General features: G+C 65.4%; 48 protein-coding genes, 1 tRNA gene and 1 pseudogene (2 of these 50 cut by a window edge). 14 read left to right on the forward strand and 36 right to left on the reverse strand.

Annotation, left to right across the window (positions count from 1 at the left end):
* Together AmiPiv_RS21460 and AmiPiv_RS21465 are read right to left on the reverse strand one after the other, a co-directional pair.
* Window positions 1-761, reverse strand: the 5' portion of a protein-coding gene (locus AmiPiv_RS21460) for a CobW family GTP-binding protein (RefSeq protein WP_340040656.1). The gene continues 358 nt to the left of window position 1, outside the view; 761 of the gene's 1119 nt are visible here — the first part of the coding sequence; the start codon lies at window positions 759-761; the stop codon falls past the left edge of the window.
* Entirely contained in the window at window positions 758-1966 is a 1209-nt protein-coding gene (locus AmiPiv_RS21465) for a D-alanyl-D-alanine carboxypeptidase family protein (RefSeq protein WP_340040658.1), read from the reverse strand. The genes AmiPiv_RS21460 and AmiPiv_RS21465 overlap by 4 nt, the downstream gene beginning before the upstream one ends.
* A 212-nt stretch (window positions 1967-2178) precedes the next feature.
* On the opposite strand from AmiPiv_RS21465, the gene AmiPiv_RS21470 reads away from it, so the two are divergent.
* Window positions 2179-3342, forward strand: a complete 1164-nt coding sequence (locus tag AmiPiv_RS21470) for a M20 aminoacylase family protein (protein WP_340040660.1) — start codon at window positions 2179-2181, stop codon at window positions 3340-3342.
* A gap of 97 nt (window positions 3343-3439) precedes the next feature.
* Window positions 3440-3516 (forward strand) — tRNA-Arg (locus AmiPiv_RS21475).
* 147 nt (window positions 3517-3663) lie between these two features.
* Here AmiPiv_RS21475 and gfa read toward each other — a convergent pair.
* The 18 genes and pseudogenes from gfa to AmiPiv_RS21565 all read right to left on the reverse strand — a co-directional run bounded on the left by gfa (window position 3664) and on the right by AmiPiv_RS21565 (window position 24766).
* Window positions 3664-4227 carry an S-(hydroxymethyl)glutathione synthase gene (gene gfa / locus AmiPiv_RS21480; RefSeq protein ID WP_340040662.1) on the reverse strand — a complete coding sequence of 188 codons (564 nt, stop codon included), beginning with the start codon at window positions 4225-4227 and terminating at the stop codon, window positions 3664-3666.
* Window positions 4228-4309: 82 nt separating this feature from the next.
* Window positions 4310-4654: pseudogene (locus AmiPiv_RS21485) on the reverse strand (S-(hydroxymethyl)glutathione dehydrogenase); the annotation flags it as partial.
* A 177-nt stretch (window positions 4655-4831) separates the two neighbouring features.
* Window positions 4832-5371, reverse strand: a complete 540-nt coding sequence (locus AmiPiv_RS21490; protein ID WP_340040664.1) for an SRPBCC family protein — start codon at window positions 5369-5371, stop codon at window positions 4832-4834.
* Window positions 5368-7296: a hydantoinase B/oxoprolinase family protein gene (locus AmiPiv_RS21495; RefSeq protein ID WP_340040665.1), complete on the reverse strand. Its 1929-nt coding sequence runs from the start codon at window positions 7294-7296 to the stop codon at window positions 5368-5370. The genes AmiPiv_RS21490 and AmiPiv_RS21495 overlap by 4 nt, the downstream gene beginning before the upstream one ends.
* A 14-nt stretch (window positions 7297-7310) precedes the next feature.
* On the reverse strand, window positions 7311-9362 hold the full coding sequence (locus tag AmiPiv_RS21500; RefSeq protein WP_340040667.1) for a hydantoinase/oxoprolinase family protein: 2052 nt from the start codon (window positions 9360-9362) through the stop codon (window positions 7311-7313).
* 188 nt (window positions 9363-9550) lie between these two features.
* Window positions 9551-10492, reverse strand: coding sequence for an ABC transporter permease (locus AmiPiv_RS21505; RefSeq protein WP_340040669.1), 942 nt, complete (start codon window positions 10490-10492; stop codon window positions 9551-9553).
* The gene (locus AmiPiv_RS21510) at window positions 10492-11628 is read right to left on the reverse strand and encodes an ABC transporter permease (RefSeq protein ID WP_340040671.1); all 1137 of its coding nucleotides are present in this window, start codon (window positions 11626-11628) and stop codon (window positions 10492-10494) included. The genes AmiPiv_RS21505 and AmiPiv_RS21510 overlap by 1 nt, the downstream gene beginning before the upstream one ends.
* Window positions 11621-13120, reverse strand: a complete 1500-nt coding sequence (locus tag AmiPiv_RS21515) for an ABC transporter ATP-binding protein (protein ID WP_340040673.1) — start codon at window positions 13118-13120, stop codon at window positions 11621-11623. The genes AmiPiv_RS21510 and AmiPiv_RS21515 overlap by 8 nt, the downstream gene beginning before the upstream one ends.
* Window positions 13121-13184: 64 nt before the next feature.
* The gene (locus tag AmiPiv_RS21520; protein ID WP_340040675.1) at window positions 13185-14276 is read right to left on the reverse strand and encodes a BMP family ABC transporter substrate-binding protein; all 1092 of its coding nucleotides are present in this window, start codon (window positions 14274-14276) and stop codon (window positions 13185-13187) included.
* Between the two features lie 90 nt (window positions 14277-14366).
* Complete coding sequence (locus tag AmiPiv_RS21525; RefSeq protein WP_340040677.1) at window positions 14367-15455, reverse strand: BMP family ABC transporter substrate-binding protein; 1089 nt, start codon at window positions 15453-15455, stop codon at window positions 14367-14369.
* Between the two features lie 70 nt (window positions 15456-15525).
* Window positions 15526-16767 carry an NAD(P)/FAD-dependent oxidoreductase gene (locus AmiPiv_RS21530; protein ID WP_340040679.1) on the reverse strand — a complete coding sequence of 414 codons (1242 nt, stop codon included), beginning with the start codon at window positions 16765-16767 and terminating at the stop codon, window positions 15526-15528.
* Window positions 16768-16914: 147 nt separating this feature from the next.
* The gene (locus tag AmiPiv_RS21535; protein ID WP_340040681.1) at window positions 16915-18000 is read right to left on the reverse strand and encodes an aromatic ring-hydroxylating dioxygenase subunit alpha; all 1086 of its coding nucleotides are present in this window, start codon (window positions 17998-18000) and stop codon (window positions 16915-16917) included.
* 146 nt (window positions 18001-18146) lie between these two features.
* The gene (locus AmiPiv_RS21540) at window positions 18147-18362 is read right to left on the reverse strand and encodes a ferredoxin (RefSeq protein ID WP_340040683.1); all 216 of its coding nucleotides are present in this window, start codon (window positions 18360-18362) and stop codon (window positions 18147-18149) included.
* A 63-nt stretch (window positions 18363-18425) separates the two neighbouring features.
* Window positions 18426-20813, reverse strand: a complete 2388-nt coding sequence (gene cutA, locus AmiPiv_RS21545; protein ID WP_340040685.1) for an aerobic carbon-monoxide dehydrogenase large subunit — start codon at window positions 20811-20813, stop codon at window positions 18426-18428.
* A gap of 11 nt (window positions 20814-20824) precedes the next feature.
* Entirely contained in the window at window positions 20825-21355 is a 531-nt protein-coding gene (locus AmiPiv_RS21550; RefSeq protein WP_340040687.1) for a (2Fe-2S)-binding protein, read from the reverse strand.
* A gap of 11 nt (window positions 21356-21366) precedes the next feature.
* On the reverse strand, window positions 21367-22218 hold the full coding sequence (locus AmiPiv_RS21555; RefSeq protein WP_340040689.1) for an FAD binding domain-containing protein: 852 nt from the start codon (window positions 22216-22218) through the stop codon (window positions 21367-21369).
* Window positions 22219-22439: 221 nt separating this feature from the next.
* A complete protein-coding gene (locus AmiPiv_RS21560) occupies window positions 22440-23351 on the reverse strand; it encodes a DMT family transporter (RefSeq protein WP_340040691.1) in 912 nt (303 codons plus the stop codon).
* On the reverse strand, window positions 23348-24766 hold the full coding sequence (locus tag AmiPiv_RS21565; RefSeq protein ID WP_340040693.1) for an amidase: 1419 nt from the start codon (window positions 24764-24766) through the stop codon (window positions 23348-23350). Before AmiPiv_RS21565 ends, AmiPiv_RS21560 begins: the two co-directional genes overlap by 4 nt.
* Here AmiPiv_RS21565 and AmiPiv_RS21570 point away from each other — a divergent pair.
* On the forward strand, window positions 24745-25731 hold the full coding sequence (locus AmiPiv_RS21570) for an IclR family transcriptional regulator (protein WP_340040695.1): 987 nt from the start codon (window positions 24745-24747) through the stop codon (window positions 25729-25731). The two genes, AmiPiv_RS21565 and AmiPiv_RS21570, sit on opposite strands and share 22 nt — an antisense overlap.
* Before the next feature lie 35 nt (window positions 25732-25766).
* On the opposite strand, the gene AmiPiv_RS21575 is transcribed toward AmiPiv_RS21570, so the two are convergent.
* Window positions 25767-26534, reverse strand: a complete 768-nt coding sequence (locus AmiPiv_RS21575) for a creatininase family protein (RefSeq protein WP_340040697.1) — start codon at window positions 26532-26534, stop codon at window positions 25767-25769.
* 138 nt (window positions 26535-26672) lie between these two features.
* Between AmiPiv_RS21575 and AmiPiv_RS21580 the strand changes: the two genes are divergently transcribed.
* From AmiPiv_RS21580 to AmiPiv_RS21590, 3 genes are read left to right on the forward strand one after another with little or no spacing between them, the layout of a single operon-like run.
* Window positions 26673-28067, forward strand: coding sequence for a malonyl-CoA decarboxylase (locus AmiPiv_RS21580; RefSeq protein ID WP_340040699.1), 1395 nt, complete (start codon window positions 26673-26675; stop codon window positions 28065-28067).
* 17 nt (window positions 28068-28084) lie between these two features.
* Window positions 28085-29626: a malonate--CoA ligase gene (locus tag AmiPiv_RS21585; RefSeq protein ID WP_340040701.1), complete on the forward strand. Its 1542-nt coding sequence runs from the start codon at window positions 28085-28087 to the stop codon at window positions 29624-29626.
* A gap of 16 nt (window positions 29627-29642) precedes the next feature.
* Complete coding sequence (locus AmiPiv_RS21590; protein WP_340040703.1) at window positions 29643-30350, forward strand: helix-turn-helix domain-containing protein; 708 nt, start codon at window positions 29643-29645, stop codon at window positions 30348-30350.
* A gap of 37 nt (window positions 30351-30387) precedes the next feature.
* On the opposite strand, the gene AmiPiv_RS21595 is transcribed toward AmiPiv_RS21590, so the two are convergent.
* The 3 genes from AmiPiv_RS21595 to AmiPiv_RS21605 form a co-directional block, all read right to left on the reverse strand.
* Complete coding sequence (locus AmiPiv_RS21595) at window positions 30388-31608, reverse strand: Zn-dependent hydrolase (protein WP_340040705.1); 1221 nt, start codon at window positions 31606-31608, stop codon at window positions 30388-30390.
* A gap of 50 nt (window positions 31609-31658) precedes the next feature.
* Window positions 31659-32183 carry an L-2-amino-thiazoline-4-carboxylic acid hydrolase gene (locus AmiPiv_RS21600; RefSeq protein ID WP_340040707.1) on the reverse strand — a complete coding sequence of 175 codons (525 nt, stop codon included), beginning with the start codon at window positions 32181-32183 and terminating at the stop codon, window positions 31659-31661.
* A gap of 65 nt (window positions 32184-32248) precedes the next feature.
* A complete protein-coding gene (locus tag AmiPiv_RS21605) occupies window positions 32249-33022 on the reverse strand; it encodes a maleate cis-trans isomerase family protein (protein WP_340040708.1) in 774 nt (257 codons plus the stop codon).
* 150 nt (window positions 33023-33172) lie between these two features.
* Between AmiPiv_RS21605 and AmiPiv_RS21610 the strand changes: the two genes are divergently transcribed.
* Entirely contained in the window at window positions 33173-34033 is an 861-nt protein-coding gene (locus AmiPiv_RS21610) for a LysR family transcriptional regulator (protein WP_340040710.1), read from the forward strand.
* Here AmiPiv_RS21610 and AmiPiv_RS21615 read toward each other — a convergent pair whose 3' ends face one another.
* The 9 genes from AmiPiv_RS21615 to AmiPiv_RS21655 form a co-directional block, all read right to left on the reverse strand.
* Window positions 34034-34807 (reverse strand): ABC transporter ATP-binding protein, encoded by a 774-nt coding sequence (locus tag AmiPiv_RS21615; RefSeq protein WP_340040712.1) that lies wholly within the window; start codon window positions 34805-34807, stop codon window positions 34034-34036.
* A gap of 8 nt (window positions 34808-34815) precedes the next feature.
* Window positions 34816-35697, reverse strand: a complete 882-nt coding sequence (locus tag AmiPiv_RS21620; RefSeq protein WP_340040714.1) for an ABC transporter permease — start codon at window positions 35695-35697, stop codon at window positions 34816-34818.
* Window positions 35698-35708: 11 nt separating this feature from the next.
* On the reverse strand, window positions 35709-36698 hold the full coding sequence (locus tag AmiPiv_RS21625) for an ABC transporter substrate-binding protein (RefSeq protein ID WP_340040716.1): 990 nt from the start codon (window positions 36696-36698) through the stop codon (window positions 35709-35711).
* A 264-nt stretch (window positions 36699-36962) separates the two neighbouring features.
* Complete coding sequence (locus AmiPiv_RS21630) at window positions 36963-37877, reverse strand: carbohydrate kinase family protein (protein WP_340040718.1); 915 nt, start codon at window positions 37875-37877, stop codon at window positions 36963-36965.
* Window positions 37877-38917: an ABC transporter ATP-binding protein gene (locus AmiPiv_RS21635; protein ID WP_340040720.1), complete on the reverse strand. Its 1041-nt coding sequence runs from the start codon at window positions 38915-38917 to the stop codon at window positions 37877-37879. Before AmiPiv_RS21635 ends, AmiPiv_RS21630 begins: the two co-directional genes overlap by 1 nt.
* Entirely contained in the window at window positions 38917-40431 is a 1515-nt protein-coding gene (gene argH / locus AmiPiv_RS21640) for an argininosuccinate lyase (protein ID WP_340040722.1), read from the reverse strand. Before argH ends, AmiPiv_RS21635 begins: the two co-directional genes overlap by 1 nt.
* A gap of 3 nt (window positions 40432-40434) precedes the next feature.
* Window positions 40435-41286, reverse strand: a complete 852-nt coding sequence (locus AmiPiv_RS21645) for a carbohydrate ABC transporter permease (RefSeq protein ID WP_340040724.1) — start codon at window positions 41284-41286, stop codon at window positions 40435-40437.
* Window positions 41283-42227 (reverse strand): carbohydrate ABC transporter permease, encoded by a 945-nt coding sequence (locus tag AmiPiv_RS21650; RefSeq protein WP_445206988.1) that lies wholly within the window; start codon window positions 42225-42227, stop codon window positions 41283-41285. Before AmiPiv_RS21650 ends, AmiPiv_RS21645 begins: the two co-directional genes overlap by 4 nt.
* 12 nt (window positions 42228-42239) lie before the next feature.
* Window positions 42240-43493 (reverse strand): extracellular solute-binding protein, encoded by a 1254-nt coding sequence (locus AmiPiv_RS21655; RefSeq protein WP_340040726.1) that lies wholly within the window; start codon window positions 43491-43493, stop codon window positions 42240-42242.
* Between the two features lie 300 nt (window positions 43494-43793).
* Here AmiPiv_RS21655 and AmiPiv_RS21660 point away from each other — a divergent pair, with 300 nt between their 5' ends.
* From AmiPiv_RS21660 to AmiPiv_RS21670, 3 genes are read left to right on the forward strand one after another with little or no spacing between them, the layout of a single operon-like run.
* Entirely contained in the window at window positions 43794-45008 is a 1215-nt protein-coding gene (locus tag AmiPiv_RS21660; protein WP_340040728.1) for an ROK family protein, read from the forward strand.
* Between the two features lie 30 nt (window positions 45009-45038).
* A complete protein-coding gene (locus AmiPiv_RS21665; RefSeq protein WP_340040730.1) occupies window positions 45039-47438 on the forward strand; it encodes a PIG-L family deacetylase in 2400 nt (799 codons plus the stop codon).
* Entirely contained in the window at window positions 47422-48336 is a 915-nt protein-coding gene (locus AmiPiv_RS21670; protein WP_445206989.1) for a DMT family transporter, read from the forward strand. Before AmiPiv_RS21665 ends, AmiPiv_RS21670 begins: the two co-directional genes overlap by 17 nt.
* A gap of 92 nt (window positions 48337-48428) precedes the next feature.
* Here the strand turns inward: AmiPiv_RS21670 and AmiPiv_RS21675 are convergent, their stop codons facing one another.
* Window positions 48429-49178 (reverse strand): F0F1 ATP synthase subunit A, encoded by a 750-nt coding sequence (locus AmiPiv_RS21675; protein ID WP_340040732.1) that lies wholly within the window; start codon window positions 49176-49178, stop codon window positions 48429-48431.
* 685 nt (window positions 49179-49863) lie between these two features.
* On the opposite strand from AmiPiv_RS21675, the gene AmiPiv_RS21680 reads away from it, so the two are divergent.
* The 4 genes from AmiPiv_RS21680 to AmiPiv_RS21695 are packed head-to-tail and all read left to right on the forward strand — an operon-like array spanning window position 49864 to window position 54958.
* Window positions 49864-51009 carry an acyltransferase family protein gene (locus AmiPiv_RS21680; protein WP_340040734.1) on the forward strand — a complete coding sequence of 382 codons (1146 nt, stop codon included), beginning with the start codon at window positions 49864-49866 and terminating at the stop codon, window positions 51007-51009.
* 19 nt (window positions 51010-51028) lie between these two features.
* The gene (locus tag AmiPiv_RS21685; protein ID WP_340040736.1) at window positions 51029-52123 is read left to right on the forward strand and encodes a glycosyltransferase family 2 protein; all 1095 of its coding nucleotides are present in this window, start codon (window positions 51029-51031) and stop codon (window positions 52121-52123) included.
* A gap of 37 nt (window positions 52124-52160) precedes the next feature.
* On the forward strand, window positions 52161-53159 hold the full coding sequence (locus AmiPiv_RS21690) for a glycosyltransferase family 2 protein (protein WP_340040738.1): 999 nt from the start codon (window positions 52161-52163) through the stop codon (window positions 53157-53159).
* Window positions 53156-54958: an ABC transporter ATP-binding protein gene (locus tag AmiPiv_RS21695; protein WP_445206990.1), complete on the forward strand. Its 1803-nt coding sequence runs from the start codon at window positions 53156-53158 to the stop codon at window positions 54956-54958. Before AmiPiv_RS21690 ends, AmiPiv_RS21695 begins: the two co-directional genes overlap by 4 nt.
* A 23-nt stretch (window positions 54959-54981) precedes the next feature.
* Here AmiPiv_RS21695 and lpdA read toward each other — a convergent pair whose 3' ends face one another.
* Window positions 54982-56379 (reverse strand): dihydrolipoyl dehydrogenase, encoded by a 1398-nt coding sequence (gene lpdA, locus AmiPiv_RS21700; RefSeq protein ID WP_340040742.1) that lies wholly within the window; start codon window positions 56377-56379, stop codon window positions 54982-54984.
* Window positions 56380-56577: 198 nt separating this feature from the next.
* Window positions 56578-57277 carry the 3' portion of a dihydrolipoamide acetyltransferase family protein gene (locus AmiPiv_RS21705; protein WP_340040744.1) on the reverse strand. It continues 605 nt past the right edge of the window, so 700 of the gene's 1305 nt are visible here — the last part of the coding sequence; its start codon lies off the right edge, out of view — the gene reads right to left on this strand; its stop codon occupies window positions 56578-56580.

Raw genomic sequence — 57277 nt, forward strand, 5'->3', positions numbered from 1 at the left:
ACACGCGCGTCATGCTGATGCGCGTGGTCATGATCGTGACCATGGCCGTGGTGATGATGGCCGTCGTGGTGGTGGTGTGCGTGTTCGGCCGCCTCGCCCAGCCAGCGGCGGACGTCGGCGGTCTTGGTGGCGGGGTCGTAGAGGCCGCATTGCAGGAGCTGCGCCACCGCCCCCTCGCCCGCCCGGCGGATTTCGGCGCCGGGATTGATGCGGCGCAGCCGTTCCGCAAGCGCGTCGATCCATTCGGGATCGTCGACCAGGTCGGACTTGGTGAGCACCAGGCGGTCGGCCACGGCCACCTGCTTGACCGCCTCGACATGGGCGTCAAGCGTGGCGGCGCCGTTGACCGCGTCGATGACCGTGACGACGCCGTCCAGCCGGAAGGCATGCACCAGCGCCGGATGCCCCATGATCGACTGCAGCACCGGCACCGGGTCGGCGAGCCCGGTGGTCTCGATCACCACGCGCGCCAGCCGCTGGATGCGGCCGGTCTGCAGGCGGTCGACCAGGTCGGCCAGCGTGTCGACGAGCTCGCCGCGCACCGTGCAGCACAGGCAGCCGTCGGAAAGCTCGATCACGCCGTCGGAGGCCTTCTCGACCAGTAGATGATCGATGGCGACGTCGCCGAACTCGTTGATGATGACGGCCGTGTCGGTGAGCGCCGGATCCTTGAGCAGGCTGTTGAGCAGCGTGGTCTTGCCGGCGCCGAGGAAACCCGTCAGCACCGACACCGGGATCGGGAACGCGGCCTGCGGGTTCACGACCGGGCCTTGGTCGCCTGGGCCTGGACCGCGGGCGCCGCCCCGTCCGGGGCAGGCATGTCCGGCCGCCAGGTCGGCAGCGGCACGTCGGCATATTCGACCGGATCGCGGCCGGCGAGTGCCTTCGGCACGGGTCCGCTGGCGCCTCCGAGCGCGACGGCGACCCAGACGCGCTCGCGCGTCATCTCGGGGATGATCGAGACCTTTTCCGGCGCAGCCGCGGCCCCAGCCTTTTCCGGCGCGGCGCTCGCCTCGGCCTTCTCGGGCGCGGCACCCGCCTCTGTCGGCGCCGGACCGTCGGAGGCGACGGCCTTGGCCTTGGGCGAGCAGACCTGTTCGCGCATGCTGGTGGCGATCGCGCGACCATCGCCATAGGGCGCAAGCCCGGCGACGGTTACCGAACTGCCGGCGCGGCCGAAGCCGCCCTGCAGCAGTTCCGCGGCTTCCTCGGCGCGGTCGTCGGGGGAGCCCGCGCCGAGTACGATGGCGGCAAGCGTCCGGCCGTCGCGGGTGGCAGAGGCGATCAGGTTGAAGCCGGATTCGCAGACGAAGCCCGTCTTCATGCCGTCGGTTCCGGGGAAGCGGCCGACCAGGGGATTGAAGTTCTTCAGCCTCTTCTTGCCGGCGACGATGCCTTCGATGTTGAAGTACGAGGCGTATTGCGGGAACTCGAGCCTGATCGCCCGGACCAGGATCGCGAGATCGCGCGCCGTCGTGTACTGGTCGGGCTCATGCAGGCCGTTGGCATTGACCCAATGGCTGTCGACCATGCCCAGCCGCTGCGCCTCGGCGTTCATGCGGTCGGCGAAGGCCTCCTGCGAGCCGCCGACATTCTCGCCGATGGCGGCGGCAATATCGTTGGCGGACTTGACCATGATGATCTTGATGGCGTTGTCGAGGGTCAGCACCGAGCCCGGCTTGTAGCCCATCTTGCTGGGCGGCATCGACGCCGCCTTCTTGCTGATCTTGATCGGCGAATCGAGCGCCAGTTCGCCCGCCTGGACGGCGCGGAACGCGGTGTAGGCGGTCATCAGCTTGGTGAGCGAGGCGGGATGCCAGCGCTTGAAGGCGTCCTGATGCTCGATGACGGCGCCGGTGTTGACGTCGAAAAGCAGGGCCGGATTGGCGGCGGCGGGGGCTGCGCCGATCGCGGTTGCGGCCAGAAGGCCGATCACGATGCTCCTGACGAACTCAATCTTCATCATCTAATCCGAAATCGCCTCTTGCCGATCATAACCGGCCGTCCATAAGATTTCCGTAAACCGGGATGGGAACGCTCGAGCCGGTCAAAGCCTGGCATCGGCGTCGCCGCCGCTGCTAAATAGCCTATGTGACGCCAAGATGGCAGAGCTTGCGCGATCACAATTGCGAATCCGGGAACCTCGCGGTTCCCCCAGACAGGAAGCCGAGACACAACATGCCGATCCTGAACCGAGCCGCGGAAATGCAGGAAGAGATCGCCGGCTGGCGCCGCCACCTGCACGAGAAGCCGGAGCTGAACTTCGACGTCTTCGAGACCGCCGATTTCGTCACCGCCAAGCTCAAGGAGTTCGGCTGCGACGAGATCGTGACCGGCCTCGGCAAGACCGGCGTGGTCGGCCTCATCAGGGGCAGCCTCGGCGCCGGCGGCGTGGTCGGCCTGCGCGCCGACATGGACGCCCTGCCGATCGAGGAGATCACCGGCAAGCCCTATGCCTCCAAGGTGCCGGGCAAGATGCATGCCTGCGGCCATGACGGCCACACCGCCATGCTCCTGGGCGCCGCCAAATATCTCGCCGAGACGCGCAACTTCGCCGGCGCGGTGGCCGTCATCTTCCAGCCCGCGGAGGAAGGCGGCGGCGGCGGCAACGAGATGGTCAAGGACGGCATGATGGAGCGCTTCGGCATCCAGAAGGTGTTCGGCATGCACAACATGCCGAGCCTGCCGGTGGGCCAGTTCGCCATCCGTCCGGGCGCGATCATGGCGGCGACGGCCGAGTTCACCATCACCGTCAAGGGCAAGGGCGGGCATGCGGCGATCCCCCACCGCGCCATCGACCCGATCGTCGCCGGCAGCCAGCTGGTGGCGGCACTGCAAACCATCGCCGCGCGCTCGACCGACCCGGCCGAAGCCATCGTCGTCTCGGTGACCAAGTTCAACGCCGGAACCGCCTACAACATCATCCCCGGGCAGGCGGTGCTGGCCGGCACCGTGCGGACGCTCAAGAAGGACGTGGCGAAGATGGCCGAGGAGCGCATGGGCGCCATCTGCCGCGGCGTGGCGGAGGCCACGGGCACGGAAATCGAACTCGACTACGACGCCAACTATCCGGTCACCTTCAACCACCCCGAGGAAACGGTCTTCGCCGGCGACGTGGCCGCCAGGATCGCCGGCGACGCGCAGGTGCACCGGGCCATTCAGCCGCTGATGGGCGGCGAGGACTTCTCCTACATGCTGGAGGCACGCCCCGGCGCCTTCATCTTCATCGGCAACGGCGACAGCGCCAATCTCCACCACCCCGCCTACGACTTCAACGACGAGGTGATCCCGCACGGCGTGAGCTATTGGGTGCGGCTGGCGGAGACGGCGCTCGCGACCTGATCGCGGTGCAGAAAAGTGCGGACCGGCCCCGAACTTGGCCGGCCCCGCCAAAAACCATTGGCGAATCCGCTCGAAGCCGCTATGTGTGCAGCCGAGTGGTCCCGTAGCTCAGTAGGATAGAGCGGCAGATTCCTAATCTGTAGGTCACAGGTTCGATTCCTGTCGGGATCACCATACGGTTATCTTCACATGACAACCGATCAGCGGGCGGAACCGCGGCCTCGCGCAGCTACGGCCGCGCAGGGCATGTGAGCGGCAGCGCAAACGGCGTCGGCACCTCATTGGAACCGACGCTCCGCTTGCGGCTCGCAGGACCTGGAATCAGGCCAACACCCCGTTCTTCTTCGCCGTCCAGGTGGCGATGTAGTCCATCAGGGCCGGGGAGAGGCAGTCATACGGCGCAAGGCCAAGCTCGTTGAGTCTTTTGCGGATGCCGTCCATCGCCGACGGATCGACGCCGGCTTCGATGACCGAAGAGACGAAGGCCGCGAAGCCAGGCGCGGACCAGCCATTCTCCTGGAACCGCTCCGGGTGGATGAAGTCGAGGCCCTTGAACGGATGGGCGCGCTCGACCGGGCCGTACATGTGGACGCCGCATTCGGTGCAGGCATGGCGCTGGATCAGCGCGCCCGGATCGACCACCGCTAGCTTGTCGCCGTTTTCGAGAACCTCGACGTTTTCGTGCGCGGTGACCGCGACGATGGAAAAGGTTGCGCCATCAGGCTTCCAGCATTTCGTGCAGCCGCAGGCGTGATTGTGGGCGACGTCGCCCTTGATCTTCACCTTCACAGGCCGGTCGGCACAGGCGCAGACCAGGGTTCCGCCGGCAAAGCCGCCCGTTCCCGGCTTGACGCCACGATCGATGGCAGGGTGCAACGATTTCATGTTCTCCTCCATTGCCGGGGCATGCTTCGGCTGGCGGGCCCGGCTGACCGCAGCCAAGATCAGACGACAAAGGCCATCGGGGTCAGAACAGGACGACCGATCGGATGGACTTGCCCTCGTGCATCAGGTCGAAGGCGGTGTTGATCTCATCGAGCGGCATTGCGTGGGTGATGAGATCGTCGATGTTGAACTTGCCCTCCATGTACCAGTCGACGATCCCGGGCACGTCGGTACGCCCGCGCGCACCACCGAAGGCCGTGCCCTTCCAGACCCGGCCGGTCACCAGTTGGAACGGACGCGTCGTCCTTGCCGGTCTCTCGCGCGGATTGGCAAAATGGGTCATTCCGAACCTGCGCGCCATATCTGCTTTTGCGGGATTTATATCCACGCCGATGATCTTGTCGGCCTCGACCATGCGGGCACCCCGACGGCGGCACGTGATTTCAACTGGATTCTCCTTCGCGGCAAACCAGGCCCGGCAATCCACCACGATCAAAGGGGCACCGCCCCACCACATCAAAATTGGTGAAGCGCGACGATCAGTTCCCCGCTAGAGGCGGCCCGCCGGTCACATGACACTGGGGCCGCCCGTGATCGAAAACGGTCAGGAGCCGGATCGCTTGAAGTATGACTTCATGACCATGCCGGCGACTTTCAGGGCGCTGATCTCGTTCGACTGGGCTGACGCTTCCGATGCCTCTCCCGACAGGCGGGCTTCGACATTCTTGACGAACTGCCCGATCAACACGTTTGCGGTCTCAGTGACGATGCCGGTACGGCCGAACTGGGCGATGGGCCCGGCAAGCTGGATATCCGCGTCGATGCTGACGAGCGTGGCGGAACCGGCCTCCTTGAGCTGGTAGTCCATAACCAGCCTGGAGCGGCTGCCGCCCTTCTTGTCGATGCCGCGCCCTTCGGCCCGGCCGACGAAGCTGGCCGGGTCCGCCGTTACCTGCGCCTCTCCCTCGAAGGAAGCACCGAACGGGCCGAGCTTGATGCCGACCCGACCGGCATAGAGGCCGTCGCCCTTGTTCTCGGTAAGTTCGGCGCCGGGCATGCAAGCTGCGACGGCGGGAACATCCTGGAACAAATCCCAGACGGCAGGAAGGGGCCGTGCCACTTCGAAGGATTGACTGATCTTCATGCCTCACTCCCAGTGTCATGCGGACCAAGTTTCGCTACCGGCTTTGCGTACCAGCCGGCATCCGGGTCGGTCCATCCGTCCGGCCGGCTAATTTTCCCGGCGACCTTAAGGTCGTCGAAATATCGACCGCGGTCGAACATCGGCGGCGTGCCGCGCTCCTTCGCCAGCTTGCTGCGCCGGGCGGCCGTCGCCGCGGCATCGGCCGTCCAGTTGCGACCGGACTTTACGAGCTCGACCCCATAGTCGTCGCGTGCCGATTCCGGCGACACCAGCCCGCACTGGACATCTTCGACCACCTTTTCGAGCGGACGCTGCAAAGGGTCGCCCCAGCCGCCGCCGCCGGTCGTAACGATGGTGATCGAGGCACCAACCGGCACGGTGACGGTATCGCACATGCCCGGGTGAACGGTCTCGCCGCCGTCGACATCGCTGACCGACACCTGATAGTTGGCGCCAGCCTTGCCGCCGTTGACACCGTAGCAGCCGAGCAGCGATCGGTCAGCGTTGGAGATCAGGCGGCAATCGCCCAGCATCTTGATACGCTTGTCATAGCCGAAGCCGCCGCGATGGTAGCCAGGACCGCCCGATCCCTGCTTCAGGCCGAGGCGCTCGACCAGGATCGGATAGCGCGTCTCGGAAAACTCGGCCGGCAGGTTTTTCGAGTTGGGCACGATATGGACCACGTCCGAGCCGTCGGCCCAGGGTCGGCCCGGGCTGCCCCCGCCCAGCACCTCGCGGAAGAGGAAGAAATTGTCCTGCGTGTTGCCACCGGTGACACCCCAGATACGGATCGTCTCGTGGTCGGCCGGCATCATGCCGTCGGTCGCCTTGGACAGGCATGCCGCAAACGAGCCGAGGGTTCGCAGCATCAGGAAGAAGCGCATGCCCGTCGGCTTTCCGAAGGTCGGCGTGATCAGCGTGCCTTTTTCGGGGAAGACCACGTCGATGACGTCGAGCACGCCCTCGTTGGAATCGATCTCCGCCGCCCGCTCGGGCGAGGAAGCAAGCGAGCGCAGCGTCGGCGCCAGCCATTTCCGGAAGTAGCGGCCCTCCATTTCGTCGAGCGACCAGTTGATCGGCCCCTTCGCCTCGGGGTCCGTCCCGGTGAAGTCGAGGATGATCTTCTCGGGCGTCTTGATCATCTTGATGCGCAGGGCGTGCAGCCGGGCTTCTTCGACGCCGTCCGCCTCGATGTAGTCTTCGAAGTGATACTCGCCGTCCTTGATGCGCGGAAGGATCTCGCGGCGGAAGATTTCCGCAGTGTTCTTCAGGATCTGGTCGAAAGCGGCTTCCAGGGTGTCGACACCATACCGCTCCGCGAGCGTGACGATGCGCCGGGAACCGAGCTTCGCCGCGCCGATTTCGGCATCGAGATCGCCAGCCAGATGTTCCGACAGCCGCGAATTGCGCACGATGATCTTGAACGCCGCCTCGTTGAGCTTGCCCCGCTCATAGAGCTTGATCGGCGGGATCAGCACGCCTTCCATCCAGCTGTCGGTGGCGTGCACGGGAAGGCTGCCCGGCACGGCGCCGCCGATGTCGTCGTGGTGACCGAACACCTGGCTGAAGCCGATGAGCCGTTCGCCGTGGAAGATCGGCACGGTCGTGCAGAGGTCGGGTACGTGGCCGATGCCGCCGCAGGAATTGTACGGATCGTTCCAGAAGAAGACGTCGCCGGGATGGATGTTGTCGGCACCAAAATATTCGAACACCGGCTCCACGATCGCCGAGTAGGAGCGGCCCGTCAGCTTCCGGCCCTTGGCGTCGAACAACGCGACACGATAGTCGTGCTGGTCGCGGATCATCGGCGAGCGCGCGGTGCGCTCCACCGCCGCCTCGATCTCCAGTTCCGCAGCGCGGATGGTACCATGGATCACCTCGAGCTCGATCGGGCCGAGGGTCGTGCGCTTTGTCTTGTCAAGCATGTGGTGTCCTCCGCTTAGGCGTTCTTGTCCAGGATGAGGTTGCCGTACTTGTCGGCGCGGACGCTCCAGCTCGCCGGAACCACGACGGTCGAGCCGTATTCTTCGACGATCGCCGGGCCGGCTATCTGCTGTCCGACGGCAAGCTCGGTTCGATTGTAGAGAGGGCAGTCCACCCAGCCGGTGGCGCGCCAGTAGGCCATCCGGTGGCCGAACGGCCTAGCGGCATCGCGGGCGACCATGTCCGGCTTGAGATTTGGACGGTGCTGGACGCCGACCGCCTGGACGCGCAGATTGACCACCTCGACGTCCTGTTCACCCTCATAGTGGAAACCGAACGTCTGGTCGTGAACGCGGTGGAAATCCTTGAACAGGTGGGCAATCGCGGCTTCTCCGCCGAGATCGGAGGGAATGTCGACCTGCACCTCGTGGCCCTCGCCGAAATAGCGGACGTCGGCGACGCGGCGGATCTCGATCTTGTCCTTGGCGATGCCTTCGGCCGCGATGTCGGCGATGCCGCCACGCACCAGATCGTCCCAGGCGGTAAGGATTTCGGCGGCATCGGCCGTCGACTGCCGGCGCACCATGGTGCGGATGTAGTCGCGCCGCACGTCGGAGACATGCAGGCCGAAGGCGCAGAGATTACCCGGGTTTGGGGGCGACACGATGGTGCGCACGTCGAGGAAGTCGGCCACTTCGGCGGCAAACAGCCCCCCAGCACCTCCGAATGCGACCATGGCGTAGGCACCCGGATCGCGCCCGCGGGTCGTCGTCACCTGGCGGATGCCGAACACCTGATTGACGGCTGCGATCTCGAGGGCGCCTGCGGCGACCTCCTCCGCCGACATGCCGAACTCGGCGCCCAGTTTCCTATATGCCTCACGCGCGGCATCGGCATCTAGCTTGATCGCCCCGCCGATGAGCGCCGCCGGCAGTCGTCCAAGGGAAATGGCGGCATCGGTCACGGTCGGCTTGGTGCCGCCCTTGCCATAGCAGATCGGGCCCGGATCGGCCCCAGCGCTCTTCGGCCCGACCTTCAGCTGGCCATAGGGATCGATCCAGGCGATCGAGCCGCCGCCGGACCCGACGGTGACGATGTCGAGCATCGGCGTCTTGACCGGATAGCTCTCGACCATCGAGGCCGAGGTGTACATGGGGGTGTAGTTCTCGATGATCGCGACGTCGGTCGAGGTCCCGCCGACGTCGACGGTGAGGATGTCCTTGTAGCCGGCGAGATGCGCCATGTGGATCGAGCCAAGGATGCCAGCCGCCGGCCCCGAGAGCAGCATCGTCACCGGCTTCTCGCCGGCGGTGGAGTGCTTCACCACGCCACCGTTCGACTGCATGATCAGGAACGGAATATCGCCCGACTGAGCGCGAATGCGATCGGCGGCATTCTGCAGATAGGTTTTGCAGTAAGGCTTCACCAGCACGTCGATGAGCGTCGTCATCGCGCGCTCGTATTCGCGGTATTCGGGCAGCACCACCGACGACAGCGAGACGAAGACATCGGGGAAATGCTCCTTGATCAGCGCGCCGATGCGCTGCTCATGAGCGTCGTTGGCGTAGGCATGAAGCAGGCAAACGCCGATGCAGGTCACCCCGTCCTCGACCAGCTCGCGCACCGCCTGCAGCGTCTCGGCCTCATCGAGCGATTGGAGTTCCTCGCCCGCAAAGGTCATGCGACCGCCGACCTCACGAACCAGATGAAGCGGCACCAGGCGCGGCGGCTTGACCCAGAAGAAGGAGTTGCCATAGCCGTCTGGAACCGACTGCCGGGCGATCTCGATCATGTGGCGGAAGCCGCGCGTCACGACCAGCCCCAGCCCGTCGAACTTGTGTTCGAGGACGGCATTGGTCGCCACCGTCGACCCATGCAGCAGCATCTGCAGGTCTTCGTCCTTGCCCCCGGTTTCCTCTAGAACCCGACGGACGCCGTTCAAAAGACCGACGCTCGGATCAGCCGGCGTCGAGGGCGTTTTCACCGCAGTGATCTGCCCCGTCGCTTCGTCGATCGCAACCACGTCGGTAAAGGTACCGCCCGTATCGATGGCAATTCGCAGGCCCATTGGTTCTCCTCCGTATCCACATATTAGATATTGCATTCACATGTTGCAGAAAGCGAACTTCAAATCAAGCGGCTATCTCCAAAATATGGATATCATCGCCTCTATTCGGATAATTCGTATTGATGCCCGGCGGCAGTGTTCGGACGGCTGCGCCACGACCGCGCGCCGCCCGCCTGAAACTGCGTCGGTTACCGACGCTCTTCCCGCAGATATGGCTGTCCGAGCCCGCGCGGTTCGTCGAACCGCCTCTCGCTGCTCTTGTTCAGGTTGGCGTAGACCATGACCGCCAGCGTCGCTATGTAGGGCGTCATCAGCATGAAGTATTGCGGCACCTGCAGGCCGACTGCGGCAACGCGCGGGATCAGAGCCTCGATGCCGCCGAACAAGACGGCGCCGGCGAGAGCCCGCCAAGGCTGCCAGCGCGCAAAGATCACCAGCGCGACCGCAATCCACCCCCGGCCGCCGGACATGCCCTCGACCCACATCTTGGCGACACCGACCGAGAGGTAGGCTCCCGCCAGACCGACGATCGCCGCGCCCGCGACGATCGCGCCGTAGCGGTAGAGTGTAACGCTCGTGCCTGCGGCATCGGCGGCTTCGGGGGCATCGCCGACGGCGCGCAGCCGAAGCCCGACCATGGTGTGCGACATCAGGTACGCCACGGCAAAGAAGATCGGCAGCGTCAGGTACACCAGCATGTCCTGGCGAAACAGGATCGGACCGAGCACTGGAATATCGGCCAGAGGCCCGAACGGTATCCGCTCGAGACCGGCAATCGGTCGATTGGTCCATCCCTGCTGGGTACCGATCAATCCGGTCAGGCCCTGGGCCAGGAATACCATGACCAGGCCGGCCACCACCTGATTGACCCTGAGCGTCACGGCCATCAGCGCAAACACCAGTGACAGTGCAGCCGCCGCCAGCGCTCCCGCGGCGAAGGCAACCAATGCATGGTCGCCGATCACGACGGAGGCGCCGGCTCCCGCCAGAGCCCCCATGAGCAGATAGCCCTCGGCCCCCAGCGAAAGGACGCCGGATTTCTCCGTGACGATCAGGCCGAGTGCGGCGAGCGCGAAGGGCACGGCGAACGCCGGAACATTGGCTGCCCAGTTGACGAGGAAGTCGATCATCACGATCCCCTGTGAATGCGGCGGATGCGGTAGCGTATGAAGAACTCCGAAGCCGCGACGCAGATCACCACCACCGCCTGCACGAGTTGCACGACCGAGCCGGGAATCTGGTAGAAGACCTGCAGGCTCTGGCTGGCGATGAACAATGTCGCCACGCACAGTGCCACCAGCACGGCCCCGAGCGGATTGTTGCGCGCGAGGAACGCGATCAAAATCCCGGAGAAGCCATAGCCAACAAAGAAGCTCTGCGTCATCCGGTACTCGACTCCGGCGCTGATGACAAAGCCCGCAACGCCGGAGAGTGCGCCCGACAGCAGCGCTGCACCCACGGTGACTGCGACGACCGGCAAGCCCATCGCCGCGGCCATGCGCGGATTGGCCTGGACGACGCGGGTGAAATAGCCGTAGCGACTGACGTTCAGCAGCCACCAGATGACTGCCGTCAGGACAAGCGCCAATGGCAGCGCATAGGTCAGGCTCTCCCACCCAACCGTCGCGAGCCGCTCCGTTGCCTCGTACTGCTCCGAGTTCGGGAAGCTGCTCTTCGGATCCTTCCACGAGCCATAGAGGAGATGAAGCAGGAGGTTGAACGCCACGTAGTTGAGCAGCAGCGTCGAGATGATCTCGTTGACGCCATAGCGGAGGCGCAGCAGCGCCGGGATCAGCATCCAAATCATGCCGCCCAAAGCAGCGGCGAAGAACATGGTTGCCAGCCGCATCGGCGCCGGCCCGACATTGCCGATGGCCACCGCCGTCGCCGCAATCGAACCGAGGATCATCTGCCCCTCGATGCCGATGTTCCAGAAGCGCACCCTGAACGCCACGGCCGCGGCAAGCCCGACGATGAGCAGCGGTGCGGCTTGTGTCAGCACGTCCGCCAGGCTGCGCGGGGTGGAAAAGATCGAAAAGACGAATTCGTTGGCGAGGTCGGAGAAGCCGACGCCGGACGCCACGAGGATCAGCGCGGCAATGAACAGGCCCGCACCGACACCGCAAGCAAGGGCGACAGCCTGATACCAGGCCGGTGCATGCTGGCGAACCTCGAGATTGAACCGGCCAAACCCGTGTCGTTTGCGCCGCTGATCGGGATTGCCGACCGCAAGCGCGGGCGGGACGTTGTGTTCGATATCAGTCATGGTGCACCATCGCCATTCCCACCGCCTGCCGGTCGACTGGCGCGGCAAACTCCCGTGCGATCCTTCCGCGGCTCATCACCCCGATGCGGTCAGACAACAGCAGGATTTCATCGAGATCCTCGCTGATCAGCAGAACGGCGGCACCGCTGTCGCGCGCATCGCGCAGTCTTTGGTGCACTGCCGCCGTCGCACGCACGTCGAGACCGCGGCTTGGGCTGTGCACGACGACCACCCGCGGCAGCGTCGCAAATTCGCGCGCGATGACCAGCTTCTGGGCGTTTCCTCCCGACAGCAGCGCGGTCTTCTGGCGTGGACCTCGCACGCCGTTGACTTCGAATGTCGAGACCGCGGCGGCCGTCTCGGCTTGCGCGGCGCGGCTGTCGACACGCGCCCAGCCGCCGAACCGGTGCGAACGAATGCCGTGCACCGCGTAGTTGTCGGTGACCGACAGGTCGCCGGCGAGAGCGTATGTCTGGCGGTCGGCGGGTATCGAAACGATGCCCAGTTCGCGGCGACGGCGGGCGCCGTCTCCGCCGATCTCGCCAACCCCGTCGAATTCGATGCTGCCGGACACAGGGCGCAGCACGCCCATCAAGATTTCGGCCAATTCGGACTGTCCGTTGCCGCCGACGCCAGCGATGCCGTAGATCTCGCCCCGGCGCAGCTCCAAGCTGGCATCGGCGAGCGCGCGATGGCCATCGGCGCGAAGGCCGGCAACGCCGGTCAGCTTCAAGATCGGTGCGCCCGGGGCGGTAGCCGGCTTGCGGACCTCTGCCTGGACGTCACCGACAATCAGTGCCGTCAGCTCGTCGATCGAGCGCGACTTCGGATCGACGGAGGCGACGGTGCGGCCGCCGCGCATGACGGTCACCCGATCGGCGAAACGCTGCACCTCCGCCAGCTTGTGGGTTACCAGCACGACGGCGGCACCCTGGCCGGCCAGTTGCCGCATCACGCCGAGCAAGGCCTCGGCTTCCTTGTCGGTCAGCACCGCGCTCGGCTCGTCAAGGATGAGGATGCGCGCGCCCTCGACCAGCACCTTGAGAATCTCGACGCGCTGCTGTTCGGCAACCGACAGCGCACCGACGGGGCGCTTCAGGTCGACCTCGAAGCCGATTGCTTCGCTCTGGCGCCGGATCGATGCCTCGACATCGGCGATGCTCTTACCGTAACGCCCCTTGCCGCATGCAAGAAGCACGTTCTCAAGCGCATTGAATGCCTTAACCAGCTTGTAGTGCTGGTGCACCATGCCAATGCCCAGCCGCTTGGCTGCTATCGGCCCGTCGATCAGGACGTCGCGGCCCTCGATGCTGATGCGTCCCTCGTCGGGTTGGTAAAGGCCGGCAGCGACATTCATCAATGACGACTTGCCGGCCCCGTTCTCGCCGAGCAGAGCATGCACCTCGCCCGGCGCCACTGAGAAGGACGCGGCCGACAGCGCATGGAAGCCGTCGAACGACTTTGACACGCCTGAAAGTTCCATCGCCATCATGATTGCAATCCTGACTCAACGCTTCCGGGAGAAAGGCCGCGGCGCGGACCGCCGCGGCTACGTTTCACTGCTGGCTGACGACTCCGGGCACATACCAATCCATCGCCCACAGGTCCGCGTCATTCAGGACGGCCCCTGCCGGAATACGCTCCTTGCCGTCGCGGTCCTTGAGGGGGCCGGCGTAGACCTTCTTCGTGCCGTCGATGATCGCCTGGCGTTCCGCCTGGATCTTGGCGGCGGCATCTGCCGGTACGCCCGGACCGCAGCAGGATATGTCGGTGCCGCCGTCCTTGATGGAAGCGAAGAACCCGTATTCGTTGGGCTTCCAGGCGCCCTTCTCGATGTCGGCGACGATCGGCGAGAGCAGGCGATCCCAAACCCAGGATGACGTGCAAAGCATCGTCTTCGGCGTGAGCGACGACAGATCGAGATGATGGCCGGTTGCGTAGATGCCACGTTCCTGGGCAACCATCTGGGTTGCCGTCGTCGCTCCGTGCTGGCCGAGGACGTCCATGCCCTGCTCCGCCAGAGCAACGGCGGCGCTACGCTCCTTGACGACGTCGTTCCAGGATCCTGTGTAGATCACCGTCACGGTGGCCTTCGGGTTCATCTGCTGCGCGCCCATCGCGAAGGCGTTGATTGCCCAATTGACCAGGCCGAACGGATTGGGCGCCACGTAGCCAATCTTGCCTGTCTTGGAGGCTGCACCTGCTGCCATGCCGCACAGATACTGGCTCTCGTAAGTGCGGCCGTAGAAGCTCTCGAGGTTCGGACCGTTGGTCGTTCCAGCACCGTTCAAGAAGGCGACATCGGGATATTTTTCGGCCAGTTCCTTGAAGGCGTCGGAATATCCGAATGCCGTGCCGATGATGATGTTCACGCCCTTGCTGATAAGGAGCTCGACAGCCGGGCGAACGGCTGTCGCGTTTTCGGGGATGTTCTCGACCAATGCGATCTTGATCCCCAGATCGGACTCCATCTTCTTTCTGGCATTCTCGAACGCCTCGGACCACGCCTTGTCGTCCTTTGGCGAGTACATGATCATCGCCACCTTTGGCGGACCGGCGAGCTTGAAGGCGGCTTGCGCCGACGCAGAGGCCACGGTGACCAGTGCGCAAGCAGCCACTGCGAGTAAGCTTACAAAAAACCTGCTCATGAGACCCTCCATTTGTCTGGTTGAAAATCCTGACTGCTTGGAATTCTCCGAGACCGGAGGGCGCTCCCTCTTCGCTCGCCCTAGAGACGGTCACTGCTGGCTGATCACACCGTCGACGTACCAGTCCATGCTCCAGAGGTCCGCGTCGCCCAGCACGGCACCGGTCGCCACACGCTCCTTGCCGTCGCGGTCCTTGAGCGGACCGCCATAGACCTGCAGCTTGCCGTCGACGATCGCCTGGCGAGTGGCCTTGACCTTGTCGGCGACTTCCTTGGGCACGGCCTCGCCGCAACAGGCGACATCGGTGCCGCCCTCCTTGATCGACAGGAAGGCGCCATAGGGGCTCGGCTCCCAGGTACCGGCTTCGATCTTCTTGATTTCCGGAAGCAGGAAACGATCCCACACCCAGACCGAGGAACACTGCGTCGCCTTCGGTGCGAACTCCGAGAGGTCGCGATGGTGGCCGGTGCTGTAGATGCCTTTTTCCTGTGCCACCAGCTGCACCGCAGGCGTATCGACATGCTGGCCGATGACGTCGATGCCCTGCTCGGCGAGGGCTTCGGCAGCGGCGCGCTCCTTGACCGGATCGTTCCAGGCGCCGGTGAAGACGACGGTGACGGTTGCCTTTGGATTGACCTGACGGGCGCCCATCGCATAGGCGTTGACCGTCCAGTTCACGAGGCCGAAGGGATTGGCCGCAACGAAGCCCAGCTTGCCGCTCTTGGAGGCGCCGGCTGCCGCCATGCCGCACAGATACTGGCTCTCGTAGGTGCGGCCGTAGAAGCTTTCGAGGTTCGGGCCGTTGGTCGTGCCCGCCGGATTGAGGAAGGCGACGTCGGGATACTTCTCGGCGAGTTCCTTGAACGTGTCGGAATAGCCGAAGGCCGAGCCGATGATGACGTTGAAGCCACGCTGGATCAAAAGCTCCACTGCTGGACGGATCGCAGTGGCATTTTCCGGCACGTTCTCGATCACGGGGATGGAGACGCCCAGCTCCTTTTCCATGCGCTGGCGCGCCTCGTCCAACGCTTGCGACCAGCCGCCGTCGTTCTTCTTGGTGAAGACGACCAATGCGATTTTCGCGGGACCGGAGAGCTTGAAGGCAGCATCTGCCATCGAGGTTGCGGCAACCAACGCAATGGCACCCACGGCAAGCGATTTGCAATATCTTCCAACCATCGGATCCTCCATCAGACCGATTGAACAAAATTGACTTGTTTTCGGATGCGCCGCCCTGCGAGCGCGGGGTCTATGAGGTCGTGGCCTTCTCGAAGGCGGCCATGCCCTCGCCCCAGCTGGCGCGACGCTCGATCAATGTCTTGCTGAGCATCAGGCTCCTTGCCTCGTTCATGGCCAGTGCACCGACCAGGCGGTCGCCGCGGCGATACCAGGCCAGGAACCTGCGCTCGGCGACCGCGCCCTCGACAATGCGGATCTCGTCGGCTGCGGTGATGCCGGCAAACTGAATGCGCACGCCGTATTGGTCCGACCAGAAATAGTTGCTGCCGTGGAATGGCAGCTGTTCGCCGGCATTGGCGAGTAAGTTGCGGGCGACGTGACGGCCCTGCTCCACCGCATTGGTCCATTGCTCACCGCGCATGCGCTGGCCGAACAGTTCGTTCGGCCAAGACGCAACGTCGCCGGCGGCGTAGACGCCCGTGGCCGGGGTCGAGAGCGTGGCATCGCAAACCACGCCATTGTCGAGCGGCAGCCCGGACCCGGCCAGCCAGTCCACAGTCGGCACAACGCCGATGCCGACGACCAGCAGATCGCAGTCGATCGCCGTCCCGTCGGTGAGGCGGACGCGCTCCACGCGACCGCTGCCCTCGATGGAAGCGATCGACACACCCTTGAGGAGCCGGGTGCCATGGTCGGCATGCAGCCCGGCGCAGGCGATACCCATGTCGTCGCCCAGCGCACGTGCCAGTGGCGCCGGCGAAGCCTCGACGATCGTAACCTCCAAACCCAGCTCGCGGGCACTCGCAGCGACTTCGGATCCTATGAACCCGGCACCGACGACAACCACGCGGGGAGCGTTTGCCAAAGCATCGCGAATTGCCACTCCGTCAGCGAGGGTCCTGAGTTCGTGGACGCCGGCCAGATTGACGAGGCTGCCCAACCGGCGCGGCGCAGCCCCTGTGCAGATTATTAGGTGATCAAAATCAACGGACCCATTGTTGGTCTTCAGGCAATGTCCGTGAAGGTCGAGACCGTCGATCCGATGCTCGAGCAGCAAATCGATGCTGAGCTTCTTGTAATACTCGGCGTCGCGATAGATGGCCTTCTCCACCGATGTGGTTCCGACCAGCAGGCTCTTGGAAAGCTGCGGCCGGTCATAGGGCGCAACCGCTTCGGCGGTGAGCATCCTGATAGAGCCGTCGAAACCCTGGCGCCGCAATTCCTCCGCGGCCCGCAAGCCGGCCAAACCACCGCCGGCGATAGCGACACGCCGGCGGTGATGGGGAGGATGGCTGACGCTTGGCTTTATCATGGCATTACTTGACCTTGCGCCCGCCTCGGCACTGGAAGCCAAGAACTGGGCGGCTGCATCCTGTCGGTGACCCGAAGGTCCGTTCAGTCAGTTGGTAGGCGGCCGAAATACTCGGGGGAATATTCCGGCCGGCCTGCGCGACGAAGCCTAGCTGGCCAGTTTGTTGGCCAGTTCCAGGAGCCATCGGCGGTACTCGACCGAGTATTTGTCGACACCCTTGACATGCATCTCGACGGTCAGATCCTCCGGCAGCTCCTCGGGCCGCTGCGACTCCACGACCGGCTTGTCCTGGCCGTAGATGAAGGTGACGAACTCGCCGAGTTCCTTGTCCTTCTGCGCCGGATCGCCAAAATCGCGCGTCGCGACCGTGAAGTTGCGGATCTTCTTCGCGTTGATGGGCGTGGGATGGAAGATCAGGTTGTAGCGATTTCCGTCCTGGAACTGGATGTTATAGATGCAGGTCAGCGGCATGAACACACGCCAGTCGAGCTTGAGCCGGATGTAGGGGTCGGCAGGTTTCTCCTTTCCACCCCAGGCTGCGGTGTCCATTGGAACGCGGACCCACGCATCCCCTTGCTTGTTCTCGAGCTTGTTCTCGTTGCGCCACACCTCGTGAGGTGGGACTTCCGGCACCGTGCTGTCGCCTAGATAGCCGTCGTGCAGAATGGCGAAGTGCGAATAGTCCGTGTAGTTCTCGACGCGGCGCGGCGCGCTGCAGGTCCAATCGTCGGTTGGCACGGTGACGTAGTGGAAGGCCGGGTCATCCCAAAGATGAAACTCGGGCAGCGGGTAGTGCGGCTTGTCCTCGAGGCAGACCCAGACCATCCCGTATCTTTCGACGGACTGGTATTTGCGAACGCTGGCGCGCAGGTGCCCGGCCAGGTCCGGTCGCTGGGGGGCGAGCTTCAGGTCGCCGCTCGAGTCGAACTGCCAGCCATGGTAGGGGCATTCCAGCCTGCAGTTTCCGTCTTTCGTCTCCTTCACGCTGCCGAGCGACAGCCGCGTGCCGCGATGCGGACAAAGGTCGTCGAACACGGCAACCTCGCCGCGCATGCGGACGATGACGATGTCCTGGTCGCACAAGGTAAAGCCGATCGGCTTTTCGGTTACTTCATGCGAGTATGCGACCACATGCCAGAAATGGCGTAGCGATCGATAGACACGCGCTTCGCCCTCGACGTCCAGTTCGTTGGCACGTGTGCTGACGACGGGCTTGAGTTTGGTAACAGCCATTTACGTTCTCCTCTATTCGGTGGCTCTGCCGTTTAGATGACGCCTTGCAGGCGTTCTTGTTTGGCTGCCCGCAGGACGAGCAAATCCGTTGCAGCGTGAGCTGCCAATGCACTCCAGTAATGTTTGGTTGCCGCTAGGCGGTGCTCTTAGGCGATCGCCGTTTCCTCGTGCTCCAGGAGCTCAATCGCTTCGACAGGACAGCACATTGCCGCGTCCTGGGCTTCCTTTTGCTCGGTATTGCTGAGCTCGCAGCCTTTGATGATCACGAGGCGTCCGCCCTTATCCAGATCGAACAGGCTGGGCGCGATGGTAATGCACATGCCGGAGCAGATGCATTTATCCATGTCCACGTGCACTTTCATCTTGCTCTCCTTGTTGGTCAGTCAATCGATGGGCAGTGCAGGACCCGTGCCCACCGGCGGATGTCAGCCGCCGGCTACCGCCGCGTGGATCATGCTCGGGGTGATCGGGATGTGCTGGAACGGAGCGGCGCCGAACGGCCGCAGGGCGTCGTCGATGCCGGAGGCAATCACGGCCCCGACCGGAATGCACCCGGCCTCGCCGACACCCTTGACCCCGAGCGGATTGAGCGGCGACGGCGTTTCGAGATGCAATATCTCCACCTGCGGCACCTCGGTGGCATAGGGCACCAGAAAGTCGACGAAGTTGGCATTGATCATGTTACCGTCGGTGTCGAACTCGATGCGCTCGTACATCGCGCCGCCGATGCCCTGGGCGATGCCGCCCATCACCTGGCCCTCGACGATCATCGGATTGATCATGTTGCCGCAGTCGTGAATGCAGACGTAGCGCTTGACCTTGACCGAGCAGATTTCCGGATCGACTTCGAGGATTGCGCCATGCACGCCATAGGCCCAGGTGGCGCAAGGCGGGCTGTAGTAGTCCGTTGCCTCGAGCCCGGGAGCTTGCCCTTCTCCGAGAGCCGGGCCGTCGTGGCGACTGGCAGGGGCAAACTGGGTGGCGGCCTTGGCTGATTCATTGAAGGCGTAGCGCAGCGGATTGGTGGCCGTCGCCACCGCCGCCAGCGACACCTGGCGGTCCGTGCCTTTCACCCAGGCAGCACCGTCGCGCAACTCGATGTCGTCCGCGCTGGCCTCGAGCATGTTGGCGGCAGCCGTGAGCGTCTTGCTGCGGACGATCAGCGCAGACTTGTGGATGGCGTTGCCCGACACAACCGCAGCACGGCTGGCGAAGGTCGCGACGCCCCAATCGAAGGCCTTGGTGTCACCCTCGACCAGGATGACGTCCTCCACCTTCACGCCGAGCTGGTCCGACACGATCTGGGCGAAAACCGTGTCGTGGCCCTGCCCCTGCGAGGTGAGGCCGGTATTGACGTAGACCTTGCCGGTGATCGGATGGATCTTGATGTGTCCGCCTTCGTAGGGACCGAGACCGGTGCCCTCCACGTAGAAGGCCATGCCGAGCCCGAGATGCTTTCCCGCCTTGCGCGCCTTTTCTTGCTCGGCCGCGAAATTGGCAACGTCGAGCTTGTCATGAAGCATTTCCAGCGCCTTGTGATATTGGCCGCTGTCGAGGCTGACCGGCAGGCCGTCGGCGAACAGCAGCCCCTCGCGCAATTTGGGAAACTCATCCTCGCCGATCAGGTTGCGGCGCCGGATCTCGAAGCGGTCAAGCCCGAGATCGTCCGCAAGCTGGTCCATCGCGCGTTCGATGGCGAAGCAGGCGTGCGGGCGGCCGCAGCCGCGGTAGGGCGTGATCGGCACGGTCGGGGTATAGACCGCCTTGAACTCGACCCAGATGTTGGGGATGCGGTACGGGCCGGCGATCGAGGTCGACGCGACCTGCGCAACCGCGATGCCATAGGGAATGAACGCACCGGTGTCGTGCAGGAAGCTGTCGCGCAGGGCCACGACCTCGCCGGTCTTCTTGGCGTAGAGCTCGATGGTATGGATCTGCGTGCGTTCCTGGGTCGAGCCGACAAAGTTCTCGCGCCGATCCTCGATGTACTTCACCGGCCGCCCGAGATGCATGGCGGCAAACGGCACCAAGAGTTCGTCCGGGTAGAACAGCAGCACCTTCTGGCCGAACCCCCCGCCGACATTGGGCGCGATCACCCGCACCTTGTCCTCGTCGAGCTTCAGGATCGAAGCGAGCCCTCCGCGCACCGAGATCGGCGCCTGCGTGCCGTCCCAGACGGTCAGTTCGCCGGTCACCCGATCGAAAATTGCGGCCACGGCGCGGCATTCCATGGCCGCGGCGGTGGAGCGGTCGACCTGGACCCTCACCCTGGTGACATGCTCGGCCCCGGCGATCGCCTGGTCCGGCTTGCCGGATACCTGCACCAAATGGGCTGCGATGTTGTTTGCGTGCGTTTGGTGGACCAGTGGCGCTTCGTCCAGGATCGCCCTCTCGAGGTCGATCTCGACCTCGAGAGGATCGTAGTCGACATCGACGAGTGCTGCGGCATCCTCGGCTGTGTAGCGATCCACCGCGACAACCATGGCGACGGTCTGCCCGACATAATAGACGTCACCGCGCGCCAGCGGGCGCTGCGTACGCGCGTCCTTCATGGAAGGATGCGGGATGAGCAGCGGCATTTCCAGGTCGAGGTCGCCGATGTTGTCGCAGGTGTAGACTGCCGCGACGCCGGGATGCGCGAGGGCCATCGACACGTCGATCGAATTGATCCGGGCACGCGCAAAGGGGCTGCGCACGAAGCCGACATGCAGCGCGCCCGGCAGCGGGATGTCGTCGACGAAGGACCCCTCGCCGCGCAGCAGTTGCGGGTCGATGTTGCGCTGGACGCGGGAACCGAAAGCTCGGGTCGACATGGGTCCGCTCCCTATCGCGAGGCCAGCGCATCCGCCGCCTGGCGAACGGCAGCGACGATGTTCTGATAGCCGGTGCAACGGCAGAGATTGCCCGAAAGCATGTCGCGGATGCCCTCTTCGGAGAGGTCCATCGGCGTGTCGGATTCGAGATTGCTCAGGATGTTCATGATCATGCCCGGCGTGCAGTAACCGCACTGGAGCGCGTGGCAGTCCCGGAATGCCTCCTGCAATGGATGCAGGCTGCCGTCTTCGGCGGCGACCGACTCGATGGTGCGTACCTCGGCACCCGATGCCTGGACCGCGAAGGTCAGGCAGGAGCGCGCGGCGACGCCGTCGATGATCACCGTGCAGGCGCCGCACACGCCATGCTCGCAGCCAACATGGGTGCCTGTCAGGCCGAGTTCATGGCGCAGGAAGTCGGAGAGCAGCATGCGCACGCTCACCTCCGCCGAAACGGCTTCGCCGTTGACAGTCAGGGCAACGGCTGCCTTGGGATCGATGGAGGTGGCCGACAGCCTCGGCCTGATCGTTCCGCGGTTCATCTGCATATCCTTCATTTCGTCCTGGAAGCGGCCTTTTCGACCGCGCGCCGAACCAGCGCCGCAAGCAGATGGCGGCGGTAGTCGGTAGTTGCGTGCATGTCGTCAGGTGCGGTGACCGCCTCCTTGGCAGCCTCGCTTGCAGCCTTCAGGGCATCAGACCCCAGGCCGCTCTTGGCGAGTATCTCTTCCGACTGCTTCAGCCGTACCGGCCGCGAGGACACGCCGCAGGCGGCAAGCGAGACACGGCCGGCGGTCTTGTCCACGATCGCGGCCACGGCGGCGATCGCATAGTCGCCATGGCGGCGGGTGAATTCCTCGAAGGCCCAGCCGGCACCATCGGGCAGCACAGAAAACCGGGCTTCGGTGATGATCTCGTCCGGCTCGCGCGTCGTGGTCATGTGGAACTGGAAGAAATCCTCGGCAGCGATCTCGCGGCGGCCGCGCGGCCCTTCGGCGACGACGCTGCCATCGGTTGCGAGCAGCACCATCGGCATTTCGGCGGCGGCGTCGGCATGGCACAGGCTACCGACCACAGTGCCGCGGTTGCGGATCGGCACATGCGCGACATGCGCCATCGCTTCGCGGATCAGCGGATTGGCGCGATAGGCGGCATCGCTCAGTTCGAGTTGCCGATGGCGCGTCATCGCCTTCACGACGATCCTTCCATTCTGAACCGAGATGCCCTTGAGGCCTTCGATGTGCTGGATGTCGACGAGGCGGCTGGGACTGGCGAGCCGCATGTTCAGCGCCGGGATCAGGCTTTGACCACCGGCAAGCACCATCGCACCGGGATCGCCAGCCAGCAAAGCGATCGCGTCCTTCAGCGAACGAGGCGCGCGATACTCGAACAGCGGTGGCTTCATGCTACCTCCCGTATGTGCTTGCCGCACGCCCTGGACGGTGAACATCCAATGGCCGGCACCGTGTTTGGCGACCCCTCGTCGCCTCCTGACTGTGCCGACTGCTCATTTTCTGAGCTTCTTGTCTATCCACAATCTGGATATTGCATCCTAAATAGCGATAGTCCGCGATGTCAACAGCAATTGCGACAGGCCGTCATCGCAATTGCATTTTCCTTGAATTGTCAGGATCTGGCCGTGTTTCCCACACGGTTCACGAGCAGGACGCCGATCACGATCAATGCAAGCGCCAGCCATATCCAGAGCGACAGGCTTTCTCCGAACAGCAGCACGCCGAAGCCGACGCCGACGGCTGTGTTCACGTAGCTCATCTGGCTGACATAGACCGGCCCGCCGACCTGCTGCAGGCGGAAGAACAGGCCGTATCCTACCCCCGTGGCAACGCATTGTATGGCAATGAGATGCCAGCCCTTGGCGAGGCCCGCGGCAAAGCCGGGCATCGCCCCTGCGAAGCTCAAGAGGAGCAGGGTGACGGCAATGCCAAGCGCCGCAGCGGCAAGGGTCCACGCCGCGAGCGGCAGCGGGTGCTTGCGCTTCGGCCAGTGGGTCGTGCGGTAGACATTGCCTGCAGCCAGCACCACCGGAGTGATCAGGGCCGCCAAGTACCAATAGAACGGCGCATGAGCGCCATCGCCACCATTACGGGCGAAAAGGATCACCAGCGTACCCACCATGCCAATGCCCAAGCCAATCAGGCGCGGCACGCTCGGCCGTTCCAGTGCCAGTGCATAGACGATGCCAAGCGTGGCGATCGGTGCCAGAGACTGGACTATCGCCGGGATGCCCGCTCCAAGATGCGGCATCACCGTCACGACGGCGGTCCAAGGAATGGCAAAGGTCAGCAGTCCGGCAATCGCCGCGTAGCGGAGAATGGCCCGGTCCGGCCGCAACGAATGGCCCGCGAGCCGGGCAATTGCCGTCAGCACGACGCCGGCACCGGCAGCGGTCGCGCCGACATAGACGAGCGAAGGTATTCCCGCGGCCACCGCAATCTTGCCCAGGGGAAAGATCGAGCCGATACAGATGCCCGCGCCAAACAACAGCAGGACCGGTTCCAGTCGCGCCCTGTGCGTCATGCGTGCTCCATTGGATCGATCGGACGGGCGAGCGATTGTCCGAGTACACCCTCGCACCAGGCAGCCGTCCTGAGCAATTCGGCCTCGCCATGCGGCTTGCCCACGAGCTGCAGGCCGACCGGAAGCCCGGTGGACGTCCGGCCACAAGGGATCGAGATCGCGGGACAGCCGCAGACGGTAATGGCGTAGCCCAGCACCAGCCAGTCGAGATAGGTCGCCAGCCTCTGGCCGTCTATGTGCTCGACATAGCGCTGTTCGACCGGGAACGGCTCGACCGGCGCCGTAGGCGTAATCAAAACGCCGTACCGGTCGAGAAACTCAAGCATGGCAAGCCGCACGCGAGCCCTGTCGGCCTCCGCACCGGCAAGTTCCAGTGCCGTGAGCTTCAACCCTTCCTCGATGTTCCAGATCACCTCGGGCTTCAGCTTGTCGCCGTGGCGCTCCAGCGCGCCACGGCGCAGGGCCGCGAACTGGAACGCGCGCATAGTGCGGAAGGCCGGATCGCTGGCCGCGAGATCCGGACAGGCTTCGTCGACCCGCAGTCCCGAAGACGCCAGCCTGTCCAGCGCCTGACCCATGGCCTCCCGAACGGGACGATCCACTGCCGCCATGCCGAGCGTCATGCTGAAGGCAGCTCGCGCGGGCGGGCGCGGCGCCTGTGCCGCCGCCAGGTAAGACGTGGCGCCGCACGGCCGCGACAGCGGATCGCGGGCATCGAAGCGGGCCATCCCGTCCAGCGCCAGGGCAACGTCCTCCACATTGCGCGCCAGCGGCCCCATCACCGACAACACCTGCCCCGGCAGCGCGCTCGGGCCCTGCGGCACCACGCCGGGCGTCGGCCGCATCCCCACGACATTGCAGAAGGCAGCCGGATAGCGCAGGGAACAGGCGAAATCCGATCCCTGCGCCAGAAAGGCCATGCCGGTGGCGACGGCGACGGCAGCTCCGCCGGACGAACCGCCGGCGGATCGCGACAGGTCCCACGGGTTCAGCGTCCGGCCGAAGACCTCGTTGAAGGTGTTGGCGCCGGCTTCGAACTCCGGCGTATTCGATTTGGCGAAGACGACGCCGCCTTCGGCTTCAATCGCCTCTACGACATAGTCCGACGTCTCGGGCACGTGATCGGCATAGGCGAGCGAACCCCAAGTGGTGCGCACGCCCGAAACCGCAGTCGAGTCCTTGATCGGCCACGGAAGGCCGGCGAACCGTCCCCGATCGGCGACGGGCAGGGCCTCGAGCCGTTCGGCGAAACGCTCTGCCCGATCGAAGCACAGCGTTGGCAAGGCATTGACCATGGGATCGACTGCTTCCACGCGCTGGCGCATGCTGGCGAGCAGTTCGCGGGGCGTAGTCTCGCCGCGCTTCAGCCGCTCCACCGCCGCCACCGCGGTCCATGTCCAGGGCGTATCGGTCATCGCCAGTCCTCTCGGCAGAACGCCTTCAAATATTCAATATTGCATCCATTGAGTGGACAGAAATTATTGCTTATGTATGTGAACGACTTCAACGTAAAGCGGCATCCCAAGTGAGAAATTCCCCTCGCAATTCGCCCGGCGCAACGCCGACCAAGAAGTTGGCAAAGAACAATGACCTGAAGAACGGGGAGGAAGATAGCGCCGAGGATCCGCTGCGTGGCATGGCCCGTTCCTTCGCCGTCCTTGATTTCCTTGCGACCTCGCCGGGGCGCGTGGTCGATGTGACGCGCAGCCTCAACCTGCCTTGGGCGACCGTGCACCGCACGATCATCCAGCTGGAAAAGGCGCAGTTCCTCCGCCGCGATCCGGAAACCAACCGCTACGAGATCGGGCCCCGGCTTTGGCATATCGGCTCTGCCTATCTCGCCAATCACCGCGTCCTCCGTATTGCCATGCCCTACCTGGCGCGCCTCGAGGGCGAGGAAGGCATTGCCATGCAGGTTGCGGAACGCGTCGGCTGGCACTCGGTTGCGATCTACTCGCACCAGCGCGTCGATGAGGACATTACCAAGGCCCACTACGGCTACCACTTCCCGCTGCATTGCGGGTCCAAGGGCCAGGTGCTGCTGGCGAACGAGGATCCGGAGTTCATCGAGGAATATCTCAAGAGGGATCTCGAGCGCCTGACGCCGGACACCATCACGGACGTAGCGCGGTTGCGCGAAGTCCTGGAGAAGGTGCGCCATGAGGGCTTCGCACTGACCGTTGCCGACGTGCAGCCCTTTACCGGTTCCATCGCTGCACCAATCCGCGATTCAAGCGGCCGTACCATTGCCTGTATCTCCTTCGTGTTCAGGAAGACCCTGGCCAAGAATGCCAAGCGTCTCGACGACCTCAGCGACAAGCTTCTGCAGGCCACCCAATCGATCAGCTTCGATCTCGGCTGGCATCCCGGCCAAAGGTGAGGCGGGGTGCCAGCCTCCCATTTGGCCGGGCCTCCCTACTTCCGTTCCTCATATGAGGCCTGCAGTGCGGTGAAGGTCTCAGCCAGTGCATCGACCACGGTGTCGATGAACACCTTGCCGGCCTCGGCCGACGCCAATGTCGGATCGCCGAAGATCGCCGCATGCCCCGCCTCAGGCCGGGGACGGCGCGAATAGGTTCGCGTCGGGTTGGTCGGTGCGACCAGGTCCCATCCCACCGGACCGTAATACGCGCCGGCAAGCCGCTCCATCTTGACCACCTTCGGCCGCGTGGCGAGCTGGAACGAGGCTTCGAACTCGCAGCCATGGCCCATTCCGCCCGGGACCGACTTGCGCAGGGCGTTGATCTTCGCCGCGGCAGGCTCCCAATAGCTGACCGCCGAAACCTTGAAGTTGCGAGTGGTATCCAGTTCGTCGACCAGATGCCTGGCCACCGCGTCGTTGGCCGTGCCGTTCGGGCGATTACCGTTGAGGATGATCAGGTGGTCGAAGCCCTGCCGGACAAGTGCGGCTCCGACCTCGAACAGCATCGCCTGGTAGGTCGGAATCGACAGCGAAATGGTACCTGGGAAGAACTCGAAGGTCTTCGAAATCCCGTAGGCGACCGGCGGCGCCACGAGCGCGTCGATGCGTTCGGCCAGAAGCCCGGCAATATGATCGGCCTGGTGTGTATCCGTGTCGGTGGGCATATGCGGCCCGTGCGCCTCCGTGGCGCCCGTAGGGAGGATGACCGCCTTCTTGGCAGCGATCGCCTCCCCGACCTCCATCTGCGTCATGAATGACATGCGGCGTTCCATGGCGGCTTCCTTCAGCTTGGACTTGCATCGATCCGACAATCGCGTAATATTCACATTGTGGATACGATATCTAATATATAAGCATCAGAACGCAACGGCAGCAACCGGCTTTTTTTGCAAACAGGATTGGCGACGGCGGAAGGACGACAAGTCGACATGCACGCGTTTGATCGGGAAAGCGTCTTCTTCGGGGAATTGTTCAACGGCATCGCACAGCGCGGCCGACGCCTGTTGTGGAGGCCTCACACGCAGGCGGCATTGCCAACCGAGGGCATCGCCGGCCTGGCGAAAAAGCTCATTTCGAGTCGCGGCGAAGCATCCGGCGTGGCCCTTGCCACCGATCTGCTCAAGGCATGGCGCCTGCTGGGTAGCGAGGCCCGCCTGGAGTGGTTCCGGACCTTGGCGACCGCATTCGGCCCGGACGAGAAGCAGCTCGAAGCCGCGGTCGAAGTCTGGCGCTCCGGCCACACCGCCGAGGCCGCCTCACGCCTGGCGAACGCTTCCGAGCCGCTGAGGCAGGAATTGTTCCGGCGCATCAACCTGGCGCCCGGAGGTACGGCGGCGCTGGTTGCGATGCGCGCCGAGCTTATCCGGCATTTGCGGCAAGCGCCCGAACTGGAGGTCGTGGATCGGGATTTTGTCCATCTCTTCAGTTCGTGGTTCAATCGCGGCTTCCTGATGATGACGCGTATCGACTGGTCCTCGCCCGCATCGATCCTGGAGAAGATTATCCGTTACGAGGCTGTCCATGAGATTCCCGGCTGGGACGACCTGAGGCGCCGCCTGCAGCCGACGGACCGCCGCTGCTTCGCCTTCGTGCACCCGCAGATGCCGGACGAGCCACTGATCTTCGTCGAGGTCGCACTGACATCCGGCACGCCCGCGAGCGTCGACGGCCTGCTCGCCGAGGATCGCTCTGCGCTAGACCCGGCAGAGGCCGACACCGCAGTCTTCTACTCCATCTCCAACACCCAAGTGGGCCTCAAGGGCATCTCCTTCGGCAACTTCCTGATCAAGCAGGTCGTCGAAGACCTGCTCCGCGACCTGCCGAACCTGCGCAGTTTCGTGACACTGTCGCCGATCCCGGGCTTCGCGGATTGGCTTTCCCGTCATCGCGACAACGCAAGCCCCGAGGAGGCCAAGGCACTGCAGCTCCTCGACCGGCCTGACTGGAATGCCGATGCCGGTGCGATCGAGACGCTGGAACCCGTGCTGACCAGGGCGGCCGCAATCTACCTGGTGAATATGAAGGACGCGGCCACGCGTCCCCTCGATCCGGTCGCCCGTTTCCATCTGGGAAATGGTGCTCGCCTCGAGCGAGTGAACGCCGGAGCCGACCTGTCGCCCAAGGGCCTCAGGCAATCGCATGGCATGATGGTGAACTATCTCTACGATCTGCCGTCGATCGAGGCCAATCACGAGGCCTATGCCAACAAAGGTGACGTCGCCGCGTCGAAAGCCGTGCGCAAGTTGCTGGTCTCCGACCGCCTGACCCGCGGTCAGCCAATCTCGCATTTCTAGGAGGATCTGGACCAATCATGAGCTGGTACTATCAGTCGAACCCATCGATCAGGTCGCTTCCTGCGCTCGTGCGAGCCCGAACCGGCGCTCTCGACAAGGTCTTTATGCGCAACGCCGACGGCCGCGATATCAGCTACGCTGATTTCTGGACAATGTCGGGCCGCATCGCACAGGCGCTCGTCGGGGCCGGTGTCCGCAAGGGCGACCGCATTGCCGTCCAAGTGGAGAAGAGCCCCGAAGTCATCGCGCTCTTTCTCGCCTGCGCGCGCACCGGTGCGGTGTTCCTGCCGCTCAACACCGCCTATACGCTGGCCGAGATCGAGTATTTCGTCGACGACGCCGAACCGAACGTCATCGTGGTCGCGCCCTCGCGCGTCTCCCAACTGGTCGACCTGGCCGCGCAGAAGCGGTCGACGCTGCTTTCCCTCGGCATAGCCGGTGACGGCACGCTGATGCAGGCTGCCAACGAGCAGGACGGCGTCTTCCGCGATGTGGCGCTGGGCTGGGACGACCTCATCGCGATACTCTACACCTCAGGCACCACGGGGCGTTCGAAGGGTGCCATGCTCACCCACGGCAATCTCGCGTCCAATGCGCTTGCGCTGGTCGAGACCTGGCGATTCACCGAGGCGGATACGCTGCTCCATGCCCTGCCCGTCTATCACACGCACGGCCTGTTCACGGCCACCAACACGCTGCTCCTGGCGGGCGGCACGATTCTGTTTCGCCCCAAATTCGATGCCGACGAGGCACTGCGGCTGCTACCGCAGGCGACCACGATGATGGGGGTGCCGACCTTCTACACGCGCCTTATTCAGCATCCCGGCCTCACCCGCGAGGCAACCGCGCACATGCGGCTGTTCGTCTCCGGCTCCGCCCCCCTGCTTGCCGAGACGCACGCGGAGTTTGCCGAGCGTACCGGCCACGCCATCCTCGAGCGCTACGGCATGACCGAGACGAACATGAACACGTCGAACCCCTATGACGGGCCGCGCCTGGCCGGAACCGTGGGCAAGCCGCTGCCGGGCGTGGAGGTGCGCATCACCGACCCGTCGACCGCTTCGCTTCTGCCCGCGGGCGAGATCGGCATGATCGAGGTGCGCGGCCCGAACGTCTTCAAGGGCTACTGGCGCATGTCCGAGAAGACGGCGGAGGAGTTGCGCGCCGACGGCTTCTTCATCACCGGCGACCTGGGACGCATCGACGACAACGGCTACGTCTCGATCGTCGGTCGCGGCAAGGACCTGATCATCACCGGCGGATTCAATGTCTATCCCAAGGAGGTCGAGACCGAGATCGACCAGATCGAGGGCGTCATTGAGTCCGCCGTCATCGGCCTGCCGCACCGGGATTTCGGCGAGGGCGTCACCGCCGTGGTGGTTGCGGAGAAGGGCAAGTCCCCGACCGAAGCTGTCATTCTCGAGCGTCTGCAGTCGCGTCTGGCCAAGTTCAAGCTGCCCAAGCGGGTGCTGTTCGTCGACGACCTGCCGCGCAATGCCATGGGCAAGGTGCAGAAGGCGCTGATGCGGCAGACCTACACGGATTTGTATGGAAACTGAACGGCGCGGAGCCGGCATGAAAAGCCATGGGTCACGCTCTCGCCGGATGCCGTCCGAACCGCTCGCGCGGTCCGTTGCGACCGGCGCGGCGGCTGCGCCGCTCCACCAGGATCCGCATGCCGCTTCCTCGTCCAAAGCCAGGCTTCAGACGGCAATCGGCAGGGAGGTCCGATTTCACCGCAAGCGCCACGGCTTGACCGCGACCGATCTGGCAAGCACGGCGGAAATCTCCCCGAGCATGCTTTCCAAAATCGAAAATGGCACGATTTCGGCCACCCTGGCCAAGCTGCAGTCACTGTCCCGAGCGCTTGGGATTCCCCTGTCCTCGCTGATGCGGTGCTCCGAGGACGAAGGGCGTGCCGCTTTCATCAAGGCCGGCGGGGGTGTACCCGTCGAGCGGCGGGGCAGCCATGGCGGCCACCTGTACCAACTGTTGTCCAGTTCCGACGCAAGTGTCGGCGACACCGCCGTGCAGCCCTATCTGATCACCATCGCCGACCGAACCGGGCCGTTCCCTCTATGCCAGGAGAAGGGAATGAAGTTCGTCTATGTGCTGGAAGGCGGCTTTGTCTATCGCCACGGCTCGACGCTTTATCGACTTTTGCCCGGTGACAGCCTGTTCTTTGATGCTGACTGCCTGCACGGGCCCGAGAGCTTTCTCGATCTTCCCGTTCAGTTCCTTTCGATACACTCCTCGTCCACGCTTCCAGGAAACACCTCATAGCACGGCGGCCTGAGGTCTGGCGCGCACAAGCCCTTTGTCACCCGGCCGCGAGCATGCGGTCGATCTCCAGCACCGTGTGCAGCAGCACAGCCGCGCCGTTGGCGCATTCCTCAGGCGAGGAATATTCCAGTTCGTTGTGCGACAGGCCGTCCTTCGATGGAATGAAGATCATCGCGGTGGGGGCGAGTGCCGCGACATGCGCCGCGTCGTGGCCGCCGCCCGAGACCATCTCATCTGCCGAGAGGCCCAGCGCTCGGGCGCTGCGGCGCACGGCATCGACGCAGCGCGGATCGAATTCGACCGGCGCCTTGTTCCAGATGCGGCTGACTTCGGCCGCCGGCGAGACATGCGCGACCTCGTCGCGCAACGCCTTCTCCATCGCAACGAGGCCGGCTTCGGACGGATGGCGCAGGTCGATCTCGAGACGCACCGCGCCCGGCACCACGTTGCGGGAGTTGGGCTCGGCCCGGATGAAGCCGACGGTGCCCACGCCGGGCGCGTTGCGCCGGGCGAGGTCCTGCACGGCGATCACGATGTGCCCCGCGGCTACCAGCGCATCGTCGCGCTGGCCCATCGGCGTGCTGCCGGCATGCGATTCCGTGCCCTTGATGGTGATGTCGAACCAGCGCACCCCCTGCACCCCGGTGACGATGCCGATCTCGGTGCCCGCGGCCTCGAGCGCCGGGCCCTGCTCGATGTGCAGTTCGACATAGGCGGCGAAGTCGGGCCGGCGGGCAAGCTCGCCGCGGAAGCCGATGTCGAGAAGCGCCTGCCCGACGGTCGTGCCCGCCTTGTCCTCGATCGCCTCGACCTCCTCGACGGCGCGCACGCCGGCATAGACGCCCGAGCCCATCATCGCCGGCGAGAAGCGCGAGCCCTCCTCGTTGGTCCAGTTGACCACCGTCAGCGGCCGCCGCAGCCGCACCGACGCCTGACGCAGGCCGCGGACCAGATCGACGCCGGCAAGCACGCCGAGAATGCCGTCGAAGCGTCCGCCGCCCGGCTGGGTGTCGAGATGGCTGCCGACGGCGATGGCGTCGAGGCCCATGTCTTCGCCGGGATAGGTCGCAAACATATTGCCGATGCGGTCGACCTCGACCGTGCAGCCCAGCGCGCCGCACTCGGCCGCGAACCATTCGCGGACCTGCCGGTCCTCCTCGGAAAGCGCCAGGCGCGTTACCCCGGTGGTTCCGGACGCGCCGAATTGCGCGGTGGAAACGATGTCGTTCCACAGGCGGTTGCCGTCGATGCTTGACATGACTTGTCGGTTTCCTATGCGCTGGAGTGAGGCCGATGGCTTCGCGCTGCTCATTCGGCGGCGGGCTTCGCCTTCTCGTCGAAGCGGTACTTGAAGTCGCAGTGCGAGGCGCCTTCCATCACCGTCTGCGTGCGCTCAAGCGTGATGCGCGGGTCGTAGCCGGTGCAGAACACGCCGTCGCGGTTGCACGAGAGCAGATGGCCGATATGGCCGAGACCCATCTCCTTGTAGGTTTCGGCGTAGCGGCAGCGCTTGACGTTGTAGTGGAACTCCTCGTCGGTGGCCTTGGTGACGTCGATGACGAGCGCATCGTCCTGCGTCCACAGGTCCTGCAGTTCCTGGAAGGTCCGCAGCGTCGTGCCGCCGGGCGTCTTGGCGGCAAAGCTCTTACCCGCCGCGATGGCCGCACGCGTGATCGCGGTGTCGAGGATCGACTGCGCGACCTCCTCGCCCAGCCTTTCGCGCATCACCTCGTAGATCGGCGCGATGATGCCCGCCTCGATCTTGCGCCGGGCGAGAATGCCGATCTCGCCGTCCATTGCGGCGCGCGAATCGACTGCCTTGTCCTTTTCCATCTCTGCTTTCCTTCTGCTTGTCCGTCCGGGCGGCAGCGCATGCCGCACGGGCTGCCCTTTTCCTATCAGTCCCTCAACAGGCGGCCCATGGCCGGTATGGCCGCGCGGCTGCCAGCCTTCCGGAGCGCATCCCACGCGAGCGCCTGGTTGCTCGTCACCACCGGCTTGCCGATCGCCTGCTCCACCGCCTCGATGATACCGGAACAGCGCAAGGCCGTGCACGACAGGAACACCGCATCAACGTCGTTCCGCCCGATCTCGACGGCGGCATTGAAGATGTCACGCGGGTCGATGCGGGCGATGGTGACGTCGCTCCCCTGGCGGAAGGTGGCGCGCGCGGCAATTTCGACGCCCTTGCTGGAAAGATAGTCCTCGACCATCGCGTTGACGCTCGCCGGATAGGGCGTGACCAGGGCGATGCGGCGGGCGCCGAGCGCCGAGAGGGCGGCAAGGCTGGCGCTGACCGGATCGGTCACCGCGACCCCTGGGCGAACCCTTCTGGCGATCCCGGCGATCCTGTCCGGACCGATGATCATCGAACCCGAAGTGCAGCCGAAGGCCACGACGTCGAGCCTGTCGTCGGGGAGCAGCAACTCGATGGCCCGCGGCAGGTTGTCGGCCATCGCGGCGAGGCTCGCCGGCGTGAGGTCGCGGGCCATGGGGATGCGGCTCGAATAGACCTCGACGCCCGGCAGCGGCAGGAAGCGCCGCACCTCCGGCTCGATCACCGTGTCGTTGGCGAGCACCACCAGGCCGATCGCCGCCACCGCGGCCGGACCGCCGTCGAGGCTGCAGGCAAGCGTCGCCCAACCGTCTTCATCGTCGCTGCGTGCTGGCATGTGCCACAACCGCTCCTCATTCCCCAATCTGGCAGGCGGAGACCCGGGATGGGCTACCACCTGTTTCCTGAAGCATGGCCCAAGGCGTTAATCGACGAAAGCGATATTTGACCATGGATTGAATACAAAATTTCATTTATCGTCCGATCCATGGATACTTCGCTGCTCCAGTGCTTCCTCACCGTGGCCGACACGCAGAGCTTTTCGGCGGCCGCGCAGCGCCTGAACATCACGCAGTCGACCGTCAGCCACAAGATCGCCCGACTGGAAGACCTTCTCGGCAAGCAGCTGTTCGACCGCACGACGCGGACATGCGCGCTGACGGCGGACGGGCGTGACCTGATCGACCATGCCACGCGCGTGGTGCGGTCGGTCGACGACCTTGAGCAGAACTTCAAGCCCGGGCTGCTGACGGGCACGCTGGTGGTGGGCGTTCCCGACGATCACTACCTGTTCGTGCCACTGACCGCCGCCCTCAAGGACTTCATGCTGGAAAAGCCTCGGGTCGGGGTGGAAATCAGGGGCGGCCTGTCGAGCGACCTGACGCGCGACTTGCGTGAGCGCAACATCGACCTTGCCGTCATCCGCGACGTGCCGGGAACATCGGGCAACGACGTGCTGTGCACCGAGAACCTTGTCTGGATCACCTCGACGAACTGGGTGCCGCCGAGCGACGGCGTCGTCCCGCTGGCACTGGTGCGCGGCTCCTGCGCCTACAGGAAGGCGGCGATCTCGACGCTAGACAGCAACGGCGTGCCGTGGAAATGCATGGTGACCTGCACCAGCCTGCAGGGCGTGTTCGCCGTGGTCCGCGAAGGGCTGGCCGTGTCCGTGGTCACCGAAGGCGACGTCGGCCTCGGCGTCAGGGCCGCTCCCAGGAGCGGCCTGCTGCCGCGCCTGCCGACCTCTTCGCTGACGATCAAATATTCGGAAAAGGAGCCAACGCTCGCTGCGCGTGCATTGGCTCGCACCATGGCCGATGTGCTGACCGGAATGGCCAGCGCGAAATAGTCAGGCGGCCTTGGCCGCCATGCCGAAGATCAGCTGCCGCAGGCGGTGCCGCAACTGCGTGAACTCGCGATCCTCGGTCTGGTCGATGGTCCGCGGCCGCGGAATGTCGACCTTGACGATCTCGGCGATGCGGCCGGGATGTGGACAGAGCACGACGATACGGTCGGCGAGCAGGATCGCCTCGTCGATGTCGTGGGTCACGAACACCACCGTCTTCTTTTCCTGTATCCAGAGATCGACGAGGAACGACTGCATGTCGACGCGCGTCAGCGCATCGAGGGCACCGAACGGCTCGTCCATCAAAAGGATGCGCGGATCGACGGCAAGCGCCCGTGCGATCGCCACCCGCTGCTGCATGCCGCCCGACAGCTGGGCCGGGTAGGCGTCGGCGAATCTGGACAGCGCGACCCGTTCCAGGATCCGGTGGGCCTTGGCGATCCGCTCCGCCTTGGGCACGCCGGCGAGTTCCAGTCCGAAGGCGATGTTGTCGCGGACGCTGAGCCAGGGGAACGACGTGTAGGACTGGAACACCATGCCGACGATGGGGTCGCGGCCATCGACCGGCCGCCCGTCGATGCGGATTTCGCCGGCGGAGACGCTGCTCAGCCCGGCGATGAGCCGCAGCAAGGTGGACTTGCCGCAGCCCGATGGCCCGAGGAACACGACGAACTCTCCGTCCTCGACGGACAGCGAGACGTCACGCAGCGCGGTTACGGCCGCGGTTCCCGAGCCATAGGCTTTGGACACATGGTCGACTTCGATCAGATTGGCCATCACTGCACCTACGAACGGGAACGCTGGAGATAGGGGAACAGGCGGCGGCCGGCGGCGATGAACAAGAGGTCGCTGGTCAGGCCCACCAGTCCGATGGAGATGATGCCGACGAAGATCGTCGCCGTGTCCATGTAGCGGGACGCCTTGAGGATCACGTAGCCGACGCCGCTGGAGGCGGCGACGATCTCGGCGATGACGATGTAGGTCCATGCCCAGCCGAGGACGATGCGCAGGTCGTTGAAGATCGCCGGCTTTGCCGCCGGCAGGATGACCTTGCGCACCAGCCTGGCCGGGCTCGCACCTAGCATCATCGCCGATTCGATGAGGGCGATCGGCACCGACAAGGTGCTGACCATCACCATCAGCGTGAGCGTGAAGAAGGTGCCGACGAAGATCACCGAGAACTTCTGCGCGTCGTCTATGCCCAGCCAGAGCACCAGCAGCGGGATGAATGCGGTCGCCGGCATGTAGCGCATGAAGGCGAGGCAGGGCTCGAGCATCGACCGGAACAGTTGGAAGGAGCCCATCAGAAGGCCGAGCGGGACGGCGATGAGTGCCGCCAGCAGGAAGCCCACGCCGACGCGATGGATGCTGACGGCAAGGTCGAGCACGAAGCCGTCCTGGAAATACAGCTGGCGTGCGGTCGCAAGCACGGCGAGCGGGCTCGGCAGGAAGAAGTCGCTGACAACGCCGAGCCCGGACACGGCTGACCAGAGCACGAGCAGCACGGCAAAGAAGGCCAGCGACATCGCCGTGGAGGTGGCCTTGTCCAGGCCCTTGCGGACGGCGAACAGGTTCGACCGGCGGCGCCTGACGGCAACGGCCTTGCTGGTGGCCGGCGCGGACCAGTCCGCGCCGGGGCCGATGGAAGTTTGGACCGAATCCGACATCGGGCGGCCGCCTAATGCTTCGCCTGGCCGCCGAGGGCAGCAGCCAGCGGCCGCCCGTCGACCACGCTGGCCGGATCGAGATCGGCCTTCAGCAGGCCCAGGCCCTTGTAGAAATCGGCGCCGCGCTTGGTGACCTCGGCGATCTTTCCGGCCGTGTCCGCCGAGCCGATATATGCCGCGTTGTCCTCGCGCGAGACGAATTGGAGGCCGGCGAGCGAGGCGCGAAACTCGTCGATCTTGATGCCGAGCGCATCGGCCATGATCTTGTTGGCTTCCTCGGAATTGGCCTTCCAGTAGTCATAGGCGTCGAAATAGCCCTGGATGAAGCCGGCCACCGCCTCAGGATGCTGCTCGATCACGTCGGAGCGAAACGCCACGGTGTCAACGATCAGCCCCGGCTTGTCCCTGGAGCTGACCAGGACGTGGCCCGAGCGCTTGCCCGCCTGGGAGAGCCAGGGATCCCAGGTCGCGGCGCCGTCCAGCCGCCCGGCCACGAAGGCGGCGCCGGCATCGCCGGCCCGCATGTTCTGAAGGTCAATGTCCTTCAGGCTGAGGCCTTCGTCGGCAAGCACGTTGAGCAGGAAGAAGTAGGTGGCCGAGCCTTCCTCGGCACCGATCCGCCGCCCCTTCAGGTCCTTGACGGTCTTGATGTCGCTGGCCGTGACGAGACCTTCGCCGCCTGCGGAGAAGTCGACCGCCAGCACCTGCTTCACGCCGATCTTCTGGGCATTGTAGAAGATGAAGGTGTCGACGGTGGTTGCCCAGCCGTCGAGGCGGCCGGTGGCAATGGCTGCCGCCGTCGAGGCCTTGTCCTGGACGCTGACCAGCTCGACCTTGGCGTCGTGCGCGGCGAAAAAGCCCTTCTCCTGCGCGAGATGGAGCAGGCCATAACCGACCCAGGTCGTCATCGCCACTTTCAGCGACGGGGTTTCGGCGGCGAAGGCAGGCTTGAAAAGTGTGGCGGCGGCGATGATGCCGGCCGCGATTGCTCTCTTGATCATTTGCTTCTCCCTAGGCGCAAGCGCGCCTTTCCTCTCGTTTTGGCGGCGCAGCGAGACCGGGACCGGCAGCGCGCGGGAGCAAATGACCACGATGGATAAAATTACATAAGCGAATAATCCGCATCGATTAATGCAGCATCACGATAGGCGCGGATACCGGATTGCCGCCGCCTCTCGTCTACATATGCCCGAAACACTGGGTCACCCCACCCGGCAGGCCGACGCGTCCTTGGACCGGCCCCGCGGCGATCTCCCGGGCTGGCGTCAGGAGGCGTCGCGGCGGAGGGGCCTGTCGAGGATGGCCGTGCCGCCGGCCGCCTGGACGGCGAGGCTGCCGAAGGTGACGCCCGCGGCGAGGCAGGCTTCGTCGCTGGCGCCCGACATCCAGGCGTCGATGAAGCCGGCGTTGAAGGCGTCGCCTGCGCCGGTGGTGTCGATGACCACGACCTCTTCGGCGCGACGATGCAGAACCTGCCCTCGCGCCTTGAGCCAGGCGCCGTCGCCGCCTGCCTTGAGCGCCACGATCGGGAACGCCTCGGCGAGGATGCCGACAGCCGCGATCGGGTCGCCCTCGCGGGTGATCGCGATCGCCTCTTCCATGTTGGGCAGGAAGATGTCGACGCCGGCGCAGCGGTCGAGCAGCTCGGCCTCGTAGATCAGCGTCTCGTCCCAGCTCGGATCGAGCGAGACCGTCAGCCCCCTCGCCTTGGCGCGTGACACCAGATCGGGGATCTCGTGCAGCGTGGCATATTCGGCAATGTGGAGATGGCCGGCTGCCTCCCAGGCAAGTGCTGCGTCCAGCGTCGCCGGCAAGGCCGTGCCGGCACGGCGCGACAGGAAGGCGCGGTCGTTGCCGATCACCGAGGCGACGGTGACTTGCGGGCCGGCGCCGGGCGACTGTTCGAGGAAGCGCAAGTCGACATTGGCCCCGCGCAGCTCCGGCTCGATGCCGGCCGACAGCGCGTCGGTGCCGAGGCGCGCGACAAGCGCCACCTCGCGCCCGGCATGCGCCAGATGCGCGGCCGCGATGAAGGCGCCGCCGCCTGCCGCCATCTTCATGTCCTGGGCAAAGACCTCCCGGCCCGGCTCGGGCAGCGCGCCGAGGCCGGTGAAGATGAGGTCGCAATAGATCCGGCCGATGCTGAGCACGGCCGGGCGCTTGGCATTTCCCGCAGTCATTACCGGCCCAGGCTCTTTTCGGTCTTGGCGTCGAACAGGTAGAGGCTGCCGGGCGCAGCACTGCAGGTCAGCTTGCTGCCCGCCGCCGGGATGAACTTGCCGGGTGCCGTGGCGATCACCGCCGAGCCGTCGATGTCGAGATGCACCAGCGTCTCCGGCCCGAGCGGCTCGACCGCAGTCACCGTACCGCCGAGCGTCAGGCCGCCGATGGCCCCATTGCCGTCGGGCGAAGCGATCAGGTCGTGCGGACGGACGCCGACGAGGATGTCGCCGCCCTGCCCGATCTCGACGCCGTGGCCGTTCTTGCGGCCCGGCACCAGGTTCATCGACGGGCTGCCGATGAAGCGCGCGGTAAACACGTCGACCGGGTTCTCGTAGAGATCGGTCGGCGTGCCGGTCTGCAGGATGTGGCCGTCGCGCATGACGACGATGCGGTCGGCCATGGTCATGGCCTCGACCTGGTCGTGGGTAACGTAGACCGTGGTGGTCTTGAGCCGCTGGTGCAGCCGCTTGATTTCGATGCGCATCTGCGAGCGCAGCTGGGCGTCGAGGTTCGAAAGCGGCTCGTCGAACAGGAAGGCCGAAGGGTTGCGCACCATGGCGCGGCCGATGGCGACGCGCTGGCGCTGGCCGCCCGAAAGTGCGGCCGGCCGGCGTTCGAGATATTTCTCCAGGCCGAGGATGCGAGCCGCTTCCTCGATGCGCTTGTCCTTCTCGGCCTTGGGCAACTTCGAGGTGTAGAGCCCGAAGCCGATGTTCTGGCGAACCGTCATGTGCGGGTAGATGGCGTAGTTCTGGAACACCATGGCGATGTTGCGCTGCTTGGGCTCGCGCTCGTTGACCACCTCGCCGCCGATCTTCAGCTGGCCGCCGGAGATGTCCTCGAGGCCGGCGATCATGCGCAGCGTCGTCGACTTGCCGCAGCCCGAGGGGCCGACGAAGACGACGAATTCGCCGTCCGCGATCTTGAGGTCGATGCCCTGCACGGCGTCGACCTTGCCGTAGCGCTTGACCAGCTTTTCGAGTTCGATCGTCGCCATCAGCGCGCCTCCACCAACGCCTTGAATTTCTCGCCGAGTTCCTTCGCGGCCTTCGCCTCGTGCCCGGCATGCTCATGTGCAACGGCTTCGAAAGCCGCCGCCCTGTTCCTGTAGACGCCGAGCGCCTCTGCCATCGGCTCGGGCGCGGGTCCGCCGAAGCGGGCGCGCACGGCGACGAAATGCTCGGGCGAGACGATCTCCTCGAAGGTGTCGCGGCCGAAGGACGGCTCGCGGCCGGTCGAATGCCTGAACGCTTCGAGGAACGGCGCGTAGCCGTCCTTGGCGAGCCCGCCGCCGGCAGCCACCACCGCCTTGGCCACGGTCGCGGCGATCTCGTGCGCCTCGCGGAACGACAGGCCCTCGATGCGGACCAGCGAGTCGGCGAGCTCGGTGATGGTGATGCAGGAGCGGCGGATGTTGTCGGCCACCCGCTCCGGGTCGATCTTGATCGCGGCGACGAAGGCGGCAAGCAGGTCAAGCACGCGGGAGGCTGCCGCGAACGCCTCGTAGCCCATCGACTGGGTCTCGCCCTCGCTGTCGTTCATGTCGGTGAACGGCGTGTTGTGGATGACGTTCAGCACCGTGCGCGCGCGGCCCATGGTCTGGCTGGCCAGAAGGCGCATGTGCTCGATCGGCACCGGGTTGCGCTTCTGCGGCATGATCGAGGAGATCTGCACGAAGGCGTTGGGCACGTAGATCTGCCCGACCTCGAAGGCGGTCCAGAACTGAAAGTCCTGGATCAGGCGGCCGAGATGCAGGAACATCAGCTCGATCGCCGAATAGGTCGAGGTGATGTAGTCCGGTGCCGCGATGCAGCTGTAGGAATTGCGCAGCGGCGCTGAAAAACCGAGCAGCTCGGCGACGCGCTTCCGGTCGATCTGGAAGCCTGAGGTGGTGATGGCGGCAGCGCCCATCGGCGACTGGTCGACGATCTTGCGCGCCTCCTCGAAACGCTCGATGTCGCGGATCAGCACCTCGATGGCAGCCGACAGATAATGCCCGAAGGTCGAGGGCTGCGCCGGCTGGCCGTGGGTGTAGGCGACGACCAGCGTTGCCTTCTCGCGCTCGGCGGTTTCGATCATGGCGCACAGCAGATGGCGCGCCTTGACCATCAGCGCGTCGATGCGCTGCTTGAGGCCGAGCTTGAACAAAGTGTGGTCGACGTCGTTGCGCGAACGCGCCGTGTGCAGGCGGCCGGCGACGTCTGGCCCGAGGCGGGCCTTCAGTTCCTTCTCGATGAGGAAGAAGAAGTCCTCGACCTCGCCGGTATATTCGAGCTTCGACGGATCGACCTCGCGGTCGATCGCTTCAAGGGCGCCGGCGATGGCCGACGCCTGCCTGGTGTCGAGGATGCCGGTTTCGGTCAGCATCACCAGATGGGCGCGGTCGATGGCGCGGAAGCCGTCGACATGATGGGTCTTGGCACCGTCGAACAGCGGCCTCAGCACCGTCTCCTTGTAGACCGGATCGGGGAAGACGCTCTTGTCGGCGAGCTTGGGGTTCAGTTCAGGCATTTTCTATCCCTTGAGCCCGGCGAGCATGACGCCGCGGACGATGTAGCGCTGGAGCACGAGGAAGACGACCAGCGTCGGCAGGGTGGCGATCGCCGCGCCCGTCATGATCATCTCCCACTGGATGGACTGTTCGACGGCGAAGCTCGAGAGGCCCACCGGCAGCGTGTAGAGCTCGCGGCTGGTGGTGACGATCAGCGGCCAGAAGAACGCCGTCCAGTTGCCGAGGAAGGTGAAGATGGCGAGCGCCGAGAGCGCCGGCGTCACCAGCGGCATCGCCACCTTCCACCAGATCTGGAACTCGTTGAGGCCGTCGACGCGCGCGGCTTCCAGGAAGTCGTTGGGCACGCTCTCGAAGAACTGCTTCATCAGGAAGGTGCCGAAGGCCGTCATCATGCCGGGGAACATGATGCCCCAGTAGCTGTCCAGCCAGCCGAGCTTGGCCGACATCAGGTACCACGGGATGACCAGCATCTCGGTCGGGATCATCAGCGTCGACAGGATGGCGAGGAAGATGAAGTAGCGGCCGCGGAACTCGAACTTGGCGAGCGTGTAGCCGACGAGGCTGTCGAAGAACACGTTGGAGACGGTGACGGCGACGGCCACGATCATCGAGTTCATGAACCAGCGCACGAAGCGCCCGTCGGCGAGGATGGCGATGTAGTTCTGCAGCGTCGGTGCGGCGGGGATCAGGCGCAGGTCGTAGACCTGGCCGGCCGTCTTCAGCGACGTCGAGAACATGAAGACCAGCGGCGTCACCATGATCAGGCCGCCGATGAACAGCAGCGTCCAGGCGATGATGCGGCCGGGGCGAAGATTGGCGTGTGACAGCGCCGGGGGTTGGGTGACGGCGCTCATTTCTTTTCCCTCAGGATCCAGAGCTGCAACAGCGACACGCACAGCAGGATGGAGAACAGCACGACCGTCTGCGCCGCCGCATAACCCATCGCATAGGAGGAGAAGGCGGTCTGGTAGATCATCAGCACGAGCGGCTTGGTCGATCCGAGCGGGCCGCCCGGGTCGTTGGTCGTCATGTTGTAGACCTGGTCGAAGATGCGCAGGAAGCCGATCGACGAGAACACCACCAGGAACACGGTGGTGGGCTTGAGCAGCGGCAGCGTGATCTTGCGCAGGATCGCCCATTCACCGAGGCCGTCGATGCGCGCGGCCTCATAGAAGGTGTTGGGGATGGCGCGCAGGCCGGCCATGAAGATGATGATCTGGAAGCCGAGGCCGGCCCAGATGGCGGTGACCATGATCGACGGCAGCGCCTGGTCGACCGAGCGGATGAACTGCTGCTGTGGCATGCCGATGGTGCCGAGCGCGTTGTTGATCACGCCGATCGGCGGCGGCTGGTAGAACCAGCGCCACACCCAGGCCATGGCCGCGGCGGTGGTGAGATAGGGCAGGAAGTACATGCCGCGGATCAGCCCGTGCATGAAGCGCACGCGGTCGAGATAGAACGCGATGACGAACGACAGCAGCAGGCTGATCGGGGTGCCGATGACGAGATAGGCGAAGGTGTTCTTGAACACCTTCCAGAATTGCGGGTCGGCGAACAGCTTCTGGTAGTTCGCCAGCCCGATGAACTGTGGCGGCTTCAGGAGATCCCAGTTGGTGAGCGAGAGCCAGAAGGCCTCGATCGTCGGATAGAAGCGGATGACCGAATAGAACAGGATCGGCACGGCGAGGAAGCTCCACACCCATACCAGCCGCTTCGTCCGCATGGAACGACGGTCCCAGAAGGTCCCGCCGGGGCGGCTCACCGCCGCCCCCTCTCGATCCGCTGCCACAGTCATTGATGCCCTGCCTTACTTGGCTGCGGCGTCGATGATCGCCTGTTCGGCGGCGGCACCCTGAGCCAGCGAATCCTTCACCGACTGGCCTTCGAGCAGGATGCGGTTGGTCATGTCGATGGTGTTCTGGCGCTGGGCCGCCTCGTCCACGAACATGGTGGTGCGGGCGTATTCGAGGCCCTTGAGGAACGGACCGTAGATCGGGTCGGCAAGGTTGGCCTCGGTCATCGCCGCCGAACGGCGCGCCGGCAGCTCGCCGACCGTCTTCAGCCAGACGTCCATGGCCTCGGGCGACGAGATGTAGGCCAGGAACTTCTTGGCCGCCTCGAGCTTCTCGCCGCTGGTGGTGGCGCTGATGCCGTTGGCGAAGTAGCTGGCATAGTTGGAGCGCACGCCCTCGGCATTGGCCGGAAGCTCGGTCACGCCCCATTCGAAGCCCTCGATCGACTTGAAGGCGCCGAGACGGAAGGTACCGTCGATGGTCATGCCGGCCATGCCGCCGCGGAACGCCGCCTGGCCTTCGTCCATGAAGCCGGCCTGGCCGATCTTCTTCTCGAGCTGCAGCGAGGTGTAGAACTTGAGCGCCTTTTCGCCGGCCTCGGTGTTGTAGGCCACCTTGCGGTCGCCGTCGGTGTAGGGCTCGCCGCCGAACTGACGGATCAGAACCTCGCGCCACCACTGGTGATCCTGCCCGCCCATGTCGAGGGTCGAACCGGCGACCAGGAGGTTGCCGCTGGCATCGCGCTTGGTGATCTTCTCGGCCGCCGCGACGAACTCGTCCAGGGTCTTCGGCGGGTTGGCCGGGTCGAGGCCGGCCTCGGTGAACAGCTTCTTGTTGTAGAACAGCGCCAGAGAGCGCACGGCAGTCGGCAGGCCGTAATAGTCGTCGCCGCGCTTCATGGCGCTGACGATCGGGAAGAATTCGCCTTCGATCTTGTCGTGCGGGAAGGCGTCGGTCGGCAGCGGCTGCAGCAGGCCGCCGGCAACGAACTTGTCGAGCCAGCCATAGAACAGCTGCATGACGTCCGGGCCCTGGCCGCCCATCTTGGCCGCGATCACGCGGGTCTGGTAGTCGGCATAGGGGAAGGTCGTCTGCTTGACGGTGATGTCGGGATTGGCCTTCTCGAAATTCTCGATCAGCTGGTCCATCGCCTTGACGCGGGTGTCGAAGACGTACTGCCAGTATTCGATCTCGACGGCCTGGGCCGCGTTGAGTGCCAGCGTGCTGAACCCGGCGATCAGTCCGGCAAACAATGTCGCTTTGCGCATTTTCAACCTCCAAAGACGCCCGCCGGAACTCCCGGACATCGGGCGATTGCTTCCCCTAGGCCCGCGCCGTCCCGTGCGTTCGGGATGCGGGCCGCTTGCTTGAATTCATGGGTCATCCAATGCGGGCGGATCACGCCCGACAGCATTGACTCCAACGAGCTGCGGATCCTCCCCGCACCTAGGCTATACGGTTCCCTGTCGCCGGACGTTTGTCAATAAGATAATTTACTTGAATTAATCTATTGCAGGCGCGCCGGCTTACGCGTTATCAGTTTTGCGAGGAAGGTCAGGGTGGGCGGAATGGCATTTCAGCCGGGCAGCACGCATCAGGTCACTTTGGGAAAGAATCCGGAGCGCAGCCGCGATCACAACCGGCGCGTCGTGCTCGACGTCGTGCGCCGCAACGGCTCGCTCGGGCGCATGCAGATTGCGCGGCTCACCCATCTCACGGCGCAGGCCATCGCCAACATCGTCGACGAACTGGTCAGCGAAAAACTGTTGATGGAGACGGGACGCCTGCGTTCCGGCCGCGGCCAGCCGCCCATCCAGTTCGCCGTCAACCCCGACGGCGCCATGACGATGGGCATCGAGGTGGCATCCGACCACATCGTCTCGACCGTGCTCGATCTCTCCGGCCAGCCGCGCACCAAGCGGATCACCCCTGTCCGCGACACCAGCCCCAGCCAGGTCATCGCCCATCTGCGCGCCGAACTCGACGCCGTGCGCGCCGCCTTCAAGGCGCCGCTCCTCGGCATCGGCGTGGTGATGCCGGGGCCGTTCGAGATCGAAGGCATGACCTCGGTGGGTCCCACGACCTTGCCCGGCTGGGCCGACATCGATGCCGCGAGCCTGCTCACCGAGGCCTGCGGCGAGCAGGTCACCGTCGAGAACGACGCCAATGCCGCGGCGGTCGGCGAGCGGCTCTTCGGCGCCGGCCATTCGATCTCCAGCTTCGCCATGATCTATTTCGGCGCCGGCGTCGGCCTCGGCATGATCCAGGACGGCACACCCTTCCGCGGCGCCTTCGGCAACGCCGGCGAGATCGGTCACGTCGTCGTCGCACCGCGCGGCAAGGCTTGCCCGTGCGGCCAGCACGGCTGCCTCGAACGTTACGCCTCGCTCCACGCGCTGCGCGAAAAGCTCGCCGAAGCGGGCATCGCCGACGCCGATTTTGCCGACCTTTCCCGGCTGCATGCGGAGCGCCACCCGGTGTTCGTCGAATGGATGGACGAGACCGCCACCTACCTCGCCCCGATGATCGCCATGATCGAGAACATCCTCGATCCGGAAACCGTGATCCTCGGCGGCACGCTGCCCGACGCCGTCATCGACGAGCTCATCGGACGCATGGGGACGTTGCCGATATCGGTGGCCAGCCGCCGGAGGCGTGCGCTGCCCCGGGTCCTGCGCGGCCAGACCGGACAGTTCACCGCCGCGCTGGGAGCGGCGGCACTGCCGCTGTTCGAAGTCGTGACGCCGAAGCTCGAGACTTCCGCGCCCCTTCCTTTCGACTAGCCGCCTGACATACGCATACGGAGGACCAGCATGCTCACCGCCCGCGAACGCATCGAGAGACAGAAATCCAGCCCGTCTTTGCTGAGGCTTCACCGGGCGCTTAGCCGGCTCAAGTCCACCGTCACGATGATGAACACCGGCGCCCATCCCGACGACGAACAGAGCGGCCTGCTCGCCTGGTTCCGGCTCGGCCTCGGCATGCGCGTCATCGTCGCCTGCTCGACGCGCGGCGAAGGCGGGCAGAATTCGCTCGGGCCGGAGCGGCTCGGCGTGCTCGGCATGATGCGCACGCGCGAGATGGAAGAGGCCGCCCGCGCGCTCGACGCCGATGTCCACTGGCTCGGCCACGGCCCGGAGGATCCGGTCCACGATTTCGGCTTCTCCAAGGACGGCGACCAGACCTTCACCCGCTGGGGCGAGATGCGCACGGTCGAGCGGCTGGTGCGCGCCTATCGCAGCGAGCGGCCCGACATCGTCATCCCGACCTTCCTCGACGTGCCGGGACAGCACGGCCACCACCGCGCCATGACCCGCGCCGCCGAGACCGCCATCCGCATGGCCGCCGATCCGGAAGCCTTCCCCGAGCACTTCGCCGAAGGCATGAGCCCCTGGCAGGTGGCGAAGTATTACCTGCCGGCCTGGTCGGGCGGCGGCGACACCTATGACGACGAGGTGCCCCCGCCGGACGCGACCGTCACCGTCAATGCGCCGGGCCGCGAGCCGGCGACGGGTGCCGAATACGACCGCATCGGCGAATGGTCGCGCTACTATCACGCCTCGCAGGGCATGGGGCACTGGCCCGACCGGGCCGACACGCGCTGGCCGCTGCACCTGCTGCTGGCCCGGGACGGTACCAAGACCGAAACTTCGGTGCTTGACGGCCTGCCCTCGTCGCTCGCCGATCTCGCTACTTCAAAAGATCTCTCGGCGGATGCCGCCAATGCGCTTGCGACGGCGGCAGCTGCCATCGACAAGGCGATTGCGGCCTTCCCGCATGCAGAAGCGATCATCGCCGCCCTCAGCGAGGCAGCGCGCCAGCTCGGCAGGGCAAGAGCGAACGCATCGCCCGCCTTCCTCGACCTCCATCGCCACCGCCTCGACCGCAAGGCGCGCGAAATCGATGCAGCGCTGATCGAGGCGGCTGGCATCTTCGACCGCGCTGTGCTTGCGCCGGCGACGCTGTCGCCCGGCGAGACGGGCGCGCTAACCGTCGACCTGGCTCCGGGGGCCGAGGGCCGTTCGGTCAAGATCGAAGCGGTCATGCCTGCGCTCGTCTCTGCCAAAGCCGTTGCCGCCAATCGCCGCGCATTCTCGGTCTCCGTGGCAGCCGACGCTGGCTATTCGAAGCTCTACGCTCCGGCATGGTCGGCGCTCGGCGGCAATGGCGAGGCGCATGTCGTCGTCTCGGCCGAATTCGACGGCCACGTGGCGCGTGCCAGCTTCGACCTCGAAGAGCCCTTCGCCGTCCTGCCCGCCAGCTCCGTGGCCATTGAGCCCGAGGCGATCATCGCCCCGCTCGACGGCAGCCGGCGCGAATGGCCGGTCGTACCCCGCGTCTCCGGCAGCCAGGCTGCGGTCGCGCTCAACATGGGCGGCGGCTGGTCGCTCGCCGAAACGGCGGCCGGCCAGGTCGTTCGCGCGCCCGCAATGCCGGCCCCGGGCCTGGTCACGGTCACGCCGCTGGTCGGCGGCCGGCCGGGGCTCAGGCTAACGCCGATTTCCTATCCGCATGTTGGCCGCATCGTCCACCGCCAGCCGGAGACGCTCAAGGTGCTCTCGCTCGACCTGAAGCTGCCCGAGGGCGCGCGCGTCGGCTACGTCGGCGCCGGCGCCGACCGGGTCGGCCTCTGGCTTGCCCGCATGGGCCTCGACGTCACCGAACTCGACGCCAAGGCGCTTGCCGGCGACCTCGGCCGCTACACCACCATCGTGGTCGGCATCTTCGCCTTCGGCATCCGCAAGGACCTCGCCGCCGCCACCGAAAGGCTGCACCGATTCGTCGAGGACGGCGGCCACCTCGTTACGCTCTATCACCGCCCGACCGACGGTTGGGATCCACTGGCCACGCCGCCGAGGAAACTCGAGATCGGCTCGCCTTCGTTACGCTGGCGCGTAACGGATCCCAGCGCCGAGGTCACGGTGCTCGCGCCGGACCACGTCCTGTTGAAGGGCCCGAACGCCATCGGCCCGCAGGACTGGTCCGGCTGGGACAAGGAGCGCGGGCTCTACTTCGCCGCCCGTTGGGACGAGGCCTACCAGCCGCTGGTGTCGATGCACGACGTCAACGAACAGCCGCTCTTGGGCGCGATCGTCTCGGCCGGGATCGGCAAGGGCCGCCACACCCACACCTCGCTCGTGCTGCACCACCAGCTCGACAAGCTGGTACCTGGCGCCTTCAGGCTGATGGCCAATCTTGTCCAGCCAGCCTGATCCCGAACCGCCGCTCCAGGCGGGGGAGGAGCGGCGCAAGGACAACCGCGAGGGCATCCTCTGGGTGCTCGCCGACATGGTGCTGGTCGCCGGAGGCATGACGGCGCTGGTCAAGGCGCAAGGGATGACCTATCCCGCATTCCAGCTCGTCTTCATCCGCGCCATGATCGGGCTCATGTTCATCCTGCCGCTGATCTGGCGGCACCGCTTCCACATCCGCCACACCAGGCACCCGTGGAAGAACATCTCGCGCGTCACCTGCAACGCGATTGCGCTGACCAGCCAGTTCCTCGCCTACACGCTTCTGCCGCTGGCGGTGGTCAACGCGCTCGGCTTTTCACGACCGCTGGTCACCATGGCTATGGCGGTCGCGTTTCTCGGCGAGCGCGTCTCGCGGCTGCGTTGGATCGGCGCCGGCCTCGCCTTCGCCGGCGTGCTGGTCATGCTGGCGCCCGGTGGCGTCGGCTGGAATGTCGGGTTGCTCGCGGTGTTCGGCACGGTCGTCTTCGGCTCGCTGGCGATCATCCAGACACGCGCCCTGCGCGACGAGAACACCACCGTCATGATGGTCTTCTACACGGTCGGCCTGGCGGTCATCACGGCGGTGCCCGCGGTGATCGTCTGGCAGCCGGTGAAGCCGTTCGACTGGATCCCGTTGCTCGGCATCGGCCTGCTCGCACAGGCCGGACAATACTGCTTCCTGCGCGCCTATCGCCTGGCCGAGGCGAGCGTGCTCGCGCCCATCGGCTATCTGTCGATCGTGGTGACCGCGGCGGCCGGCTACATCTTCTTCGGCGAGATACCGGAGATGCGCATCGTCGCCGGCTCGGCGGTCATCCTGGTGGCGCTGCAGGCGACCGCCATTCTCGAGCACCGCGCGGCGAAGAAGCGGAAATAGCGCCCCCCAACCCCGCAGCCCATAAAAAAAACCGCCGGGACGTGTCCCGGCGGTTGAAGGTGAGTGCTGATGCTGGAATTCGGGGCAGTGGATCAATGCCCCGGATGGATCGCGTCGTTCAGGTACATGCAGGTGAGCATGGTGAAGATGTAGGCCTGGATCACCGCCATCAGCAGTTCGAGCGCGGTGAGCGCAACGGTCATCGCGAGGGGCAGGATCGCGCCGATCACGCCCAGCGTTCCGAGGCCGGACATGCTGACCACGAAGCCGGCGAATACCTTGAGCGTGATGTGGCCCGCCAGCATCACCGCGAACAGACGCACCGAATGGCTGACCGGGCGCGAGATGTAGGAAATGACCTCGATCGGAACGATGATCGGCGACAAGATGAGCGGGACGCCGGACGGCAGGAACAGGCGGAAGAAGCCCAGCCCGTGCTTCCATATGCCGTAGAGCGTGACCGTACCGAACACCAGCATGGCGAAGGCGAAGGTGACGATGATCTGGCTGGTGACCGTGAACGCGTAAGGGAACAAGCCGATGAGGTTCGCGATCAGGATGAAGACGAACAGCGAGAACACCAGCGGGAAGAATCGCATGCCCCCTTCCCCGGCATTGTCGCGCAGCGTCTTGGAGACGAATTCGTAGATCAGTTCGGAGACCGACTGCAGGCGTGATGGCACGAGTGCGCGGCTGCTGGAGGACGCCAGCAGGAACAGGCCGCCGAGCACCGCCGCCCCGGCCATGTAGGCCGAGGAATTGGTGAAGGCGACCTGCTGCCCCCCGAGCTCGAAGAGGGTGAATATCGGCTTGATTTCAAACTGTTCTAGTGGTCCCGCCACGGCGCCTCTCCGGTCGGCTCGATTGATGGTGCGAAGGCGCGCGCCGGGGAATCCCCCGGAACCGAACGTGTCCGGGACCGACTGGCCCGACCACGAACGCAACAGCGGCCCGCCAAGTACGGACCGGCAACGTCTTCGCGATGATTCAGGATGGATTCCGGTCGGAGTGACAAATGCGTGGCGCCATCGAATGATGGGGCCGTCCCCGAACGAACAAAGGCACTGGTCGTCCAGCGCGTCGGCTTCCTAGCCTAAGCGGACGGCCTCGGCAAGACACATGTGCCTGGCTCCATGCGCCGATGCGCGGAAGCAGCGCCCATCGCAGCCAACAGCAAGGTTGCAGTGCACAATGCGCGAAAATCCGGCGAACCGCCGGCAATATCAAAATATTACATGAAGTATATTTCTAATACTTCTGAACTTTCATAGAATCATTTGCTAATCATTACAAAAATGAAAACGCATTTCGCGCGGAAACAAAATATTACCCGCGCGACCTGCAACGAGAAGACAAAAACAATTGGAGGCCATATTTCGGTGCAGACATGCACCCTGCGCGCGCGGTGTCGATCGCCGGCGATTTACTGCCGGCCGGCAGGCATCCGACGTTCTGCGCGCATGAATGATCTTGACCGGGCACCCCCCGGGCTTTTGATCGAAGTCGGGAATTCGGAGGGAGCGGTCCATGCGGGACGCGCGGGAAAACCAGCTTGACGCGCTCAGGGCCATCGCCGTCTCGTTCGTGCTCTATGCGCATTTCTACGCCGCCCAAGGCTCCAACTGGGGCCATTTCGGCGTGCGCCTGTTCTTCATACTCAGCGGCTTCCTGATAACGCGCCTGCTGCTGGATGCACGCGACACGGCGAGGTTCCGGCCGGCAACCGCGCTCAAGGCGTTCTACGCCCGCCGCGCGTTGCGCATCTTCCCGCTCTACTTCGCCGTGATCGGCTTTGTCTGGCTGGTCGACCTCGAACAGGCCCGCGGTTCGCTCGCCTGGCACGCGCTCTATTTGTCCAATTTCTGGTTCGCCCAACGCGACGCCTGGGAGCCCTGGGTACTGAGCCACACCTGGAGCCTCAGCATCGAAGAGCAGTTCTACCTGGTATGGCCGCTGGTCGTCCTGTTCGCGCCGCGGCGGTCGATCTTGGCTATCTGCGTCGGCGTCATCGCCCTCTCGCTCGCCTACCGATTCTACTGGCCCTTCACCGCAACGCCGTCGCTCGCCCGCGACCTGCTGCCGCCCGCCTCGATGGACGCGCTCGGATCGGGTGCGCTGCTCGCCGCCTATCGGTCGGAGAATCAGGGCTGGCCGCGCTGGGCGAGACTGACCTGGATGCCGGCCGCCGGCGCGTTCCTGTTCCTGCAATGGTTCGCGCCCTCGCCGGCCACCCCGACGCAGGAATGGGCGCGCTGGATCGCGCTGGAGATCCTGCCGCTGCTGCCGCTCGCAATGCTGGTCGGAAACTGTTCGACAGGCCTCGCCGGCTGGGCCGGGCGGCTGGCCGAACTTCCGCCGCTGACGGCGCTGGGGCGCATCAGCTACGGTGTCTACCTGCTGCACCCGATCGCCCTGTCACTGGCCGTCAAGGCACAGTTCTGGATACCGCTCAACGTCTCGAGCCAGGGGGCCGGCCGGCTGCTGGTCGCAGGTTCCGCCACCCTCGTGGCTGCCTCGCTCTCCTGGCTGTTCTTCGAGAAACGCCTGAACGCCCTCAAGCGCCGTTTCCCCTATGTCGACGCGGGCGGCCGCCGGACAACCTGGCCCGCAGGCGACCGGCTTTCCGCCCGCCCAGACCAGCCGGAAGCACTGCCAGCTTCCGAGATCCGATGAACCGACCCAAGGCGAACCGATGTCCCCTCCCCTGGTTTCCGTGCTGCTTCCTGCCTACAACGCGGCCCCCTATCTGGCCGCGGCGCTCGACAGCATCCTCTACCAGGATCACCGGCGCCTCGAGGTCATCGCCATCGACGACGGTTCGACGGACGACACGCTCGCCATCCTGGAAAGCTACCGCAAGGCGGACAGCCGCATCCGCATCGTCTCGCGCGAGAACCGGGGGCTGATCGCGACGCTGAACGAAGGGCTGGCGCTCGCCGGCGGCGACCTGGTTGCCAGGATGGATGCCGACGACATCGCCTACCGCTCGCGCCTGTCGCGACAGGTGACACTGTTTGCGCTGCAACCCGAGCTTGCCATTTGCGGCACGGGCGCCGACACGCTGATCCGCAACCGGCTGCTGCCCGGCACGCCGCACCCGATCTACCGGTCGGGCAGCCTGCGGGCCCTGTCGAAGTTCTTCACGCTGTTCCTGCATTCGACGGTGGTCTACAACCGCAGGGTCATCCCGCAAGACATGCTGTTCTACGATGGGCGCTACGTGCACGCCGAGGACTTCGACCTGTTCCGGCGGATCGCCGAGCGCCATCCGGCCGCGATGATCGTCGAAAGCCAACTCGCCTACCGCCAGCACGAGGAGAGCGTGACGGCCCGGCATCGGCAACGGATGCGGCAGACCCATCTCGAGATCGTCGGCGAGAACCTGGCAGCCGAGGCGCTGGCGCCCAACCCGGACGTGCTGCGCGGCATCGGCGACGAGGTGACCGTCGAAACGGTGCGCGGGACGGCCGAATTCCTGCTGGCGCTCGACGAGGGTATCGCCGCCCTGCCGGAGCGGGAACGGCCCAGCTACGAGGTCGGCGCGCTCAACCTGTTCTATTTCCTCTACCAGATGATCGGCGACGAAGGCCGGCCGGCGCTTACCCACGAGTTCCTCGCCCGCACATCCAAGTGGGGCGTCATCCGCCGCCGCGAACGCTACGGCCTGCGCACCGCAGCGGCCGCGCCGCGCCTCAGCCTTTTGTCCATTGCCGCCGCCAAGCAGATCGATGCCGTCGAGTGGTACATGAAGTCCAAGCCGGCCGCGGCCGCCCTGCAGACGGGATAGCATGACGGCAGAAACGCGAATCAAACCGGCGGCAGGCATGTTCCCGCACGCTGCGCGGGGGCCGGCCGTCCCCGCCACGGCGGCAACGCCGCCGCCCAGGGCAAGCTTCATCGTCTGCACGCGCAATCGCGTGGCAGCACTTGCGGCTTGCGTTGGCTCCATCCAGGCGGCCTGCCGGTCGCATGCCGCCTTCGCCGCCGAACTCGTGGTCGTCGACAACGGCTCCAGCGACGGCACGGCGGACTGCCTCGCCCGCTTGGCGGCAGGCTCGACCATTCCCATGACGCTGGTCTCGGAACCGAGGCCGGGCCTCTCGGCCGCCCGCAACGCCGGGCTGGAACGCGCGCGCGGCAGCCTGCTCGTCTTCATCGACGACGATTGCCAACTGCATCCCGACTACCTGCGCGACCTGGAACGGCACTATGCCGATGCCTCGCCGTGCGTTCGCGGCGGCCGCGTCGAACTCGGCGATCAGCGGGACCTGCCCTTCACCATCAAGCGCTCGCGGCAGCGGGAGCAACTGACCCGGGCCATTCCGCCGGGCGGGTTCGTGCTGGGCTGCAACATGACGATGAGCCGCGAGGTGGCATTGCGGATCGGCCGTTTCGACGAGCGCTTCGGCGTCGGCGCGCCGCTGCGCTCGGCCGAGGACACCGACTACCTGGTGCGCGCCTTCCTCGCGGGCGTCGAGGTCGAATATGTGCCCGACATGGTCGTCTTCCATCACCACGGCCGAAGCGAACGCGGCGAGGTGGAAGCGCTGCACCGCAGCTACAGCCTCGGCAACGGGGGGCTGTACCTCAAGCATCTCGGGCGCGCGCCATGGCTGCTGCGCCATTTCTACTGGGCGTTCCGCTCCGCCTTGCGCGAGCTCGTAGGCGGCCCGACATTCGATCCGGAGCTGCAGCTTTCCCACCGGCCGATCGTGCTGATGAACCTGCGCGGCGCCTGCCGCTATGCCGGGCTGGCGCTGTGGCGTACGGGTCGGCGCAGCCCGCGGCAGCCGGTCGGCCAAGCCGCCGTCGAGCCGAGATGAGGTCCGCCGTGACGCAGCCTTCATTGCCCGGATTTTCGATGCTGCGCGGCCTCATGGGCCGCCAGCAGCGCCTGCTGCCCGTCGTGGTGCTGCTCGGACTTGCGAGCGCCGCCCTCGAGGGCGTCGGCATCGGCCTGATCATTCCCATGTTGGGCATCATCGTCGGCCAGGCGGGGGCCGGCGACATGGGCGGCCTCTCGGGCGTCTTCCAGCGGGTCGGAGCGGGGCTCAGCGAAGGCCAGCGCCTGTTTGCGCTGGCCGCGATCGTCTTTGCCCTGATCGCGTTCAAGAACCTGCTCGCCTATGCCAACGCGCTGCTCACGAGCCACATCTACGGCAAGGCGAGCCACGCCATCCGCAGCGCGCTGTCGGCGCAGCTGCTCAGGCTCGGATATCCGTTCTTCCTGCTGCAGAGCCCGGGACGGCTGCTGAACATCATCTCCAACGAATCCTGGCGCGCCTCCGACGCGGTCCAGATCGTGCTCTCGGCGATCGTCAACGCCTCGGCCGCCGTCATCCTGCTCGCCTTCCTGCTGCTGTTGTCCTGGCAGATGACCTTGTTGGTGGCGGTCGGCCTCGTCCTGGTGCAACTGGTGCATGCCGCCCTGTCCGCCGGTCTCAAGGCGCCGAGCCGCGGCGTCACCTCGCGCAACGGCGAACTCGCCTCCCGGATGCTCCACCTCGTCAATGCCGGACGGCTGATCCGCATCTTCGGCCAGCAAGCGCGGGAGCAGGCGGCATTCGACCAGGCGTCGGATGCGGTGCGCAGGGCGGGCTTCGCCCTGCAATCCAGGCAAGGCGCATTGCCGCCTCTGACCGAGGCGCTGCACGCGCTGCTGTTCCTCGGCGCGGTCGTCGGCTCGTGGTACGGCGGCATAAGCTTCCCGGTCATCGTCGCCTTCGTCGTGCTGCTCTACCGGCTGCAGCCGCACATGCGCGCCCTGCAGATGTGCTGGAGCCAGTTACAGGGCTGGAGCGGATCGCTGGAAGAGGTGCGCTGGCTGCTCGACCCGTCGGACAAGCCGCAGCCGCCCGGCGGCAGCCGGCCCTTCCAGGGCCTGTCCCGGCAAATGACCTTCGACGGCGTGACCTTCGGCTATCCGGGCGCCGACAGAGCCAGCCCCGTGCTGCGCTCGGCGCGCTTCGACATCCGCGCCGGCCGCTCGACCGCGATCGTCGGGCGATCGGGTGCGGGCAAGACGACGATCGTCAACCTTCTGTGCCGTTTCGTCGAACCTGACGAGGGCACAATTCTCGTGGACGACGTCGCCCTCGGCGCGATCGATCCCGTCCAGTGGCGCAGCCAGATTGCCCTGGCCAGCCAGGACCTCGAACTGGTCGACGGAACCATCCTGGACAACATCACCTATGGGCAGGCGCTCGCCTCGCCGGCCGAGGCCGAACGCGCGGCCAGGCTGGCCGAGGCGCATGAGTTCATCATGGGCCTGCCCCAGGGCTACCAGACGGTCGTCGGCCATCGCGGCGTGAACCTGTCGGCGGGACAGCGCCAGCGCATCGCCCTGGCGCGCGCGCTGGTGCGTGACCCCGACATCCTGATCCTGGACGAGGCCACCAATGCGGTGGACGGCCTGTCGGAAGCGGCCATCGTCGAGACCTTGCGGTCAAGGGCCGGCCGCCACACCACCATCGTCATCAGCCATCACCGCAGCACCATTTCCTTCTGCGACGACGTCGTCGTCCTCGGCGACGGCCAAGCCAGAAGCCAGGCGCGCTTCGCCGACCTGGCCTCGCTCAGCATGGACGAACTTTACGAGCACGGCGCGGTCGACACCGGCTGAGACGGTGGCGCGAAACCGCCGTTTCAGATGTGGAGCGCGTGGCCGAGCGTGCGCAGCGCGGCCTCCAGGAAAGCCTCGCCTTGCGTCGGATGAGCGTGGATCGTGCCGGCGATGTCTTCGACGCGGGCGCCCATCTCGATCGCCAGGCTGAAGGCCGACGACAGCTCGGCGACGCCGGTGCCGACCGCCTGGATGCCGAGCACCAGATGGTTGTCGGCTCGGGCGACGACACGGACAAAGCCGTCCTCGCTGGACAGCGTCATCGCCCGGCCATTGGCCGAGAACGGGAACTGCGCCGTCTTGATCTCGATGCCGGCGGCCTTGGCCTCGTCGGGCGACAGGCCCGTCGTCACCACCTCCGGATCGGTGAAGCAGACGGCCGGGATCGACCGCTTGTCCCAGCTGCGCTTGTGGCCGGCGACGATCTCGGCGACCATCTCGCCCTGCGCCATCGCACGGTGCGCAAGCATCGGCTCGCCGGTGACGTCGCCGATGGCGTATATGCCGCGCATCGAGGTGCGGCACTGGTCGTCGATGCGGATGAAGCGGCCGTCGCGGTCGAGGTCTATCTCTTCCAGCCCCCAGCCTTCGGTCACCGGCTTGCGCCCGACCGTCACCAGCACCTTGTCGGCCGCAACCTTCTGCTCGCTGCCGTCGGCCGCCTCGACCAGGAGTGCATCGCCCTTGGAGGACAGGCCCTTGGCCTTGGCGCCGGTCAGCACCTTGACGCCGAGCGCCTCGAGCCGCTTGGCGACCGGGCGCGTCAGCTCGGCATCGTATTGCGGCAGGATGCGCGGCAGCGCCTCGACCACAGTCACCTTGGAGCCGAGCTTGGCGAAGGCAGTGCCGAGTTCGAGGCCGATATAGCCGCCGCCGACGACGGCGAGCTGCTGCGGCACCTGCTTCAGCGACAGCGCCTCAGTCGACGAGATGACCGGTCCACCGAAGGGCAGGAACGGCAGCTCGACTGGGGCGGAGCCGGTGGCGATAACGATTGTCTCGGCGCGGATGACCTGCAGGCCGGTCTCGGTCTCGACCTCGACGGTCTTGCCGTCGCGGAACCGCGCCCAGCCCTGAACCGACTTGACCTTGGCCTTCTTGAGCAGGCCGGAAACTCCAGTATTGAGCCGGCCAACGATACGGTCCTTCCAGGCCACCGTCTTGCCGAGATCGATGACCGGCCCTGACACGGTGATGCCCACCGGACTCTTGCCCGCCGCCATCTCGGTCGCCGTCAGGTACTCGTCCGCGGCATGGATCATCGCCTTGGACGGGATGCAGCCGACATTGAGGCAGGTGCCGCCCGGCTTGCCGGCCTCGACGATGACCGTGTCGATACCGAGCTGGCCGGCGCGGATGGCGCAGATGTAACCGCCGGGGCCGGCGCCGATGACAAGCAGCTTGCAGGAGATTTCCTTCATCGTCCGGCCCCCAGCATTGCGGAAGAAATTGCCCCCTCACCGGCTCGTTTCACTCGCCACCTCTCCCCCACTCCGTGGGGGCGAGGAACCCAAGCTGGAAACTCGCCGCCGCCAGGCTCGCGATTCCTCTCCCCCTGGCAGGGGGAGAGGTGACCCGAAGGGCCGGTGAGGGGGTAGTTGAGGATCAGACCCATCGCCTCAGCCCTCCACGAAGATCATTGCCGGCGCCTCGAGCAGCGTCTTGAGACGCTGGACGAAGACGGCCGCATCCCAGCCATCAATGACGCGATGGTCGAAGCTGGACGACAGGTTCATCATCTTGCGCGGCACGAACTGGGTGCCGTCCCACAGCGGCCGGATCATGATCTTGTTGACGCCAACGATCGCCACTTCCGGATAGTTGATGACGGGCGTGGTGGCGATACCGCCCATGGCGCCCAGCGAGGTAATGGTGATGGTCGAGCCGGTCAGTTCCTCGCGCGTCGCGGTGCCGGCCTTGGCGGCATCCGCCAGGCGGTTGACCTCGGCGGCGCAATCCCAGAGGTCGCGCGCCTCGGCATGCTTGACGACGGGCACCACGAGGCCACCGGGCGTCTGCGCGGCCATGCCGATATGCACCCCGGCATGGCGGTGGATGACGCCCGCATCGTCGTCATAGATCGCGTTGAGCTGCGGCTGTTCGCCGACCGCCTTGACCAGCGCCCGCATCAGGAACGGCAGGATGGTCAGCTTGGCGCGATCGGGCTTCTTCGAAGCGTTGAGCCTGGCGCGCAGCTCCTCGAGCGCGGTGACGTCGACCTCCTCGACATAGGTGATGTGCGGGATTCGCGACTTGGCCAGCGCCATCTTCTCGGCGATGCGGCGACGCAGGCCGATGACCTTGATCTCCTCGACCGCG

The sequence above is a fragment of the Aminobacter sp. Piv2-1 genome, assembly GCF_037625995.1.
Taxonomy (GTDB): Bacteria; Pseudomonadota; Alphaproteobacteria; order Rhizobiales; family Rhizobiaceae; genus Aminobacter.

Excerpts from the sequence above, each read along its gene's own strand:
- AmiPiv_RS21465 (WP_340040658.1), bottom strand. The coding sequence starts at position 1,966 with ATGATGAAGATTGAGTTCGTCAGGAGCATCGTGATCGGCCTTCTGGCC.
- AmiPiv_RS21470 (WP_340040660.1), top strand. The coding sequence starts at position 2,179 with ATGCCGATCCTGAACCGAGCCGCGGAAATGCAGGAAGAGATCGCCGGC.
- gfa (WP_340040662.1), bottom strand. The coding sequence starts at position 4,227 with ATGAAATCGTTGCACCCTGCCATCGATCGTGGCGTCAAGCCGGGAACG.
- AmiPiv_RS21490 (WP_340040664.1), bottom strand. The coding sequence starts at position 5,371 with ATGAAGATCAGTCAATCCTTCGAAGTGGCACGGCCCCTTCCTGCCGTC.
- AmiPiv_RS21495 (WP_340040665.1), bottom strand. The coding sequence starts at position 7,296 with ATGCTTGACAAGACAAAGCGCACGACCCTCGGCCCGATCGAGCTCGAG.
- AmiPiv_RS21500 (WP_340040667.1), bottom strand. The coding sequence starts at position 9,362 with ATGGGCCTGCGAATTGCCATCGATACGGGCGGTACCTTTACCGACGTG.
- AmiPiv_RS21505 (WP_340040669.1), bottom strand. The coding sequence starts at position 10,492 with ATGATCGACTTCCTCGTCAACTGGGCAGCCAATGTTCCGGCGTTCGCC.
- AmiPiv_RS21510 (WP_340040671.1), bottom strand. The coding sequence starts at position 11,628 with ATGACTGATATCGAACACAACGTCCCGCCCGCGCTTGCGGTCGGCAAT.
- AmiPiv_RS21515 (WP_340040673.1), bottom strand. The coding sequence starts at position 13,120 with ATGATGGCGATGGAACTTTCAGGCGTGTCAAAGTCGTTCGACGGCTTC.
- AmiPiv_RS21520 (WP_340040675.1), bottom strand. The coding sequence starts at position 14,276 with ATGAGCAGGTTTTTTGTAAGCTTACTCGCAGTGGCTGCTTGCGCACTG.
- AmiPiv_RS21525 (WP_340040677.1), bottom strand. The coding sequence starts at position 15,455 with ATGGTTGGAAGATATTGCAAATCGCTTGCCGTGGGTGCCATTGCGTTG.
- AmiPiv_RS21530 (WP_340040679.1), bottom strand. The coding sequence starts at position 16,767 with ATGATAAAGCCAAGCGTCAGCCATCCTCCCCATCACCGCCGGCGTGTC.
- AmiPiv_RS21535 (WP_340040681.1), bottom strand. The coding sequence starts at position 18,000 with ATGGCTGTTACCAAACTCAAGCCCGTCGTCAGCACACGTGCCAACGAA.
- AmiPiv_RS21540 (WP_340040683.1), bottom strand. The coding sequence starts at position 18,362 with ATGAAAGTGCACGTGGACATGGATAAATGCATCTGCTCCGGCATGTGC.
- cutA (WP_340040685.1), bottom strand. The coding sequence starts at position 20,813 with ATGTCGACCCGAGCTTTCGGTTCCCGCGTCCAGCGCAACATCGACCCG.
- AmiPiv_RS21550 (WP_340040687.1), bottom strand. The coding sequence starts at position 21,355 with ATGAACCGCGGAACGATCAGGCCGAGGCTGTCGGCCACCTCCATCGAT.
- AmiPiv_RS21555 (WP_340040689.1), bottom strand. The coding sequence starts at position 22,218 with ATGAAGCCACCGCTGTTCGAGTATCGCGCGCCTCGTTCGCTGAAGGAC.
- AmiPiv_RS21560 (WP_340040691.1), bottom strand. The coding sequence starts at position 23,351 with ATGACGCACAGGGCGCGACTGGAACCGGTCCTGCTGTTGTTTGGCGCG.
- AmiPiv_RS21570 (WP_340040695.1), top strand. The coding sequence starts at position 24,745 with ATGTCCAGGGCGTATCGGTCATCGCCAGTCCTCTCGGCAGAACGCCTT.
- AmiPiv_RS21565 (WP_340040693.1), bottom strand. The coding sequence starts at position 24,766 with ATGACCGATACGCCCTGGACATGGACCGCGGTGGCGGCGGTGGAGCGG.
- AmiPiv_RS21575 (WP_340040697.1), bottom strand. The coding sequence starts at position 26,534 with ATGTCATTCATGACGCAGATGGAGGTCGGGGAGGCGATCGCTGCCAAG.
- AmiPiv_RS21585 (WP_340040701.1), top strand. The coding sequence starts at position 28,085 with ATGAGCTGGTACTATCAGTCGAACCCATCGATCAGGTCGCTTCCTGCG.
- AmiPiv_RS21590 (WP_340040703.1), top strand. The coding sequence starts at position 29,643 with ATGAAAAGCCATGGGTCACGCTCTCGCCGGATGCCGTCCGAACCGCTC.
- AmiPiv_RS21595 (WP_340040705.1), bottom strand. The coding sequence starts at position 31,608 with ATGTCAAGCATCGACGGCAACCGCCTGTGGAACGACATCGTTTCCACC.
- AmiPiv_RS21600 (WP_340040707.1), bottom strand. The coding sequence starts at position 32,183 with ATGGAAAAGGACAAGGCAGTCGATTCGCGCGCCGCAATGGACGGCGAG.
- AmiPiv_RS21605 (WP_340040708.1), bottom strand. The coding sequence starts at position 33,022 with ATGCCAGCACGCAGCGACGATGAAGACGGTTGGGCGACGCTTGCCTGC.
- AmiPiv_RS21610 (WP_340040710.1), top strand. The coding sequence starts at position 33,173 with ATGGATACTTCGCTGCTCCAGTGCTTCCTCACCGTGGCCGACACGCAG.
- AmiPiv_RS21615 (WP_340040712.1), bottom strand. The coding sequence starts at position 34,807 with ATGGCCAATCTGATCGAAGTCGACCATGTGTCCAAAGCCTATGGCTCG.
- AmiPiv_RS21620 (WP_340040714.1), bottom strand. The coding sequence starts at position 35,697 with ATGTCGGATTCGGTCCAAACTTCCATCGGCCCCGGCGCGGACTGGTCC.
- AmiPiv_RS21625 (WP_340040716.1), bottom strand. The coding sequence starts at position 36,698 with ATGATCAAGAGAGCAATCGCGGCCGGCATCATCGCCGCCGCCACACTT.
- AmiPiv_RS21630 (WP_340040718.1), bottom strand. The coding sequence starts at position 37,877 with ATGACTGCGGGAAATGCCAAGCGCCCGGCCGTGCTCAGCATCGGCCGG.
- AmiPiv_RS21635 (WP_340040720.1), bottom strand. The coding sequence starts at position 38,917 with ATGGCGACGATCGAACTCGAAAAGCTGGTCAAGCGCTACGGCAAGGTC.
- argH (WP_340040722.1), bottom strand. The coding sequence starts at position 40,431 with ATGCCTGAACTGAACCCCAAGCTCGCCGACAAGAGCGTCTTCCCCGAT.
- AmiPiv_RS21645 (WP_340040724.1), bottom strand. The coding sequence starts at position 41,286 with ATGAGCGCCGTCACCCAACCCCCGGCGCTGTCACACGCCAATCTTCGC.
- AmiPiv_RS21650 (WP_445206988.1), bottom strand. The coding sequence starts at position 42,227 with ATGACTGTGGCAGCGGATCGAGAGGGGGCGGCGGTGAGCCGCCCCGGC.
- AmiPiv_RS21655 (WP_340040726.1), bottom strand. The coding sequence starts at position 43,493 with ATGCGCAAAGCGACATTGTTTGCCGGACTGATCGCCGGGTTCAGCACG.
- AmiPiv_RS21660 (WP_340040728.1), top strand. The coding sequence starts at position 43,794 with ATGGCATTTCAGCCGGGCAGCACGCATCAGGTCACTTTGGGAAAGAAT.
- AmiPiv_RS21665 (WP_340040730.1), top strand. The coding sequence starts at position 45,039 with ATGCTCACCGCCCGCGAACGCATCGAGAGACAGAAATCCAGCCCGTCT.
- AmiPiv_RS21680 (WP_340040734.1), top strand. The coding sequence starts at position 49,864 with ATGCGGGACGCGCGGGAAAACCAGCTTGACGCGCTCAGGGCCATCGCC.
- AmiPiv_RS21685 (WP_340040736.1), top strand. The coding sequence starts at position 51,029 with ATGTCCCCTCCCCTGGTTTCCGTGCTGCTTCCTGCCTACAACGCGGCC.
- AmiPiv_RS21690 (WP_340040738.1), top strand. The coding sequence starts at position 52,161 with ATGTTCCCGCACGCTGCGCGGGGGCCGGCCGTCCCCGCCACGGCGGCA.
- AmiPiv_RS21695 (WP_445206990.1), top strand. The coding sequence starts at position 53,156 with ATGAGGTCCGCCGTGACGCAGCCTTCATTGCCCGGATTTTCGATGCTG.
- lpdA (WP_340040742.1), bottom strand. The coding sequence starts at position 56,379 with ATGAAGGAAATCTCCTGCAAGCTGCTTGTCATCGGCGCCGGCCCCGGC.